At 70.8% G+C, this 57,671-nt stretch carries 41 protein-coding genes and 1 riboswitch (2 of these 42 running past the window's edge); of the genes, 19 read left to right on the top strand and 22 right to left on the bottom strand.

The annotated features are described in order from the left end of the window. A protein-coding gene (locus DK459_RS17230) for an SDR family NAD(P)-dependent oxidoreductase (RefSeq protein WP_024069355.1) crosses the window boundary here: on the top strand, positions 1-38 show its end. 667 nt of this gene lie to the left of the window's left edge; only the last 38 of its 705 coding nucleotides appear in the window; its start codon lies off the left edge, out of view; the stop codon is at positions 36-38. A gap of 111 nt (positions 39-149) precedes the next feature. Here DK459_RS17230 and DK459_RS17225 read toward each other — a convergent pair whose 3' ends face one another. After that, positions 150-710: a DUF1415 domain-containing protein gene (locus DK459_RS17225; protein WP_024069356.1), complete on the bottom strand. Its 561-nt coding sequence runs from the start codon at positions 708-710 to the stop codon at positions 150-152. 104 nt (positions 711-814) lie between these two features. Next, a riboswitch (Fluoride riboswitch) is annotated at positions 815-878 on the top strand. A 163-nt stretch (positions 879-1,041) separates the two neighbouring features. Here DK459_RS17225 and crcB point away from each other — a divergent pair. Together crcB and DK459_RS17215 are read left to right on the top strand one after the other, a co-directional pair. Continuing rightward, positions 1,042-1,413, top strand: a complete 372-nt coding sequence (gene crcB, locus DK459_RS17220; RefSeq protein WP_006386311.1) for a fluoride efflux transporter CrcB — start codon at positions 1,042-1,044, stop codon at positions 1,411-1,413. A 128-nt stretch (positions 1,414-1,541) separates the two neighbouring features. Next, positions 1,542-1,922: a hypothetical protein gene (locus DK459_RS17215; RefSeq protein ID WP_223203194.1), complete on the top strand. Its 381-nt coding sequence runs from the start codon at positions 1,542-1,544 to the stop codon at positions 1,920-1,922. A 45-nt stretch (positions 1,923-1,967) separates the two neighbouring features. On the opposite strand, the gene DK459_RS17210 is transcribed toward DK459_RS17215, so the two are convergent. Together DK459_RS17210 and DK459_RS17205 are read right to left on the bottom strand one after the other, a co-directional pair. Then, positions 1,968-3,440, bottom strand: coding sequence for a M20 family metallopeptidase (locus DK459_RS17210; protein WP_006386309.1), 1,473 nt, complete (start codon positions 3,438-3,440; stop codon positions 1,968-1,970). A gap of 130 nt (positions 3,441-3,570) precedes the next feature. Beyond that, the gene (locus DK459_RS17205; protein WP_020928244.1) at positions 3,571-4,488 is read right to left on the bottom strand and encodes a LysR family transcriptional regulator; all 918 of its coding nucleotides are present in this window, start codon (positions 4,486-4,488) and stop codon (positions 3,571-3,573) included. A gap of 113 nt (positions 4,489-4,601) precedes the next feature. On the opposite strand from DK459_RS17205, the gene DK459_RS17200 reads away from it, so the two are divergent. Together DK459_RS17200 and DK459_RS17195 are read left to right on the top strand one after the other, a co-directional pair. Further along, complete coding sequence (locus DK459_RS17200) at positions 4,602-5,555, top strand: alpha/beta fold hydrolase (protein ID WP_054498744.1); 954 nt, start codon at positions 4,602-4,604, stop codon at positions 5,553-5,555. Between the two features lie 18 nt (positions 5,556-5,573). Further along, complete coding sequence (locus DK459_RS17195) at positions 5,574-6,560, top strand: tripartite tricarboxylate transporter substrate binding protein (RefSeq protein WP_054444104.1); 987 nt, start codon at positions 5,574-5,576, stop codon at positions 6,558-6,560. Between the two features lie 54 nt (positions 6,561-6,614). Here DK459_RS17195 and DK459_RS17190 read toward each other — a convergent pair whose 3' ends face one another. Together DK459_RS17190 and DK459_RS17185 are read right to left on the bottom strand one after the other, a co-directional pair. Next, positions 6,615-7,973, bottom strand: a complete 1,359-nt coding sequence (locus DK459_RS17190; RefSeq protein WP_024069360.1) for an ATP-binding protein — start codon at positions 7,971-7,973, stop codon at positions 6,615-6,617. Continuing rightward, the gene (locus DK459_RS17185) at positions 7,970-8,638 is read right to left on the bottom strand and encodes a response regulator transcription factor (protein ID WP_006385125.1); all 669 of its coding nucleotides are present in this window, start codon (positions 8,636-8,638) and stop codon (positions 7,970-7,972) included. The genes DK459_RS17190 and DK459_RS17185 overlap by 4 nt, the downstream gene beginning before the upstream one ends. A gap of 145 nt (positions 8,639-8,783) precedes the next feature. On the opposite strand from DK459_RS17185, the gene DK459_RS17180 reads away from it, so the two are divergent. Together DK459_RS17180 and DK459_RS17175 are read left to right on the top strand one after the other, a co-directional pair. After that, positions 8,784-9,545 carry a MipA/OmpV family protein gene (locus DK459_RS17180; RefSeq protein WP_020928248.1) on the top strand — a complete coding sequence of 254 codons (762 nt, stop codon included), beginning with the start codon at positions 8,784-8,786 and terminating at the stop codon, positions 9,543-9,545. Between the two features lie 30 nt (positions 9,546-9,575). Then, on the top strand, positions 9,576-10,328 hold the full coding sequence (locus tag DK459_RS17175) for a LysR substrate-binding domain-containing protein (RefSeq protein ID WP_110134939.1): 753 nt from the start codon (positions 9,576-9,578) through the stop codon (positions 10,326-10,328). 33 nt (positions 10,329-10,361) lie between these two features. Here the strand turns inward: DK459_RS17175 and DK459_RS17170 are convergent, their stop codons facing one another. Next, positions 10,362-11,987, bottom strand: coding sequence for a methyl-accepting chemotaxis protein (locus DK459_RS17170; RefSeq protein WP_110134938.1), 1,626 nt, complete (start codon positions 11,985-11,987; stop codon positions 10,362-10,364). Between the two features lie 189 nt (positions 11,988-12,176). Here DK459_RS17170 and DK459_RS17165 point away from each other — a divergent pair, with 189 nt between their 5' ends. The 3 genes from DK459_RS17165 (at position 12,177) to DK459_RS17155 (ending at position 16,118) form a co-directional block, all read left to right on the top strand. Next, positions 12,177-12,683, top strand: coding sequence for a sigma-70 family RNA polymerase sigma factor (locus DK459_RS17165; RefSeq protein ID WP_020928251.1), 507 nt, complete (start codon positions 12,177-12,179; stop codon positions 12,681-12,683). Further along, positions 12,680-13,657 carry a FecR domain-containing protein gene (locus DK459_RS17160; protein WP_020928252.1) on the top strand — a complete coding sequence of 326 codons (978 nt, stop codon included), beginning with the start codon at positions 12,680-12,682 and terminating at the stop codon, positions 13,655-13,657. Before DK459_RS17165 ends, DK459_RS17160 begins: the two co-directional genes overlap by 4 nt. Positions 13,658-13,727: 70 nt before the next feature. Next, positions 13,728-16,118 (top strand): TonB-dependent siderophore receptor, encoded by a 2,391-nt coding sequence (locus DK459_RS17155; RefSeq protein ID WP_054444110.1) that lies wholly within the window; start codon positions 13,728-13,730, stop codon positions 16,116-16,118. Positions 16,119-16,226: 108 nt separating this feature from the next. Here the strand turns inward: DK459_RS17155 and purL are convergent, their stop codons facing one another. Next, positions 16,227-20,276: a phosphoribosylformylglycinamidine synthase gene (purL, locus tag DK459_RS17150; protein WP_110134990.1), complete on the bottom strand. Its 4,050-nt coding sequence runs from the start codon at positions 20,274-20,276 to the stop codon at positions 16,227-16,229. 364 nt (positions 20,277-20,640) lie between these two features. On the opposite strand from purL, the gene DK459_RS17145 reads away from it, so the two are divergent. The 3 genes from DK459_RS17145 (at position 20,641) to DK459_RS17135 (ending at position 23,605) form a co-directional block, all read left to right on the top strand. Beyond that, the gene (locus DK459_RS17145) at positions 20,641-21,192 is read left to right on the top strand and encodes a TRAP transporter small permease (RefSeq protein WP_006385116.1); all 552 of its coding nucleotides are present in this window, start codon (positions 20,641-20,643) and stop codon (positions 21,190-21,192) included. Next, positions 21,189-22,487, top strand: coding sequence for a TRAP transporter large permease (locus DK459_RS17140; protein ID WP_006385115.1), 1,299 nt, complete (start codon positions 21,189-21,191; stop codon positions 22,485-22,487). The genes DK459_RS17145 and DK459_RS17140 overlap by 4 nt, the downstream gene beginning before the upstream one ends. Before the next feature lie 86 nt (positions 22,488-22,573). Continuing rightward, the gene (locus DK459_RS17135; RefSeq protein ID WP_054436715.1) at positions 22,574-23,605 is read left to right on the top strand and encodes a DctP family TRAP transporter solute-binding subunit; all 1,032 of its coding nucleotides are present in this window, start codon (positions 22,574-22,576) and stop codon (positions 23,603-23,605) included. A 220-nt stretch (positions 23,606-23,825) separates the two neighbouring features. Here the strand turns inward: DK459_RS17135 and DK459_RS17130 are convergent, their stop codons facing one another. The 10 genes from DK459_RS17130 to DK459_RS17090 form a co-directional block, all read right to left on the bottom strand. Next, positions 23,826-24,587, bottom strand: a complete 762-nt coding sequence (locus DK459_RS17130; RefSeq protein WP_158288279.1) for an RNA polymerase sigma factor — start codon at positions 24,585-24,587, stop codon at positions 23,826-23,828. A gap of 5 nt (positions 24,588-24,592) precedes the next feature. Next, on the bottom strand, positions 24,593-37,048 hold the full coding sequence (locus DK459_RS17125; RefSeq protein ID WP_110134937.1) for a filamentous haemagglutinin family protein: 12,456 nt from the start codon (positions 37,046-37,048) through the stop codon (positions 24,593-24,595). Next, on the bottom strand, positions 37,045-37,194 hold the full coding sequence (locus DK459_RS30625) for a hypothetical protein (RefSeq protein WP_155512474.1): 150 nt from the start codon (positions 37,192-37,194) through the stop codon (positions 37,045-37,047). The genes DK459_RS17125 and DK459_RS30625 overlap by 4 nt, the downstream gene beginning before the upstream one ends. A gap of 17 nt (positions 37,195-37,211) precedes the next feature. Continuing rightward, complete coding sequence (locus DK459_RS17120; RefSeq protein WP_223203195.1) at positions 37,212-38,186, bottom strand: FecR domain-containing protein; 975 nt, start codon at positions 38,184-38,186, stop codon at positions 37,212-37,214. A 16-nt stretch (positions 38,187-38,202) separates the two neighbouring features. After that, a complete protein-coding gene (locus DK459_RS17115) occupies positions 38,203-38,751 on the bottom strand; it encodes an RNA polymerase sigma factor (RefSeq protein WP_049054994.1) in 549 nt (182 codons plus the stop codon). A 5-nt stretch (positions 38,752-38,756) separates the two neighbouring features. Beyond that, positions 38,757-39,470 carry a TonB family protein gene (locus DK459_RS17110; protein WP_054482086.1) on the bottom strand — a complete coding sequence of 238 codons (714 nt, stop codon included), beginning with the start codon at positions 39,468-39,470 and terminating at the stop codon, positions 38,757-38,759. 210 nt (positions 39,471-39,680) lie between these two features. Continuing rightward, a complete protein-coding gene (greB, locus tag DK459_RS17105; protein ID WP_006395760.1) occupies positions 39,681-40,232 on the bottom strand; it encodes a transcription elongation factor GreB in 552 nt (183 codons plus the stop codon). Positions 40,233-40,323: 91 nt separating this feature from the next. Continuing rightward, the gene (locus DK459_RS17100; RefSeq protein ID WP_035181723.1) at positions 40,324-41,169 is read right to left on the bottom strand and encodes a 3',5'-nucleoside bisphosphate phosphatase; all 846 of its coding nucleotides are present in this window, start codon (positions 41,167-41,169) and stop codon (positions 40,324-40,326) included. A gap of 169 nt (positions 41,170-41,338) precedes the next feature. Beyond that, complete coding sequence (locus DK459_RS17095; protein WP_110134936.1) at positions 41,339-42,274, bottom strand: alpha/beta fold hydrolase; 936 nt, start codon at positions 42,272-42,274, stop codon at positions 41,339-41,341. Positions 42,275-42,333: 59 nt separating this feature from the next. Continuing rightward, the gene (locus DK459_RS17090) at positions 42,334-42,882 is read right to left on the bottom strand and encodes an AAA family ATPase (protein ID WP_054436730.1); all 549 of its coding nucleotides are present in this window, start codon (positions 42,880-42,882) and stop codon (positions 42,334-42,336) included. Between the two features lie 453 nt (positions 42,883-43,335). Between DK459_RS17090 and cfa the strand changes: the two genes are divergently transcribed. Beyond that, positions 43,336-44,514, top strand: a complete 1,179-nt coding sequence (gene cfa, locus DK459_RS17085) for a cyclopropane fatty acyl phospholipid synthase (RefSeq protein ID WP_054443641.1) — start codon at positions 43,336-43,338, stop codon at positions 44,512-44,514. 127 nt (positions 44,515-44,641) lie between these two features. Here the strand turns inward: cfa and DK459_RS17080 are convergent, their stop codons facing one another. After that, positions 44,642-46,285, bottom strand: a complete 1,644-nt coding sequence (locus DK459_RS17080; protein ID WP_110134935.1) for a GMC family oxidoreductase — start codon at positions 46,283-46,285, stop codon at positions 44,642-44,644. A 131-nt stretch (positions 46,286-46,416) separates the two neighbouring features. Here DK459_RS17080 and DK459_RS17075 point away from each other — a divergent pair, with 131 nt between their 5' ends. After that, on the top strand, positions 46,417-47,304 hold the full coding sequence (locus tag DK459_RS17075; RefSeq protein ID WP_020928260.1) for a LysR family transcriptional regulator: 888 nt from the start codon (positions 46,417-46,419) through the stop codon (positions 47,302-47,304). A gap of 113 nt (positions 47,305-47,417) precedes the next feature. Then, positions 47,418-48,341, top strand: a complete 924-nt coding sequence (locus DK459_RS17070; protein ID WP_158288278.1) for a TonB family protein — start codon at positions 47,418-47,420, stop codon at positions 48,339-48,341. Between the two features lie 22 nt (positions 48,342-48,363). On the opposite strand, the gene DK459_RS17065 is transcribed toward DK459_RS17070, so the two are convergent. Beyond that, the gene (locus DK459_RS17065) at positions 48,364-49,341 is read right to left on the bottom strand and encodes a LysR family transcriptional regulator (RefSeq protein WP_024069372.1); all 978 of its coding nucleotides are present in this window, start codon (positions 49,339-49,341) and stop codon (positions 48,364-48,366) included. A 132-nt stretch (positions 49,342-49,473) separates the two neighbouring features. On the opposite strand from DK459_RS17065, the gene DK459_RS17060 reads away from it, so the two are divergent. Next, the gene (locus DK459_RS17060) at positions 49,474-50,799 is read left to right on the top strand and encodes an MFS transporter (RefSeq protein WP_024069373.1); all 1,326 of its coding nucleotides are present in this window, start codon (positions 49,474-49,476) and stop codon (positions 50,797-50,799) included. A gap of 29 nt (positions 50,800-50,828) precedes the next feature. Then, positions 50,829-52,139, top strand: a complete 1,311-nt coding sequence (locus tag DK459_RS17055; RefSeq protein WP_024069374.1) for an ArgE/DapE family deacylase — start codon at positions 50,829-50,831, stop codon at positions 52,137-52,139. Between the two features lie 56 nt (positions 52,140-52,195). Here the strand turns inward: DK459_RS17055 and DK459_RS17050 are convergent, their stop codons facing one another. From DK459_RS17050 to trpB, 3 genes are all read right to left on the bottom strand, one after another. Then, positions 52,196-54,631, bottom strand: a complete 2,436-nt coding sequence (locus tag DK459_RS17050) for a DNA internalization-related competence protein ComEC/Rec2 (RefSeq protein ID WP_110134933.1) — start codon at positions 54,629-54,631, stop codon at positions 52,196-52,198. 184 nt (positions 54,632-54,815) lie between these two features. Then, positions 54,816-55,586, bottom strand: a complete 771-nt coding sequence (gene trpA / locus DK459_RS17045; RefSeq protein WP_223308498.1) for a tryptophan synthase subunit alpha — start codon at positions 55,584-55,586, stop codon at positions 54,816-54,818. A 17-nt stretch (positions 55,587-55,603) separates the two neighbouring features. Further along, the gene (gene trpB, locus DK459_RS17040) at positions 55,604-56,812 is read right to left on the bottom strand and encodes a tryptophan synthase subunit beta (RefSeq protein ID WP_006386559.1); all 1,209 of its coding nucleotides are present in this window, start codon (positions 56,810-56,812) and stop codon (positions 55,604-55,606) included. 105 nt (positions 56,813-56,917) lie between these two features. On the opposite strand from trpB, the gene DK459_RS17035 reads away from it, so the two are divergent. Next, positions 56,918-57,671 carry the 5' portion of a LysR substrate-binding domain-containing protein gene (locus DK459_RS17035; protein WP_110134932.1) on the top strand. 122 nt of this gene lie beyond the right edge of the window, so the window shows 754 of its 876 coding nt (coding positions 1-754); its start codon is at positions 56,918-56,920; its stop codon lies beyond the right edge, outside the window.

Genomic DNA, 57,671 nt, shown 5'->3' with positions numbered 1-57,671 from the left:
ACATCGCCATCTGCGGCGGGGCTTCGTTGCCCCGCTGAACCCAGGTTCGCACGGCCGACCGTGCCCCGCGCGGTCGCGCCCTTATGCGGAGGCGTCCCGACAGATGCGACAACCGCGCCGACGGCCTTCGCCGCCGGCCGCGCCCGGCTTCAGGCGGGCTTGCTCATCAACCGCTTCCAGCCTTCCAGGCCCAGCCGCTGCATCGTGTCGATGTTCTTCTCGTAGATCTCGGCGGCGTCCGGGAAGGACTCGACCGCGCGGTCGATGCTGTCCTCTCGCAGCAGGTGCAGGATGGGATACGGCGACCGGTTGGTGTAGTTCTCGATATCGTCCGGCTGGGTGTCGGCGAACTGGAACTGCGGGTGGAACGTGGCCACCTGCAACTCCCCCACCAGGCGCATGCGCTTGAGCAGGCGGTCCGACAGGTCTTCGAAGTCGTTGAACTCCAGGAAATCGTCGAGCGCGTCGGGAATGATCAGCAGCGTGGTGTCGATCTTCTCCGGATCGGCCTCGGCCAGCAGGGCCAGTTCGTCCTGCAGGTCGGTCAGGACGCCTTCGGCGTCGGTGGCATCGCTGACGGCAAAGCGGATCTGGTCCTTGACCTGGACCGCTTTGGCGAACGGACAGAGATTCAGGCCGATCACGGCCTGGGTGAGCCAATGGCGGGTTTCGGCAACCACGTTGGCGTAGGCGTCGGAAGTGGAAATCATGGCGGGCAGTCCTGGCAAAACGCGAGTATAGGCGACCAGGTGGGAGGCGCCGCGACCGGGTTCATCGTGGGCCAACGCCCTGCCGCCACGCCTGGGATACAATCGATCGCAATGGGAATGGAGCTTCCCAAAACCGCCGATCCCTCGGCTGATGGCTCCTGCTGACCGGGCAACATGCCCGCAGCGGGTGCCGTCCAGACAAAACCCGCCGCGGCGGGTTTCTTGTTTTTCGGGCCGCGACCTCGTCGCTGGCCGCCCGCGCCTTCAACCGGCGCGGCCCGTGGACAAGCCCCAGGCTGTTGCTCTCCATCGTTTCACCTGGAGAGAAATCTTGAATCTATTGCTGGTTTTCATCGGTGGCGGCCTCGGCTCGGCCGCTCGCTACGGCATGAGCCTGGCCGCGTTGCGCCTGGGCTGGATTGCCTTCCCCTACGCCACCCTGGCCACCAACGTCATCGGCTGCTTCGTCATGGGGCTGATCACCGAACTGCTGGCGCTGAAGTTCTCGGTGTCGCAACCGACCCGGCTGTTCCTGACCACCGGCATCGTCGGCGGCTTCACCACCTTCTCGACCTTCGCGCTGGAAACGGCACTGCATGTGGAACAGGGGCGCATCAGCACCGCACTGCTGTACGCCGGCCTGTCGCTCGGGCTGGGGCTGGCGGCGCTGTTCGGGGCGATGGCGCTGGTGCGGACGCTGTGATAGCGGTGGCCGGGGCGCCCTTGATGGTCGCGCTCGCCATCCACCCTCCGTCCGACATTGCCGGAGCCTGTGGCGCCGCGAGACGGGGCTGTGCTAGCGTGGCGCCACGCCCCCCACGAGAGAAACGGATGGCCATCGCGCTCACCTATTTCGCCGACCACCTGTCCGACGAAGCGCTGGCGGCGCTGCTACGGCGACGCGAAGACTTCTACATCGAAAACATCGATGCCATGAATAGCCTGACGGCGCGCATGCGGGCGTTGCTGGCCGAAGACGGCTTGCACAGCGTCGTGCGGCTCGCCCCCCTGAATGAATCTCCCGGCAGGCTGATCACCCACGTGTTTGTGGAAGCCGCTTTCCTGCTTGTCTGGCTGTGGCTGCTGCTGCAGTCTCTTGCCCACTGCCTTTCACGCCGCCCCCGCGCGGACGTGATCCTGCGCGTGACCTCCAACGCTTCGCTCCACGTGGTCTTCCGCCCCTCGGCGCACCGCGCCGCCGCGACGCCATGAAAAAAGCCCGGCCAGGCCGGGCTTTCTTTCCTCCGCCAACGCCGATCAGGCCGCCGGCATCGCCGCCATGGTCTGCGCGACCGCTGCGGTCAGCTTCTTGCCGTAGGGCACGTGCAGGAATTCATTCGGGCCGTGGGCATTGGACTTGGGGCCCAGCACGCCGCAGACCATGAACTGCGCCTTGGGGAAGCCCTTCTGCAGCATGCTCATCAGCGGAATGGTGCCGCCCTGGCCGATGTAGCCGCAGGGAGCGCCATAGTACTGCTGCGAGGCGGCATCCAGCGCCTGGGTCAGCCACGGCGCCGAGGCCGGCGCGTTCCAGCCGGTGGCGGCGCCCTCGTTGGCCTTGAAGATGACCTTGGCGTTGTAGGGCGCGTCGGCTTCCAGCAAGGCCTTGATCTCCTCCGAGGCGGCAACGGCGTCGACCAGCGGCGGCAGGCGCAGCGACAGCTTGAAGGCGGTGCGCGGACGCAGCACGTTGCCGGCGCTGGACAGCGGCGGCAGGCCTTCGGCGCCGGTCACCGACAGGGTCGGACGCCAGGTGCGGTTCAACAGCGCCTGTTCCGGCTCGGTGGTCATGGGCAGCACGAAGCCGCCGTCGGCGCCGCAGCTCCAGGGGAAGCGGCGCCAGACTTCGTCGCCCAGGATGCGGGCGGTGGCGTGCACCTGTTCGATGCGGTCGGCGGGAATCTCGCAATGCAGGCTTTGCGGCAGCAGGCGGCCGGTGGCGCTGTCTTCCAGGCGGTCCAGCAGGTGGCGCAGGATGCGGAACGACGACGGCACCACGCCGCTGGAATCGCCCGAGTGCACGCCTTCGTCCAGCACCTGCACTTCCAGCGTGCCCGAGACCATGCCGCGCAGCGACGTGGTCATCCACAGCTGGTCGTAGTTGCCGGCCCCCGAATCCAGGCACACCACCAGCGCCACGTTGCCCAGGCGGTCGCGCAGCGCGTCGACGTAGGGCAGCAGGTCGTAGCTGCCGGATTCCTCACAGGTCTCGACGATGCCGACGCAGCGCGGGCGCGGGATGCCCTGCTTGTCCAGCGCCATGATGGCGGTGAGCGAGGCGTACACGGCGTAGCCGTCGTCGGCGCCGCCGCGGCCGTAGAGCTTGCCGTCTTCGTACTTGGGGGTCCAGGGGCCCAGGCCGGCGCGCCAGCCGGAGAATTCCGGCTGCTTGTCCAGGTGGCCGTACAGCAGCACGGTGTCGCCGTTGTCGCTGCGGGTGGCGGGCGCGTCGAAGAAGATCACCGGCGTGCGGCCCGGCAGGCGCACCACTTCCAGTTTCAGGCCCGAGACCTTCTGGGCTTCGACCCACTGCGCCGCGTCGCGCACCACGCGCTCGATGAACGCGTTCTTTTCCCAGTCGGCATCGAACGCCGGGCTCTTGGCCGGGATGGCGATGTAGTCGGTCAGCGCGGGGATGATCTCGTTGTCCCACTTGTCGTCCACAAAAGCCTGCAGAGCCTTCGGATCGAGGGTAGGAGGTAGTGCGTCGTCGGGGATGCGTGCGTTCATGGCGCGGGATCCTGTGGTCGGGAAGCGGAATAATCCGCCATTTTATGCCTGCCGGGCGCCGCCGGCATCTTTTGTCCCTGTTTGTCGCGCGGCGCCGGAAAAACGGTGCCGGCTGGCGCCGCCCTCCACCCTAGCGCGCCGCGTACGCCTCGATCCGGCTCCACACCTGCCGCGCCAGCGGCTTGGCGTTGGCCACCGACTGGTACAGCCGGATCTCCATGTGGATGTCGTTGCGCGCGCTGTCGGCCCGCGCCAGGACGCCGGCGCGCAGGTCGGACTCGACCAGCGTGTGGGGCAGCCACGCCAGGCCGAAGCCCTGCCGCGCCATGGCATGCAGCGCGTCCGCCAGGTCCGACTCGTACATGGTCTGCAACCGCGCCGGCACGCACAGGCCGCGCAGGCGGTCGCGCAGGATGCGGCCCAGCGACATGCTGTCGGCGTACGCCAGGAACGGCACCGCCGGATCCGAGGCCAGCTTGGGCACGGCGTGGCGCGGATGGCGGCTGCCCGGCGCCAGCGGCGCGCTGACGGCCACCAGCTTGTCGGCGCCAACCCGGCGGCAGCGGTAATCGGGATTGTCGATCTGCGCGTACAGCGGCTCGTGCGCGTGGCACAGCAGGAAGTCGACCTCGCCGTCGGCCAGCATGTCGATGCCGTAGTTGAGCGTGGTGGTCACCACCTTCAACTGGAACGGCTGCATGCCCTGCTGCACCTTGGCCATCAGCCCCGGCAGCACCGAATGCGCCAGCGTCTTGCCCGAGGCGATGGCGATGCGGCGGCTGCGTTCCAGCTCGGGCTTCTGCAGGCCCTGGCGCGTCTCGCGCAGGATGTCCAGCACGTCGATGGCGGCCGCCAGCATGCTGCGCCCGGCCGCGTTCAGCGTCGACACCTGGTGGCCGCGCTCGACCAGCGGCACGCCGGCCCAGTCCTCCAGCGCCTTGATGCGGCGCCCGAAGGCCGGATGCGTGACATTGCGCGCCTCGGCCGCCTGGAACAGGTTGCGCGACTTCGACAACGCCACGAAGTCCTCCAGCCACTTGATGTCCATTTCGTCTCCGTTGTCCTTTCGTGGGGTTGTGCCGTATCGGCACAAGCGCTGCACATTCTGCACAAACCCAGCGTTTGTTACAACTAGTATTACGGCGTCCCCTGGAGATGCCGATGCCCGACGCCCCCATTTTGCTGAAATCCCTGCGCAGCCACTTCCTGGGCGGCCGCGAGGCCGTGGCCAGCGGGCTGCCGGTGCTGCGCAGGCAGGTGGTGGGCAACGGCGCCGCGCGCGCCATCGACATGAACGGCAGCTACTGCGCCGGCCAGCTCTACGTGCAGGAATACCGCCTGGCCGAGCCGCGCCATCCGCATCCGGTGCTGCTGTGGCACGGCGGCGGCATGAGCGGCGCGCAATGGGAAAGCACTCCCGACGGCCGCCAGGGCTGGCTCTGGCGGCTGCTGCAATCCGGCTATGACGTATTCGTGGCCGACGCGCCCGAGCGCGGCCGCGCTTCCTGGGCGATGTACCCGCAGATCTACGACGCGGCGCCGATCTTCCGTTCCAAGGAAGAAGCCTGGCACCTGTTCCGCATCGGCCCGGCCGACGGCTACGCGCCCCGCGGCCAGCCGCGTGGCGCCCATCCGGGGCAGCAATTCCCGGCCGACGCCTTCGACACCTTCGCCAAGCAGTTCGTGCCGCGCTGGCTGGCGCACGACGCCATGGCGCTGGACGCCTATCGCGAACTGCTCGACCTGGCCGGCCCCTGCATCGTCATCGGCCACAGCCAGGGCGGCGGCTACGCCACGCAACTGGCGCGCGAATGCCCCGGCCCGATCCGCGCGGTAGTGGCGGTGGAACCGACCGGCACGCCCGAACGCGTCGACGGCTCCCTGCCCCCGCAACTGCTGGTATGGGGCGACCACTTCGACCACCACGACACCTGGCAACGCTACCGCGCCCAGACCGACGCCTACTGGGACGCCCTGCGGCGGGCCGGCCGCCGCGCCGACGTGCTGGACCTGCCCGCCGCCGGCATCGCCGGCAATTCCCATTTCTGCATGCTGGACCGCAACAGCGACCGCATCGCCGAACTCATCGTCGACTGGCTCAACGGCCTCGACTAACCTTCGCCTGGAGACACCATGAAACTGACCAAAACCGCAATCGCCGTGGCGTTGCTGAGCGGCGCCTCGCTGATCGCCGGCCCGGCCTCGGCGCAGCAGGCCGACTACCCCAACAAGCCCGTGCGCCTGATCGTGCCGTTCGCCCCCGGCGGCACCGCCGACATCATCGGCCGCGTATTTGCGGCGCAGCTGGGCGCCGAACTGGGCGCCACCGTGGTGGTCGAGAACAAGGCCGGCGCGGGCGGCTCGATCGGCACGCGCTTCGTGGCCGACGCGGCGCCCGACGGCTACGTACTGCTGCTGGCCTCGTCCAGCACCCACGGCACCAATCCGGCGGTCTACAAGAACCTGACCTACGACGCGGCGCAGGACTTCACCGCCATCACGCAACTGGTGACCGTTCCCGGCGTGCTGAGCGTGACCAAGGACTTCCCCGCCGCCGACCTGAACGGCCTGATCGCCGCCGCCAAGGCCAACCCGGACAAGTACACCTACGCCTCGTCGGGCGCGGGCGGCCTGGGCAACCTGGCGATGGAGCTGATGAAGTCGATGACCGGCGCCAAGCTCATGCACATCGCCTACCGCGGCGCGGGCCCGGCCTTCACCGACGTCATCAGCGGCCAGGTGTCGATGATCTGGGAGCCGGTGCCGGCCTCGCTTCCGTACATCAAGGGCGGCCAGATCCGTCCCATCGCCATCGCCGCCGACGCCCGTTCGCCGGAACTGCCCGACACGCCGACCTTCAAGGAAGCCGGCCTGCCGCGCTACGAGGCCAACGCCTGGAACGGCCTGCTGGCGCCCAAGGGCCTGCCGGCCGACGTGACGCAGAAGCTGCACGACGCCTCGGTCAAGGCGCTGAACAATCCCGAGGTCAAGGCCAAGCTGGCCAGCCTGGGCGGCACGGTGGTGGCCGGCACGTCCGACGCGTTCAAGAACGTGATCGCCAGCGACGTGAAGAAGTGGAAGAACGTGGCGGCCGACGCCAGGATCCAGCTGGATCAGTAAACCACGCGCACCACCGCGCCTGGTTCGCGGGCCGGCCATTCAGGCCGGCCCTTTTCATGCCGCCGCGGTCGCGGGAAAAGTGACCATCAGGCCCACGCCCCGGCCATTCAGGCCAGGCACGAAGGCCACCACGGCGCCGTGGCGCGCCGCGATCTGCGCCACCAGCGACAGGCCGATGCCGCTGCCGCCGCCGTTGGCGCCCGGGGCGCGATAGAAGCGGTCGAACACCCGCGCGCGTTCGGCCGGCGCGATGCCGGGGCCATCGTCGGCCACCCGCAGCCAGGCCCCGCCCCGCTCGTGCGGCCCGCAGGCCACGGCGATCTGGCCGCCCTCGGGGGTGTAGCGCAGGGCGTTGTCGAGCAGGTTGCGCACCAGCACGCCCAGCGTATCCATGCCGCCGCGCACCTCGCAGGCCTGGACGTCCAGCTGGATGCGTTGGCGCTTGCGCGCCGCGGCCGCCTCGCCGTCGCGCACCAGCAGGACCACCAGCGCGTCCAGCGACACGGTGTCGAGATCGGCGCCGGTTTCACTGACCGCGTCCATGCGCGCCTGGTCCAGCAATTGTTCGGCCAGGCGCGCCGTGCGCTGCGCCACCGCGCGCAACGGGGCGGCGGCGTCGGCGGCCGGCGTGTCGGCGATGCGCTGCGACAGCAGTTCGGTCTGCGCGCTGAGCGCGGCCAGCGGCGTGCGCAGTTCATGCGCGGCATCGGCCAGGAAGCGGCGCTCGTGGTCCATGGCGGCCTGAAGCCGGACCAGCAGGGCATTGATGGAGCGCACGAAGGGATGCAATTCCCCCGGCAGGCGGTCCAGCGGCAACGGCGCCAGGTCGAATGGCGTGCGCCGCTGGATCGCGTCACCGGCGCGATCGACCGGACGGAACGCCAGCCGCACCACGATCCAGGTTGATGCCGCCAGCAGCAGGAACAACGCCGACACGATGACCAGGCCGCGCTTGAAGGCGGCCACGGCTTCGGCGCGCCGGTCGCTGTCGGCGCGCGCCAGCTGCACCTGCACCTGGCCGGAAGCGTCGCTGAGCGAGTACACGCGCCAGGTGTCGTCGCCGATCACGCTGTCGCGAAAGCCGTCTTCGAAGTCCGGGTTCAGCGGCTGGTCCGGCGCCTCGGGCGAACGCAGGGCCAGGCGCCGGTCGCCCTTGGACCAGATCTGCACCGTGGTCCGCTCGCCGCGGAAATGGCTGGACGGCGGCAGCTTGAAACGCTCATCGGGCCGCTCCTCCAGCAGACTGCGGCGCAGCGACAGGATGGTCTGGTTGGCCGAGTCGACCAGGGACTGGTCGCGGATGCCGGTGCGCGCCTCGTTCATGGCGTGCTGCTGGCACATGAACACCGCCGCCCAGGTCAACAGCAGGGTCAGCAGCAGTGTGACGGTCAGGCGTTTGCGCAGCGTCTTCATGCCGCGTCCGCCGCGGCGATGCGATAACCCAGGCCGTGCACGGTGGCGACCAGGTCGTCGCCGAGCTTGCGCCTGAGCTGGTGGACGTACACCGCCACGGTATTGCTTTCGATGGTGCCGCTGCCGCCGTAGACCGCGGCCTCCAGCTGTTCGCGGCTGACGGTCTGGCCGGCGCGTTCCATCAGCGCCAGCAGGGTGCGGTACTCGCTGGCGCTGAGCACCACTTCGGCGCCGGCCCGCGTCACCACGCGCCGCGCCGGATCCAGCTGCACGTCGCGGCAGCGCAAGACCGACACCACCGAATTGCTGCTGCGGCGCACCACGGCGCGCAGCCGCGCCAGCAGTTCGTCCAGCTGGAACGGCTTGACGATGTAGTCGTCGGCGCCGGCATCCAGGCCCTGCACCCGCTCGCTGAGGCGGTCGCGGGCGGTGATGATGAGCACCGGCGTGGCGTCGTAGCGCGCCCGCAGGTGTTTCAACACCGCCAACCCGCTGCCGCCCGGCAGGCCCAGATCCAGCAGCACCGCGCCGTAGCCATGCTCGACCAGCGCCAGCCGGGCGGCGGGCACGTCGCGCACCCAATCGACGCGCAGGCCCGCGCCCACCATGCTGGATCGCAAGGCGTCTCCGAGCATGGCGTCATCTTCGACCAGCAGAACTTGCAAGAACGCTCCCAGACTGTCCATGGCGCGCCATTGTGGCGCCCTGGATTTAAAGAATTTTTAAAAGCCGGCTCCGACAATGGCGGCTCGTCGTGCCCCTGGCTCGCGCCAGGGCACCGGTTCACGAAAGAAAGGAAATTCCCCGCAAATGAAGCTGGCTATGTTAGCAACTGGCGCCGCCCTGGCCTGCGCCGCAGGCACGGCGCAGGCCGAGCAATCTGGCACCAATTTCATCGGCCTGGGCGTCGGCTACGTGCCGGTGTACCAGGGCTCCAGCGAATACCGCGCCCTGCCGGTGCCGCTGATCAACTACCATTCCGGCAATTTCTTCATCTCGCCGCGCGCCGGCCTGCCGGCGATGGGCCTGCAGACCACGCTGGCGCCCGACTGGAAGGCCGGCGTATTCGTCGGCATGGCGCTGGGCCGCGATTCCAGCGACGCCGACCGCACCAAGGGCCTGGACGACATCGATTTCCACGGCACCTATGGCGCCTTCGTCGAATGGGCGCCGGGTCCGTTTTCATTGGGCGCGGCATACCGCCAGGCGGCGCGCAGCGGCTACGGCGGCACGCTCGAACTGCGCGCCACCTATGCCGCCTGGCAGGACGGCGCCAACCGCGTCAACCTCGGCGCCAGCACGCAGTGGGCCAGCCACGACGACATGCAGACCTGGTATGGCGTCACGTCCTCGCAGGCCGCGCGCAGCCGCGAAGGGCTGTCGACCTACTCGCCGTCGTCCGGCTTCAAATCCGCCGCCCTGTTCGCCACCTGGTCGCATCGCATCGACGCCAGCTGGAGCACCGTCACCACCGTGGGCGTGAACACGCTGCTGGGCGACGCCCGCGACAGCCCGCTGACCGAGCGCCGCGCCAACGTGTTCGGCAGCGTCGGGGTGGTCTACGCGTTCTGAACGAACGCGGTGGCGCCGGGAGCGGGATCGATGAAATTCACGCAAGACATGGCGCAGGGCGGACACGGCCGCCTCGACCTGGAACAGCGCCGCATTCCGGCCGACGCGGCCCCGGCCCGCGCATGCCGGCGCGGGTCCCTGCGCGACCGGCCGGTGGGCCAGGCCGGCGCGCTGCGCGTGCGCTTGCCGGACGCCAGCGTGCGGCATGCGCTGGCCCCCGCGCTGGCGGCCTTCGCCGAGCGCCATCCGGACCTGGCCATGCAGTTGGACTCGCCCGGCGGCGCGGACGCGGCGCCGCAGCCCTGCGATATCTCGATCGGTCTGGAACCGCCGGCGGACCCGGCATGGATGGCGCACCGGCTGGGCGCCTTGCGCGCCAGCCTGTACGCGGCGCCCGGTTATCTGGCGCGACGGCCCGCGCCCGAGCATCCCGCCGACCTGGCGATGCACGACTGCATCGGCCTGCACGTCGGCGCGCATCGTGCCCATGACACACGACCCGCCCGCTGGCGCCTGTGGTGCGGCCCCGAGCGCGTCGTGGTCCTGGCGCGCGAGCGCTATGGCGTCGACACGCCCGCCATGGCGCTGCAACTGGCCGCCCGCGGCGTCGGCATCGCCGCGCTGCACGCGCTGGGCGCGGCCGTCTGGCGGGGCGCGGGGCTGGTGCCGGTGCTGCCGCGATGGGAACTGGAGCCGGTCACCCTATACGCCTTGACGGGCTCCCGGCGCCTGCCGGCGCGAGCCCATGCCCTGATCGACTGGCTGGCGCGGACGCTGGCCTGAAGGCGCCCGCGCCGGCGCCTCGAAGATGCCGCGTCAGGCGCCCAGCAATGCCGGTTCGCCCGCGCGGCCCAGGGCAGCGGCCTCGGAGTCGATCACGCGGCCGGTCTGCAGCTTGAACACCGCCACCGCGTCACGCAGGCGTTGCGCCTGGGTCTCCAGCGACGCCGCCGACGCGGCCGCCTGCTCGACCAGCGCGGCGTTCTGCTGCGTCACGCTGTCCATCTGCGAGACCGCCTGGTTGACCTGCTGGATGCCCTGCGACTGCTCTTCCGAGGCGCTGGAGATCTCGTTGATGATGTCGGTCACGCGGCGCACCGACACCACGATCTCCTGCATCGTCGCCCCGGCCGCTTCGACCTGGTCGGAACCGATGGACACCTTCTGCACCGAATCGTCGATCAGGCCCTTGATCTCCTTGGCGGCCTGGCCGCTGCGCTGCGCCAGCGCGCGCACTTCGCTGGCCACCACCGCGAAACCCTTGCCCTGCTCGCCGGCGCGGGCCGCCTCGACCGCGGCGTTGAGCGCCAGGATGTTGGTCTGGAAGGCGATGCCGTCGATCACGCCGACGATGTCGGCGATGCGGTTGGAGCTGTCGGCGATGGCGCGCATGGTGCCCACCACGTCACCCACCGCCTGGCCGCCGCGGGTGGCCACGTCGGAAGCCGCGCCGGCCAATTGCGAGGCGCTGCGCGAGCTGTCGGCGTTGTTCTTCACGGTGGACGACAGTTCATCCATGCTGGCGGCGGTTTCCTCCAGCGAGGCGGCCTGCTGTTCGGTGCGCGAGGACAGGTCGATGTTGCCGGCCGCGATCTCGCGCGAGCCGGTGTGGATCTCTTCCACGCCCTGGCGCACGGCGGCCACGGTGCGCGCCAGGCTGTCCTGCATGCGCTTGACGGCGGCGTAGAGCACGCCGATTTCATTGTTGCCGCGCTGCTCGATGCGGTTGGTCAGGTCGCCGCCGGCGATGCGGTCGAACAGGCGGCCGGCGTCATGCAACGGCCGGAATACCGAGCGGGCAAAGACCGCGTACAGCCCCACCACCAGCACGGCCACCACCACCAGCAGGCCGATCAGGAAGGCGATGGCGCCATTGATGCGGGTGTTGGCCTCGCGCGCCACGCGTTGGCCGACTTCGTCGGCGTAGTCCACGTACTTCTGGATCGCCTGGGTGAAGGTGATGCCCAGCGGCGTCACCTTCTCCAGGTTCAGGCGGCTGGCATCCTGGGCCTTGCCGGCGCGGATGGCGGCGATCATCGGCACGATGGCGTCGCGCTGGTAGACGTCATAGGCGGCCAGCGCATCATCGAACAGGGGCTTGCCCACGGGCGAGGTCTCGGGATTCTGGCGCGCGCTCTGGATCAGGTCGGCGGCCTTCTTGGTGTAGCCGTCCAGGCGCTGCATGCTGGCCAGGTTGTCGATGCTCTTGCCTTCCAGCAAGGTGGTCTGGGCAGCCAGCAGCACCAGGCGGGCGCGCAGCAGCTCGGAACCGGCGTCGTCCACGGCGTTGGCGCGCACCAGGTTGGTATCCAGCATCACCTCGATCGAGGTGCGGTTGGAGGTCAGTTGCTGGTAGACGGCGATGCCGGTGACCAGGAAAAGGGCGAAAAAAACACAGAGCGCGGTCGTCAGGACGGCGCGGATACTCAGATTCTTGAACATGGGGAGGGCCACTCGGGGGTTGCGGAGGGCAGCCTTGGGCGGCTGTCGAAGTGTTTACGGCTTATTGCAATGAAAAGTTAAATATCTCATTGGGTTACATCGACAACGCGCAATTTCCGACTTGTCCAACAGAATTAACAACGATTATCATTTCCAGTCTTTGAACCCCGCGAGAGAAGGACTTCCATCGTGACGGCGGCCAACCAGCCCACGGCGCACCCCTCCCTGAGCGCGCTTTACCGCGACCACCACGGCTGGCTGGCCGGCTGGTTGCGGCGACGGCTGGGCAGCGCGCACGACGCCGCCGACCTGTCGCACGACACCTACGAACGCCTGATGGTGTCCGGCCGCCTGCCCGAGGCCGGCCAGGCGCGCGCCTTCCTGACCCAGATCGCCAAGGGCCTGGTGATCGACCTGTTCCGCCGCCGCACCCTCGAAACCGCCTATCTCGAAGCGCTGGCGCAACTGCCCGAACCGCACATGCCGTCTGCCGAGGCCCGCGCGCTGGCGCTGGAAACGTTGATGGCGGTGGACGCCGCGCTCGACGCCCTGCCCGCCCGCGCGCGCCAGGTCTTCATCCTGTCCCGCTTCGAGGGCCTGACCTATTCCGAGATCGCCGCGCAGCTGGGCGTCTCGGTGGCGCTGGTGCGCAAGCACATGCTGCGCGCCGCCCAGGCCTGCCTGGCGGCGCTATGAGCGCCGGCGCAGCGGGCATCCCCGAACCGATCCTGGCCCAGGGCCTGGAGTGGCTGGTGGTCATGTGGTCGGGCGAAGCCACCGCCGACGAGCGCGCCGCCTGGCAGCGCTGGCGCAACGCCCATCCCGATCACGAACGCGCCTGGCAGCAGGTGCAGCGGCTGGACGCGCGCCTGCTGGGCGTGTCGCCCGAAGCCTCGGCCCGGGCGCTGGCGTCGTCCGGGCGCCAGGCCGGCCGCCGCAAGGCGCTGCGCCTGATGGGCTTTGGCCTGTTGGGCGCCGGCGCCGCCGGCCTCGCGGCCGGCCGCCTGCCTTGGGCCGCCTATGCCGCCGATTACCGCACCGCCGTCGGCGAACGGCGCGAGGTGCTGCTGGAAGACGGCACCCGCTTCACCCTGAACAGCGACAGCGCCGTCGACGTGCAATACAGCGCCGGCGCGCGCCGCCTGGTGCTGCGCCGTGGCGAACTGTACGTGGCCACCGGCCACGGCGCGCTGGCCGCCGGCCGCCCCTTCTCGGTCGCCACGGAATACGGCAGCGTGCTGGCGCTGGGCACGCGCTACAGCGTCGAGATCCAGCGCGACCGCATGCGGGTCGGCGTGTACGAAGGCGCGGTCGAGATCCAGCCGCGGCAAGGCGCCGCGCTGCGATTGCAGGCCGGCCAGGCCGCCGGCTTCACCGCGGATACGGCCGCGCTGCTGCCGGCCGCCTCCGCCGCCGCGCCCGCCTGGCTGCGGGGCCAACTGGTGGCCGACCGCCTGCGGCTAGCCGACTTCCTCGACCAGGTGGAGCGCTACCGCCACGGCGTGATCCGCTGCGACCCGCGCGTGGCCGACCTGATCGTCTCGGGGGTCTATCCGCTGGCCGACACCGACCGCATCCTGGCATCGCTGGCGGCCGCGCTGCCGTTGCGGGTGTCGCGCTACACCGGCTACTGGGTGGTGGTGGAACCTAAAAATCCGGGCCAACCGTAGCACTTTTCCGTTCTCGTTCGGGAACCCTGCATAACCGCAGTATTCACGCCCGCAACGAGGATCCTTTTTCATGTCTGTCCGCACTCCCCTGAACGCCGCCCGCGGCACCCTGGCGCTGGCCTTGGCAGCCCTGGCGCTGGCCGCGCCGCCCGCCGCCCTTGCCGCCGACGCGCCGGCCCGCCCGGGCCCGGCCGCCGTCCGCTACGACATTCCGGCCGGTTCGCTCGACCAAGTGCTCAACGCCTACGCCCAGCAGGCCGGCGTGATGATCGCCATCGACGGCGCCCTGACCGCAGGCCGGCGCAGTGCCGGCCTGCGCGGCGCCTATGGGCTGCGCGACGGCTTCGCCGCCATCCTGGCCGGCAGCGGCCTGGCGGCCCAAGCGCAAGGCGGCGGCTACGTGCTGCGCCGGCTGCCGGCCGGCGCCGGCGGCGTCGCCACGCTGGAACCGGTGACGGTCAGCGCCGGCGGCGTGGCGCCCGACAGCTACGTGGCCGAGGCCAGCCGCGCCGGCACCAAGACCGACACGCCGATCCTGGAGGTGCCGCAGTCGATCTCGGTGGTGACGCGCGCGCAGATGGAGGCGCAGAACGCGCAGAGCGTGACCGAGGTGCTGCGCTACGTGCCCGGCGTGGCGGTGGAAACCTACGGCGTCGATCCCAAGGGCTTTGACTGGGTCATGCTGCGCGGCTTCAATGCCCAGGCCACCAGCGACTACAAGGACGGCCTGCGCCAGATCACGTCGGGCTACACGCTGTTCCGCAGCGAGCCCTACGCACTGGAACGCATCGAGGTGCTGCGCGGCCCGTCGTCGGTGCTGTACGGCCAGGGCGATGCCGGCGGCGTCATCAACCGCGTCAGCAAGCTGCCGTCCGCCACGCCGCAATACGAGGCCGAACTGGAGTACGGCAGCTTCCAGCGCAAGCAGGCCGCGGTCGACCTGACCGGCCCGGCCACCGAAGACGGCACGCTGCTGTACCGCGTGATCGGCGTGGCGCGCGACGCCAACACCCAGTTCACCTACCCCAACGGCGACCGCATTGCCGACGACCGCCTGTTCCTGGCGCCGTCGCTGACCTGGGCGCCGTCTGCCGCCACCCGCTTCACGCTGCAGACCGAGTACCTGCACGACCGCTCCGGCGGCACCATCGGCACCGTCACCATCAACGGCAAGCCGACCGACCTGCGCAACGGCGATCCGGACTTCAACCGCTACACGCAGAAACAGAAGAGCATCGGCTACCTGTTCGAGCACCGCTTCAACGACACCTTGCAGGTTCGCCAGAACCTGCGCTACGGCCAGGTCGACGCGCTGCTGGACAACATCCTGCTGTCGGGCATCGGTCCGGCGGGCCTGACCCGCACCGCGCGCCGCTACGACGAAAGCATGACCGCGCTGGCGCTGGACAACCAGGCGCAGCTGGATTTCAACACCGGCCCGCTGGCCCACACGCTGCTGCTGGGACTGGACTTCAACCGCAGCAGCGCCGACGTCTCGCGCACCTACGGCCCCGCCCCCAGCCTGAATCCCTACGACCCGGTGTATGGCGTGCACGTGCCCACGCCCACCACGCCGATGGCCAACTATCTGGAAACCACCCACCAGACCGGCTTGTACGTGCAGGACCAGGTGCGCTTGGCCGAACGCTGGGTGCTGACGCTGGGCGGCCGCTACGACTGGTACCGCCAGAAGAACGAGAACCGCCTGCTGGGCAACACCGCCGACCAGGACGGCTCGCGCTTCAGCGGCCGCGCCGGCCTGAACTACGTCATGCCCAATGGTCTCGCGCCCTACGTCAGCTACGCGCAGTCGTTCCTGCCCAACACCGGCGTGACCGCGCCGGCCAACGGCAGCGCCGCCTTCGCGCCGTCGCGCGGCCGCCAGTGGGAAGGCGGCATCAAGTTCCAGCCACCAGGCTCGAACGCGCTGTACACGCTGGCCGTGTTCGACATCAAGAAGAGCAACGTGCTGACCAATGACCTGCAGAACCCGGGCTTCCAGGTGGCCTCGGGCGAAGTGCAGTCGCGCGGCGTGGAACTGGAAGGCAAGTTCAGCCTGGGCGACGGCTGGGACTTCACCGGCTCGTACACCTACGTGCGCGCCCGCATCAGCCGCGCCAACGACGCCACCCAGGGCAAGCGCCCGGCGCTGGTGCCCGAGCACAGCGCCTCGGGCTGGCTCAACTACACCGTGCGCAACGCCGCGCTGGCCGGCCTGAGCCTGGGCGTGGGCGCGCGCTACGTCGGCTCGACCTATGGCGACAACGCCAACACGCTGAAGATCGACAGCCACACCCTGATCGACGCCGGCGTGTCGTACGCGGTGGACAAGCACCTGACGCTGTCGGTCAACGCCACCAACCTGTTCGACAAGGAGTACCTGGCGACGTGCTCGGACCTGACCGACTGCTACCCGGGCAGCCGGCGCAGCGTGATCGGGCGGGTGAAGTACCGTTTCTGAAAACGGCGCGCATGAAAAAAGCCCCACCGGTTTTCCGGTGGGGCTTTTTGCGTCAGGCCGCCCCCTCGGGGGGCAGCTAGCGCGAAGCGCGCGGCGCGGAGGCCCCTTCTATTTCAGCCAGGCGCGCGCATTGCGGAAGATGCGCATCCACGGGCTGAACTGGCCGCCACTGTCGGCGTTGCCCCACTTCTCGGGCGCCCACGACATCATGACGTTGCGGGTCACGCGTTCCGGGTGCGGCATCATCACGGTGAAGCGGCCGTCGGCGGTGGTGACGGACGTCAGGCCGCCCGGGCTGCCGTTCGGGTTGAACGGATAGGCCTCGGTGGCGTTGCCGCGGTTGTCGATGTAGCGCGCCGCCGCCAGCACGCGGCCGGCGTCGCCCTGCTGCGAGAAGTCGGCGTAGCCTTCGCCGTGCGCCACCGCGACCGGGATGCGCGCGCCTTCCATGCCGGCAAAGAAGATCGACGGCGACTTGGCCAGCTCGACCATCGACAGGCGCGCCTCGTATTTTTCGGACAGGTTGCGGGTGAAGCGCGGCCAGTGCTCGGCGCCCGGGATCATCGGGGCCAGCGCGGCCATCATCTGGCAGCCGTTGCACACGCCCAGCGCGAAGGTGTCGGGGCGGGCGAAGTACGCCGCGAACTGATCCGACAGCTTGCCGTTGAAGCGGATGGTGCGGGCCCAGCCCTCGCCGGCGCCCAGCACGTCGCCGTAGCTGAAGCCGCCCACGGCCACCAGGCCCTGCACCTGCGCCAGGTCGACGCGGCCCGACAGCAGGTCGGTCATGTGCACGTCGACCGCGTCAAAGCCCGCGGTGTCGAAGGCCCAGCCCATTTCCACCTGGCTGTTGCAGCCCTGCTCGCGCAGGATCGCCACGCGCGGGCGCTTGCCGCTGTTGATGAACGGCGCGGCCACGTCTTCCTGCGGGTCGAAGGCCACGTTGGGGCTCATGCCCGGATCCTGCGTGTCGTTCCAGACGTCCAGCTCGGCCTGGGCGCACGCGGGGTTGTCGCGGCGCGCCATGATGCGGTAGGAGACTTCGCTCCAGGCGCGGCCGAGGTCGGCGCGCGGCTGGCCCCAGACCTTCTTGCCGTCGCGGTAGAACTCGACCTCGTCGCCGCCGTTCAGGCCGCCGATGACGTGCGAGTGGGCCGACAGGCCGGCGCCGCGCAGCACCTGCATGACGGCGTCGCGCTGGGCGGCCGGCACCTGGATGACGGCGCCGGCTTCTTCCGCGAACAGCGCCTTGAGCGTCAGTTCGTCGCGCTGCACCGCCACCTGTTCCGGACGGATCTTGTAGTCGCCCCAATCGGCCGATTGCGGGTCGAAGGTCAGCATGTCGAGGTTGACCGAGATGCCGGTGCGGCCGGCGAAGGCCATTTCCACCAGCGTGGCGAACAGGCCGCCGTCCGAACGGTCGTGGTAGGCCAGGATGGTGCCGGCCTCGGCCAGGGTGCGGATGGTGACGAAGAAGGCGCGCAGCGCTTCCGGCGAATCGATGTCCGGCACGGTTTCGCCGACCTGGTTGTAGGTCTGCGCCAGGATCGAGCCGCCCATGCGGTGCAGGCCGCGGCCCAGGTCGATCAGGATCAGCACGCTGTCGCCGGCGTCGGTGCGCAGCTGCGGCGTGAGGCTGGCGCGCACGTCGCCGACCGGCGCGAAGGCCGTGACGATCAGCGACACCGGCGCCACCACCTGGCGCTGCTCGCCGTCCTGCTCCCAGGAGGTCTTCATGGACAGCGAGTCCTTGCCCACCGGGATCGACAGGCCGGCGGCCTGGCACAGCTCGCTGACGGCCGACACGGTGTCGTACAGCGCGGCGTCCTGGCCGTCGACGCCGCAGGCGGCCATCCAGTTGGCGGACAGCTTGATGTCTTCCAGGCGCGCCACGTCGGCGGCGGCCAGGTTGGTCAGGGCCTCGGCCACGGCCATGCGGCCGGAGGCCGGCGCGTTCAGCATGGCGATGGGGGTGCGTTCGCCCATGGCCATGGCTTCGCCGCGGAAGCCCTGGTAGTCAGCCAGGGTGACGGCGCAGTCGGCCACCGGCACCTGCCACGGGCCGACCATCTGGTCGCGGCTGGAGAGGCCGCCGACGGTGCGGTCGCCGATGGTGATGAGGAACGACTTGTTGGCCACCGTGGGGTGGCGCAGCACGCGGTAGGCCGCTTCGGTCAGGTCGATGCCGGCCAGGTCGAGCGGCTCGGACACGCCCGGCAGGCGGCGCACGTCGCGCGTCATACGCGGCGGCTTGCCCAGGATGACGTCGATCGGCACGTCGACCGGACGCACCTCGGCCTCGCCCTGCGGACGGATCGTGTCCAGGCCCGGCAGGCCTTCGCCGTCCACCACGCGCAGCTGGCGCTCTTCGGTGGCCACGCCGACCACCGCGTAGGGGCAGCGTTCGCGGCGGGCGATGGCGTCGAAACGCTCCAGGTCCTGCGGCAGGATCGACAGGACGTAGCGTTCCTGCGATTCATTGCTCCAGATCTCGGCGGGCGACAGGCCGGATTCTTCCAGCGGCACGCGCTTCAGATCGAAGATGGCGCCGCGGCCGGCATCATTGACCAGTTCCGGGAAAGCGTTGGACAGGCCGCCCGCGCCGACGTCGTGGATGGCGATGATGGGGTTGTTCTCGGCCTGCTGCCAGCAGCGGTCGATCACTTCCTGGGCGCGGCGCTCCAGTTCGGGGTTGCCGCGCTGGACCGAATCGAAATCCAGCTCGGCCGAGTTGCTGCCCATGCTGATGCTGGAGGCGGCGCCGCCGCCCATGCCGATGCGGAAACCCGGGCCGCCCAGCTGGATCAGCAGCGCGCCGGGAGGGATCTCGTTCTTGTGGGTCAGGCCGGCGTCGATGCTGCCCAGGCCGCCCGCGATCATGATGGGCTTGTGGTAGCCCCAGCGCGTGCCGCCGGCGGTCTGCTCGAACGAACGGAAATAGCCCAGCAGGTTGGGACGGCCGAATTCGTTGTTGAAGGCGGCGCCGCCGATGGGGCCGTCGATCATGATGGACAGCGGCGAGGCGATGCGGTCCGGCAGGCCGTGGTGGTCGGCTTCCCAGGGCTGCGTGGCGTCGTCGAAGCGCAGGTGCGAGACGGTGAAGCCGGTCAGGCCGGCCTTGGGCTTGGAGCCGCGGCCGGTGGCGCCTTCGTCGCGGATTTCGCCGCCGGCGCCGGTCGAGGCGCCGGGGAACGGCGCGATCGCGGTTGGGTGATTGTGCGTCTCGACCTTCATCAGGGTATGCACGGTGGTGTCGCGGCGGATGTACCTGGCGCCGTCGACGCCCTCGCCGGTCACGCCCGGCACGCCGGCCTGGAAGCGCTGCGCCGGGCCGCCGGCCATGATGGCGGCGTTGTCCGAGTAGGCGACCACGGTGCCTTCCGGCTGCGCCTTGTGGGTGGCGCGGATCATGCCGAACAGCGTGTTGGGCTGCTCCTGGCCGTCGATCACCCACTGCGCGTTGAAGATCTTGTGGCGGCAGTGTTCGCTGTTGGCCTGCGCGAACATCATCAGTTCGACGTCGGTGGGATCGCGGCCCAGGTCGCTGAACGACTGGGCCAGGTATTCGATCTCGTCGTCGGACAGGGCCAGGCCCAGCGCGCTGTTGGCCTCGACCAGCGCGGCGGCGCCGCGCGCCTGCACGTCGACCGTGCGCATCGGCTTGCCGGCCAGCGGCTGGAACAGCGCCTGGCCGTCGAAGCTGGCGTCGACCACGGTTTCGGTCATGCGGTCGTGCAGGCAGTCGGCCGCGCGCGCCAGCATGTCGGCGTCGAACGACTTGCTGCCCAGCAGGCCGCGTTCGGGCGTGATGACGTAGCGCACGCCGCGCTCGATGCGGTGCACGGCCGACAGGCCACAGTTGTGGGCGATGTCGGTGGCCTTGCTGGCCCACGGCGAGATCGTGCCCAGGCGCGGGATCACCAGCAGCGCCAGGCTCTTGGCCGGCCCCTCGCCGGTGGCGGGCGTGCCGTAATCCAGCAGTTGGGTCAGTTGCTGCTGCTGTTCGGCCGTCAGGGCGGCGTCGGTGCTGACGAAGTGCTCGTAGCGGGCGGAAATGTCGGCCACGGGCAGGCCGGCTTCCTTCAATTGCGCCAGCAGGCGGTCACGACGAAAGGAGGACAGGACGGAGGAACCAGGCAGATGCTGAACAAGGGACACGATGCGGGCGCCGTATAAGGAAGGGAGCAAAACAAGGATTTTACCCCGCTTGGCGGGTTTTCCCGGACGGAAGGACAGCCATGTCCCGATCCGGCCCGAATTCGTCCGGCTTTGGCCATTGTTACAAAAGAATTCCGCGACGCAACGGCCGGCCTGCTGCACAGCAATATCCCCACCAAATCCCTGTCCGCATCGCGGGTTATGGCGTGCACCCGCCCCGCGCGGGCGGCCGCGGTATTGCGACGCACCATGTTGCGGCCATACCGCAGCGCGGGAAAACACGAACACCCCTGCCCTTGCCCCGACGGTAGGATGCAGCGACCCCATACCAAGAAAGCGCCCGCCGCGCTGGCCGTTGCCTCACATGTCACGCCCCGAAGCCCCCGCCGAGCCTGTCGAACCGATCATCCCCGCCGAAGCAGACCCCGCCGTGAAAGTGCCGCTGGCCATCGAGGACTGGCTGGCCGTGATCCTGCTGGCGGCGCTGGCCATCATCACCTTCCTGAACGTGCTGGTGCGCTACTTCACCGACCAGTCGTTCGCCTGGACCGAGGAAATCTCGGTGTTCCTGCTGATCGTGCTGACCATGGCCGGCGGCAGCGTGGCCTTCGTGCGCAACCACCACATCCGCATCGAGATCCTGGCCGACAACGGCTCGCCGCGGCGCCAGCGCATCATGGCGCTGATCGCCAACTTCTGCGTGCTGGCGTTCTTCGTGCTGCTGACGGTGCTGTCGATCAAGCTGGTGTCCGACGAATTCGTCTATGAGGAAACCTCGCCCGCCATCGGCGTGCCGACCTGGTGGTATTCGATCTGGCTGCCGGTGATGGCCGCCGCCATCTCGCTGCGCACGCTGGGCACGCTGCGGCGGCTGTGGCGGGCGCCGCTGCCCAAGGCCGACGGGGGCCAGGCATGATCGCCGGCATCCTGTTCGCCGTCTTCATCGCGCTGATGCTGATCGGCGTGCCGGTCGGCGTGGCGCTGGGCATCGGCGGCACCGTGGCCATCGTGCTGTCCAACCTGGACACGCCCTGGTATGGCCTGCTGACCGTGCCGCAGAATTTCTACGCCGGGCTGGCCAAGTACCCGCTGCTGGCGATTCCGATGTTCGTGCTGGTCGGCTCCATCTTCGACCGCTCCGGCGTGGCCAAGCGGCTGGTGGATTTCGCCATCGCCATCGTCGGCCGCGGCCCCGGCATGCTGCCACTGGTGTCGATCGCCGTGGCCATGTTCCTGGGCGGCATCTCGGGCTCCGGCCCGGCCTGCGCCGCCGCGGTGGGCGCCGTGATGATCGCGGCCATGTCGCGCGCCGGCTATCCGGGCGCGTTTTCGGCCTCGGTGGTGGCGGCGGGCGCGGCCACCGACATCCTCATCCCGCCCTCGGTGGCCTTCATCATCTATTCGGTGCTGGTGCCCGAGGCCTCGGTGCCGGCGCTGTTCGCCGCCGGCATGGTGCCCGGCATCCTGGCCGGCCTGGCGCTGATCGTGCCGGCCGTGTGGCTGTCGCGCAAGCACAAGATGGGCATGCTGGAAGCGCACCTGCCGCGTCCGCCGTTCTGGCGCAGCCTGCGCGAGGCCTCGTGGGGCCTGGCCGCGCCGGTGCTGATCCTGGGCGGCATGCGCATGGGCTGGTTCACGCCCACCGAGGCGGCCGTGGTGGCGGTGTTCTACGGCCTGTTCGTGGGCATGTGCATCCACCGCACGATCAAGCTGCGCGACCTGTACGTGATCCTGCGCGAGGCGGCCGAGCTGTCGGCCGTGATCATGCTGGTGGTGACGCTGGCCGGCATCTTCGCCTGGGCCCTGTCCACGCTCAGCGTGATCGACCCGATCACCCACGCCATCGTCAATTCCGGGCTGGGCGAATGGGGCGTGCTGGCGCTGCTGATCCTGCTGCTGATGACGGTCGGCATGTTCCTGGACGGCATCTCCATCTTCCTGATCTTCGTGCCGCTGCTGATGCCGATCGCCAAGGCCTACAACTGGGATCCGGTGTGGTTCGGCGTGATCCTGACGCTGAAGGTGGCGCTGGGCCAGTTCACCCCGCCGCTGGCGGTCAACCTGATGGTGTCGTGCCGCATCGCGCGCGTGCCGATGGAATCGACCGTGCGCTGGGTGGTGTGGCTGCTGGGCGCGATGTTCCTGGTGCTGGTGGCGGTGCTGGTGTTCCCGCAGCTGGCGCTGTGGCTGCCGCACAAGCTGGGCTATTGAGGGAACCGGACGGGGGATCTGGACGCCACCGCCCGGAATGCATTCATGACAACAACAGACAGACCCGCAAAGAGAGGAGACGCAACATGAATTTCCGCAAGCTGATCGGCGCCACGCTGTGCGCCGCCGCAGTCGCCGCCATTCCCGCGGCCGCGCAGGCGCAGAACTACAAGCCCGAATACAAGCTCTCCATCGTCGTCGGCACCACCTTCCCGTGGGGCCAGGGCGCCGAGATCTGGTCGAACCTGGTGCGCGAGCGCACCCAGGGCCGCATCAACATCAAGGTCTACCCCGGAACCTCGCTGGTGCAAGGCGACCAGACCCGTGAATTCACCGCCATCCGCCAGGGCGTGATCGATATGGCGGTGGGTTCGACCATCAACTGGTCGCCGCAGGTCAAGCAGCTCAACCTGTTCTCCCTGCCCTTCCTGATGCCGGACTACGCGGCCATCGACGCGCTGGTGCAGGGCGACGTGGGCAAGGAGATGTTCAAGCTGATCGAGAAGGCCGGCGTGGTGCCGCTGGCCTGGGGCGAAAACGGCTACCGCCAGCTCAGCAACTCCAAGCGCGAGATCAAGCGGCCCGAGGACATGAAGGGCATGAAGCTACGCGTGGTCGGCTCGCCGCTGTACATCGACACGTTCACCGCGCTGGGCGCCAACCCGACCCAGATGAGCTGGGCCGACGCCCAGCCGGCGCTGGCCAGCGGCGCGGTCGACGGCCAGGAGAACCCGCTGTCGATCTACACCGGCTCCAAGCTCTACACCGTCGGCCAGAAGTACCTGACGCTGTGGAACTACGTGGCCGATCCGCTGATCTTCGTGGTCAACCGCGAGGTGTGGAATTCGTGGTCGGAAAAGGACCGCGACATCGTGCGCCAGGCCGCGCTGGACGCCGGCAAGCAGCAGATCGTGATCGCGCGCAAGGGCGTCACGCCGGAAGACCCGTCCTTGCTCAAGGAGATCGAGGGCCACGGCGTCACCGTGACTTCATTGAACCAGGCCGAGCATGACGCCTTCGCCAAGGTCACCCAGCCCGTCTACGACAAGTGGAAGAAGCAGATCGGCGAAGACCTGGTCAACCTGGCCGAGAAGTCCATCGCGGCGCGCAAGAAGTAATTCCGCCGAAACGACGGCACGCCAACCGAACAAGCAGCAAGCCCCAGGGGAACGGGCGGCGCAAGCCGCCAACCGAGGCAGGGACGTCAGATCCCGCCCACCAAAGACGGGCGCCGGCCACAAGCCGGCGCCCGTCGCCTTTTCAGCGAGCGTGACGGCGCGCGGCCCCGCCGCGAACCCCGCGACCGCCCGCGCGGCGATTACCGGCGCCGCCGCATCGTCACGCGCAGGAAACGGGCCGGCCCAGGCCCTTGGCGCAATGCCGCAACGCCTGCCGCAGCGCCGTGTCGATCGAACGCGTGGACAGGCCCAGCCAGCGCGCCACCTCGTCGCGCGAGCGCCCTTCCACCCGCAACGCGACCAGCACCGCCTGCTGCTGGCGCGACAGGCCGTCCATGGCGCGCGCCAGCGCCGCCAGTGTCGAGCGGGCCTCGGCGCGGGCCTGCGGGCCGGGCGCGTCGTCGCACAGGTCCGGACAGCCGCCCTCGGGATCATCGAGCGAGACGCAGGACGGCCGCGCGCGCACGATGTCGATCGCCAGGTGGCAGGCCATGCGGAACACATAGGCGTCGGCGTTGGCGACCTCGCCCGCCACCGGGCGCGCCAGCCGCAGCCAGGCGCCATGCAGGCCTTCGCTGGCCAGGTCGGCGCAGCCCAGCCGCCGCGCCAGGCGGCCATGCAGGGCCGCGTAGCCCTGCACCAGATGGTCGCGCAGGCGCGCCGCGGTCTCGGCCGATGGCGATGCGTCGAGCCACGCCGCGTTTGCCGCGACGGCGGCATTTGCGGCATTTGCCGCGTTCGCCGCCGGCGCGGGCCGCGCGCCCGCCAGCCGCGCATAACCGCCCACCCGGCAGTCCGGCGCCAGATCGGTGTCCGTGTCCGGCCAGGGCGCGGCTCGCGCCGCGCCCCAGTCCGGCGCGTCGCGCCAGGCCGGCGGCGGCGCGGGCCGGCCCCGGCGGCTCGCGCTAGGGATCGGGTTCATCATGGCTACAGCGGGCCCAGGTTGTCGCGCTCGCGCTCGGTCAGTTGCTGGCGCGCCTGCGCCGGCAGCTCGCCCAGCCCCAGCACCCGCACCGCGCTGGCCGGGTCGTAGACCGCCGACGCGCCCACCGGCGCGGCCGGCGCCGCGCCCTCGCCCGGCGCCGGCTCATTGCCATAGCCCAGGATCTGCACCGAGATGATGGACGGCTGCGACTGCCGCGACGCCGACCGGGTGCGCGCCGCGTCGTTCTCGGCCGAGGCCGCCGCGGCGCTGGACGCCGCGCTGGCCGAACTGAGCGCGCCCGTGTTCACCGCGGCTGCCGCCGGCACCCCGGCGCTGGATCCCTGCGCCTGGATGTTGGCCGCGTTGACCACGTGCAGCGCCGCCACGTTGACGTTGCCCGAACTGCGCACGCCCGCCTCGCCCGGATCGATGGTGCCCAGCGGCGCGATCAGGTCGATGTCGCCGCGCGGCACTTCCGGAATCGGGTTGAGCGTGGCGATGCCGGCGCCCGAGGACGGCGCCTGCGGCGCCATGACGACGTTGCCCATCGCGTCGTACTCGCGCCGCGGCGGGGTGTAGACCACGGTGGTCTTGGCGCCGCGGCCGGCGTTGATGTCGCCTTCGGCCGACCACGCCAGGATGTCGCCGCCGAAGGTCGTCATCACCCGCGACAGGCCCAGCAGCAGGCTGCCCTGCGAGTAGACCTGGATGTCGCCCTGTCCCTGCGTGATCAGGCCCGCGCTGCCCGGCGGCGCGATGCCCGGCACGCCGACCACGATCTGGCCGCCTGGCGCCAGCAGCTGGATCGAGCCGCCGGCCACGGTGCGCACGCCCGAAGCGCCGGACATGGCGATGCCGCCTTCGCGCGCCGCGCCCTCGGGGAACAGCGCGGCGATGGCCTGACGGCCGCGCAGATACGACCCGGGACGCGGCCCCTGGGCATCGTTGTACTCGCGGCCGCCGGCGCGCAGTTCGGCGAAATACACCGAACGCAGGAAGCCCTGGCGCAGCGCCAGCGGCATCGCCTCGAAGCGCGCCAGCACCTCGGCGTCGCTGCCGCTGAAGCCGTCCTGGCTGCGCAGCCAGTCCGCCAGTTCGCGTTCGTAGGTGTGGACCACCTTGCCAGGCTGGCCGGACAGGGTCTGGCCGGCCAGTGCGCGGTTGGCCGGATCCAGGTACAGCCTGGCGAGCGCGTCGTAGTCGGGGCCGGCCGCGCCGGCGCCCGCGGTGATGGCAATGCTGGCGCCGGGCTGCCGGTCGCCGCGCAGCGCCGGACCGACGCTGACGATGCTGGCGCGGTCTTCCTGCAGCAGGTTGCGGCCCGCGATCACGTCGAGCAGGCCGGGACCGGCCACCTTGACGTCGGCATACCAGATGTCGCGGCCGGCGCGCAGCAGCGATACGTCGGACGGGCCATTGTGCAGGAAGGTGCCGTCCAGGGCGACGATGTCGCGTCCCGCCAGCGCCCGCACCGGCGTGGCCGCGCGCAGCCAGTGCAGGATCGTGCGGTTCGACTGCGGCCCGAAGTCCGCCGCCATGCCGGGACTCAGGCCGACCAGGTCGCCGCGCACCGCGTAGAAGCGGGCCGGCGCGCCGCCTTCCGCGTGCAGCGGACGGACGCCCGGCGTATCGGGCCCGAAGGCGAACAGCGGATGCCAGTTCGACGCGGGACTGACCGGCACGTCCGGACCGAACGGCGCCGACGCGTCGATGCCGAGGTTGTGCTTGCCGGCCTGAACCGCGCCGCTGGCGTCGAAACCGGCATAGGCGGGCTGGAACGGCGTCGGCAACGCCGTGTCGGCCCCGGACATGCTCACCGGCGAGCCGCCGCCATAGATCGACTGCCGCGCCAGGAAACTCAGCTCGCCACTGGCCGACGGCGCCAGCAACAGGCCGCCGCGAGACGCGGCGTCGGGGTTTCCGCTCCGGATGGAACGCCCGAAGTAGATGCTGCCCGATGCCGCCGTCACCCGCAGAATCGACGGGTACACGGTGACGCCGTCGCCGTTGATGACGGACAGCGACGCCTCCGGCAGGTAGGCCTGCGCGGTGGACGGCGTGGCGTTGCCGCCCGCGCTCAACAGGTTGATCGCGGTCGCCGGGGTCCACAGCGTGAACCAGCTCTGGCCGCCGCCGGCGGTCAGGGCCGCGCCCGGCGACTGCACCGAGGTGTTGAGCGTGCGCACCCGGCCGGCGTCGGAGACGCCGGACAGCACCAGGTCGCCCAGCGTTTCCAGATAGACGCCGGCATCGCCCGGCACCAGCGTGATGCCGCCGCTGGCGGCGGCCAGGGTCGGCGTGAACGGGTCGATCGTCCGCGCATCCAGCGCGTCGCCTTCCAGGCCGGGCTGCTGCAGGAAGTGCTTGCGGTACAGCGGGCGGGCGCCGCCGATGGCGCTGGCGGCGATCTGGATGGTGCCGCGCAGGTTGGTCACCATGCCGTCCAGATCCGGCTTCTGGCTGTTGGTCATGTACTGCGTGGCGTGCTGGGTGGCGTCGAAATCCGGATTCCACGCGCCGCCCAGGCGTACCGTCAGGTCGCCGCCGCCCGTCAGCGTCAGGCCGCCATCGGCGCCCACGCGTCCGGTGCTGCCCACGGCGACGGCCAGGCCCTGGCTGCGCGGCGGCCGCGCGCCGTATATATCCGCCGGGCGCGTCGCCATGACGCCGGCATCGCCGCCCGCCCGCAGGCTGAGGTTGCCGCCGCCCAGGGTGCCGAAGCCGGTGAAGCCGACCAGATAGGGCTCGTTGCCGTTGGCCTCGGTCACGCCCATCGGCACCGCATAGGCGCCGAAGTTGATCCACCACGACGCCGGCAGCGCGTCCGAGCCCTGGCGCCAGAGCCAGTTGCCGACACTGGCGTTGGCGGTCTGGGCGCGTTCGGGCGCGCGCAATCCGCTCCACAGGTCGCCGCTGATGCCGCCGCCCACCGCGATGTCCAGATTGCCGCCGTGCTCCGGATACCAGGCGCGATAGCTGCCATTGGCGGCGGCGTAGTCGCCTTCCTGAGGCCCCAGCAGCGACACGCGTTCACTGCCGCCGGCGGCGTCGAACACGTGCTTGCCGCGCGGCTGGTCGTAGGGATCGACGCCATCGGCGCGCAACAGCGCGGCCGACGGCGTGCCCGCCGTGTAGACGCCGTAGGGCGACGGCATGCGCAGGTCGCCCGCCGCCGTCAGGCCCAGGTCCGCCGCGCCCGTACGCACCACGCTGAACATCGGCGCCAGCAGCTTGGACGCCACGATGTCCTTGATGGGCGCGATTTCGGTCTTGCACATGCCGGGCACCAGGTCGCAGACGCCCTCCATGCCTTCCAGCACCGGCGTGCCTTCGACCTCGCCGATAATGTCGTAGGCGGCGGGTCCCCACACCAGCGAAATGCGCTTGGGATCGATCACGCACAGTCCCGGCAGGATGTCGCAATCGCTGACCCAGTCCGGATCGACCGGCTCGCCTTCCGGATAGCCGTAGTCGTTGGGCGCGTACACCATGCCGACGCCGCCCGGCGTAACCTTCAAGCGCGACGAGCTATGCGAATCGGCCAGCACCAGCGAACCGCGCGAGGCCGGATCGACGGCGCGCGGATCGGCCGAACCCAGGTCGGCGCCGGCCGTCAGCTGCAGGCTCCAGCTGGTCGCGCCCTGCGGCAGCATCGGCGCCAGGGCCCAGTTGGCGCCCTGGAACTCGCCCGTCTTGGGACGCAGGTCGATCGGCTTGTCTCCCGGCAACTCGACCTTGGTCAGGGCCGGGATCACGGCGCCGCGCGCCAGCGGCACGACGCCGCTGGCCGTCATGGCCACCGGCAGCGCCACGCCCTTGGGCCAGGTCAGCGCCGCCACCAGCGTCTCGGCGCGCAGCACGGTGCCGGCGCCCAGCTTCATGCCCGGGCTGAGCGTGATGTCGGCGGTCGGCACGGTGCCGGCGCGCCAGGCCAGCGAGCCATCGCCGTAGTACACGTCGGCCGCCAGCACCATGCCGGCCGGCAGCACATACGAGCCGGCCAGCTCGGCCATGACCGGCAGCGCCACGCCCTTGGGCAGGGCCATGCCGTCGGCGGGCAGGTCGTAGTTCAGCACCGCATGCCTGGGGAAGACCGTGCCCTTGTCCAGCGACACGCCGTCGATGGGAATCACCACGTCGCTGCCGAACGGCGTGGTGCCGTCGCCCAGCTTGGTTCGCCATTCGACCAGATACCAGCCCTGGTCGTCGGGCGTGGCCGGCGGCGGCGCGAAGCCGTCGTTGATGCTGCCGTGCAGGGTCAGGTCGCCGGCGGCGCGAATGTTCAGCACGCCCGGTTCGCCAAAGCCGCGGCGCGCCGGATCGAGCCGGTCGGCGCCCGGCCCGTAGCGGAAACCGGACAGGTCCAGGTCGCCCGCCACCGTCAGGTTGCCGGCGGGATTGACCAGCGGATCGCTGACGATGTCCACCCCCGGCCGCAGCCGGTAGCCATCCAGCCCGGCCAGCCGCGCGCGCAGCGCGCCGTTGCCCAGCGCGGCGTTGATGAAGGTCTGGCTGTCGCCGTCGATGCGGATCAGCATGTCCTGCGTGATCAGCTGCGGCTTGCTGCCCGAGACATCGGGCGTGTCCGCCAGCGGCGCGTCGGCGTATTCGCGGAAGGCGTTGACCGCGACGGTCGCGGCGCCGCGCACCCGGGGCGCGCCCTGCACCCGCAGGGCCACGTCGTTGGCGCCGGCGCCCTCGCCGCGCGGCCCCGCGCCGCCGATCCGGCGCGCGTTCAGGTCGAGCGTGCCGCGCGCCACGCCGTCATGGCCCTCGGCCTCGGTGCCGGCGCGCAGGTCGATGGCGGCCGCCGGCCCCAGGATCAGCGTGCCGTTGCGCGAGGTCAGCGAGACCAGCGCGCGGTTGGGGCTGTCGATGATCTTGCCGTAGCTGTCGCGGCGCAGGCCGGCGCCATGCGTATCCAGCGTGCCCAGCACGGTCAGGTCGCCATTGGCGGCCAGGCGGATCACGCCCGGCTGGAAGCCGCTGGCATCGATGCGCCCCGCCACGGTCAGATTGCCCCCGTCGACGGTGATGGCGACCTGCCGCGCGCGCACTTCGTCGCCCACCGTCAGGTCGCCCTGCTTGGTCTGGAAGCGGCGCGCGCCGAACACCTGGCCCTGGTTCAATCGCGCGTTCAGGCCGGCGAAGTCCGCCAGCGCCTGCGCCCGCACGGTGATCTCGGCGCCGTCGTACGGCACCCGCGTGCCGCCCGCGTCATATTGGCCCGACGCGCCGCCCAGGATCGAACCGGCCAGGTTCACCCGGCCGGCGGTGGCGCCGAGCGCCGTCGCCGCCAGCGTGCCGCCGCGCTGGTGGCGCGCCGACAGGTCGATGACCGCGCCGGCCGCCTGCTCGATGTTGCCGGCGGCGCTCTCCAACACCAGGTCGCCGCCCCAGGTGTAGCCCAGTTGCTCGTAGAAGCCGACCTCGCGGCCCGACAGATCCAGGCGCGATTGCGCGCCCAGGCGGAGGTCGTCGCGCGCCTTGACCGTGAGCTTGCCCGAGGCCAACACGATGGTGCCGTCCAGGTCCACCGAGCCGGCCTCCAGCGCCAGCTTGGCGCCCAGCGCGCCCGCGTTGGCGGGCTGGACCGGCGCGCCGTCCGGACGCCGCAGCGTCAGCGCGCCGCCGGCCGCCAGCGTGAGCGAGGAAGCGGCGTCGCCCGTGAGCAGCGGCGTGACGATATTCAGGTCGCCGCCGCGGTAGGCGTAGCCCTTGCCCGCCTCATACGCGCCCTGCCGATGATAGGCCTTGAGCGTGCCGAGCCCGTTGGCGCCGACGCTGGCGCTGCCCAGCAGGTCGACGCCGGCGAAGCCCAGCGCCAGGCGGTCGGCCGACAGCCAGTTCAGCGGCTGGCTCTCGGGGCCGTAGCCGAACACGATGCGTTCGGCGGCCAGTTGCAGGCGCCCGTCGCCCAGGCGGTCGGCGATGGCCGCGCCGGGCATGCTGGGGTCGTACTCGCCGGTCTGGCTCAACGGTCGGGCCGAGATGCCGGTCCACACCAGGTCGCGCGAACGGATCACCGCCGTATCGCCGGCGCCGCCATAGCCGTAGATGGCGGGCGCGCCCAGCACCAGCCGGCCCACGCCCTTGCCGCCGGTGGTGTCGAGCGTCACGGAACCGAACACGTTGACGGAATCGCGCGCATTCAGCACCAGGGTCTCGACCACGGGGATGCCCGGCCCGGCATTGCCCTTGAGCAGCCGGTCGAGCACGCCCTGGTTCATGGCCAGGCCGCTGGGCAGGACGCCCTGCGCGGCCGCCTGCGCCAGCGCCGCCGCATCGCCCAGGTTCAGCGCCGACATCGCCAGCAGCAGGTTGCGCGCGCCATAGCGCGCGTTGTCCGCCAGCGTGAAGACCTTGTCGGTGGCGATCAGCAGCGTGCCCTCGCCGGCCAGCGTGGTGGCGGCGCCGGTGCATGCCCCGGCGCAGGCGCCGACGTTGATGTAGCCGGGGCCCTGCGTGCCATTGGGATTGGCCGGCAACAGGTTGACCCAGCCGTTCGACACCCCCAGCACGCCGGTCATGCCGGCCGCGTACACCAGGCCCGAACTCGAATCGTAGGCCGGCTTGCCGCGGCCGATGGTGGAGATGCTCGCGCCCTCCTCCACCGTGATGCCGCCCCAGGTGGCGCCGCTGACCAGGAACACTTCGGCCGCGCGCAGCGTGGCGCCCGCGCGCAGGTCGACGGTATTGGTGGTGGATTGGAAGGTGGCGAAATTGTCGCCAGGCCGCAGCGACACGGTGCCGCCGATCAGCATGCGGACCGGGTTGAAGCGGTTCAGCGCCGACGCCGACAACGACGCGCCGCTGTAGCCCGCCGTCGGGCCGACGCCGTCCGCCAGCAGCTCGATGCCGGTGCCGCTGACTTCCAGCGTGCCGTCCGTGCCGCCCTTGGCGGCGGCGAAATTCGCCGAGCCGTCGAAGGCCAGCATGGGCTTGCCATCTTGCGCCACGCTGCGGCCGTAGCTCAGGCGCAGCGTGCGTGCATCGGCCGCGATCTGCCCGCGCAGGCCGCCGCGGCGCTGCGCATCGGCGGCGACGAAGGCATCGTGGCTCATCTCGTTGTAGCCGGAGTGCTTGCGCACCTGGTCGCCCGGCGTCAGCAGCAATTGGCGCGGCAGCGCGGCGCGCAGGCCGGTATTGGCCACGCCCAGGTAGCCGGACGCCACCAGCGACCCTTGCGGCGTCGGCGCGGCGCCCGGCGCCAGGGTCTCGGCACCCAGTTCGACGCGATAGGCGCCGGGCATCAACGCGTAGGCCGCCGGCATCAGGGTGTAGACGCCCGCCTTCAGTCCGCCCGCATCCTGCGCCAGCGTCAGGGTCTGGCCCACCTCCGGCTCGTTGCCGGCGGTATCCGGCGCCACCGGCGCATACTGGCCGGCATAGCCCGGCACGATGGCGTAGACGCGGTTGCCGGCCGCGCTGTGGCGGAACACCGGATTGGCGTTGACCAGCGGCGTGCGCAGGATGTCCACCGAGCCGCCGCGGCCGGTGACAAAAGCCGCGCCGCGCAGGTCGCCGCCGCCGCCCAGGTCCAGCGCCGCGCCCGCGTAGCCGGTAAGCGCGCGGCCGGTGAACTCGATGCCGCCGGCATTCTGCTGGCGCATTTCCAGCGCCTTGCCCGCGTAGGTATAGGCCAGCCCGTCGGCGGTGCCGCCGTAGGGCACCATCACGCCCGCGCCGCTGACCGAGGTCAGGCTGCCCGGCATCAGTTCGACCGACGCGGCCCGCGCGCCGTCGACGTGGAGCGCATCCTGCCCCAGCATGATCTCGCCCATCGGCGCGCGGATCGTGCCGGCCTGGATCACCGTGTCCGCGCCCAGGCTGAGCTTGCCGAACACCGACAGCGGCGGCGCGGCATCCGTGCCGGCCTGCCGCAGGATTTCCAGGCGCCGGCCCGGCGCGTAGCCGGCCCAGATGGTGGCGCTGGCGCCCGTGGCCGGATACAGCTGCGCGCTGGTGATGCGCAGGTCGCCCACCGTGCCCAATTCCGTCGAGGCATCGCCGGACAGGCCGCGGCCGGTCTGGCCGCCCAGCAGGCGCACGTCGCCGCGGCTGTCGAGCCGCACCTGATCGAAGCCGCGCCGGTCGACCTGCACCGCGGAGCCGTCGGCCATGCGGATTGCGCCCAGCGCGCCGAAGCCGACGCGGTCGCGCACGTCGATCAGGTCGGCGCTGGCGGTGAAAGTGCCGATCCCGGCACGGGTCGACGGACCGTCACGCCATCCCACCGTGGGCGTCACGCCATCCCCCCTGGCGCGCGACGCGCCCGCCAGCCGCAGGTACGGCGCCGCCAGGCTGACCGCGACATCCGCCGGCGCGCGGTCGGTCACCGCATAGCTGCCCGCATAGATGCGCAGGCTCTGCGAGGCGGACAGCGACACCTTGCCGTCGAAACCCAGGATGCCGTTGACCAGCAGCGACAAGTTACCGAAGCCACCCGCCTCGAATTGCTCGACCGACAGGCGCGCCGCGCCATGGCGCAGCGCCGGGTCGGCCTGGCCGGGCGACAGGTTCGCCGCCAGTCCGCTGGACTGGGTCGTCTGCGACAGGATCAGTTCGCGCACGCCGCGCACGGCATCGTCGACGCTGACCGACAGCGGGAAGGTCGGCGTCTCCAGCGCCAGCGCCAGCGTGCCGCCGGCCGCGCCGGCGCCGCCGGCGGACGCGCGCATCTCGCCATCCAGGAACAGCCCGTAGGTGGTCTTCAGCACGATCTGGCCGCCGTCGCCGGCCAGGTCACGCGCGCCCAGCCCGTTACCGCGCGCGGCATCGATGGCGATGCGCGAGCCGGAGGCGTCCAGCAGCGCGCCGGGCCGGATCACGATGGCGAGGTCGCGCGCGGCGGGGGCGGCGCCGCTGGCGTCCCAGTCGAGCGCGCCGCCCAGCAGAATGCTGCCGCCGGCGGGCGCCTTGCCGTAGCGCAGGCCCTGCGCGTCCAGCGCGCCCGCCGCCTGGCCGGACACGTCCAGCACGGCGCCGCCGCCGATCCAGATGGCGCGGTTGTGCGCCTTGGACGCGGGGCTGTCGCGCCGGTCGCTATCCGGCGCCACGATGTCGGCCTCGATGCGGCCGCCGCGCGCCCGCAGCGTGCCGTCCACCGTGATGCGGCTGTTGCCCCCGCCCAGCAGGCGGATGGCGCGGCCGGGATCGACCATCACCTGCGCGCCCGCGCCGATGACGATGTCGGCGCCGTCCTCGATGCGCTGCGAACGCAGCGTCAGGTCCGCGCCGGCGCGCGGCGTCAGGCGCGCCTTGACCGGATCGTCCTGGTATTCGGGCGGCAGCCACAGTTCCGGCAGCGCGGCGGCGTCGGCGCCAGGCGCCCCATAGCGATAGACCGGCGCCGCCACCGCCAGCACCGCGCCGGGCGCGACCCGCAGGCCGCCGCGGCCGTTGATGTCGTAGTGCGAAAAGCCGGTCCGCAACATCGCGGGATCCAGCCACAGCGCGCCGTCGGCTGCGGCCTCGCGCGCGCCGCCGATCTGCACCACGCCATCGCGCTCGATCGTCAGCGTGCCGCCACCCGTCATGCCGTAGCCGCGCAGTTGCGCGTCCATCGCCAGCGCGCCATTGGCCGCGCCCTCGACTTCCGGCGTGCCGGCCCGCAGGCTCACGTCGCCGCCCTTGCCGCCGCGCGTCGCGCCCTTCTGCAACAGCGCGCCGCCGGACGACACATCGATCAGCGCGCCGCGTTCCAGCGTGATGGCATGCGGCGAGGCCAGCGTCACGCTGCCGCCGTCCAGGCGCCCCAGTTGCGGCGTCGCGCCTTCCTGGCGCCGCAGGTCGACCCAGCGGCCGCTGGCGTCCAGCACCGCGCCATCCCGCAGCACGATGGCGGCCGCGCCCGCCGTGGACAGCGCCCGCGGCTTGGCGCTCGCATCCGGCGACACGAAGGTGTTGCTCAGGCTGATGGCGCCGCCGCGCGCCGCCAGGCCGGCGCCCACGTCGATCCTGCCGGCGGTCAACGCCACCCGCCCGCCATCGGCCAGGGCCACCGCGTCCGCCACCGTGAGCGTGCCCGCCGTGGCCAGGTCCAGCCCGCCCAGGCCGCGCGCGGACAAGGTGGCCGCGTCCAGCCACAGCGTGCCGATGCGCGCGGCATCGAGCGCGTCGTCCGCCGCCATGCCGGCCGTGATGCCGCCATGGCGGCCCAGCCGCACATCGGTGGCGTAGACGTCGATGCGGCCCAGGGCGCCATAGCGCCCGGAGGCCAGCGTGCCCGCGCGCGCCACCGCCAGATGGCCCTGCTGGTAGCCATCGGCCGCCGCCTCGCGCGCCCGGGTCTGGCGCACGCCGTCGTAGACCGTGGTCACGATCTCGCTTTCCAGCACCGCGGTCGGCGCCGACAGCAGCAACTGGCCGGCGTCGCGGCCCACCGTGTAGCCCGCCTCCAGGCGCGTGCGCGGCGCCAGCAGCGGGTTGTCGAAATAGCGCGTGGCGCTCTCGCCCCAGCGCTGGTGGCGGTCCTCGTAGCCCTTGTAGATGCCGCTGTAGAGCACGTCGGCGGGCGCCGTGGACGCCTCGTACAGGCGGCCGTCGGCGCCGCGCAGCCAGCTCAGGTTGACGCTGCCTTCGGCCACGTCGAGCGCGCCGCCCGCCAGGTTGATGCGCGCCCCCGCCTGCGCCACCACTTCCTTGCCGCCCAGCGTGACCGTACCGCCCTGCGCCGCCCATTCGCCGATGCCGTGGCCCAGGTTGCCCAGGTAGCCGCCCACTTCCAGCAAGCCGCCGGCCGTGTACCAGCGCTCGCCCTCGTAGCCGCCGGTGCCGGCCGCCACCTTGATCAGCGAGCGGCGGTCGATCCACACATCGCCGTTGAACAGCTTGCCGGCATCGCGGTTGCCCGGCGCGTCGCGCAGCTCATTGCCCTGCACGTTGACCTTGACGCTGTTGGACTCCATCGAAATGCGCGCGCCCACCAGGCCGGCCACGTCCAGCTCGGCGCCGTCGGCGACGAAGCTGCGGCGCGTCGCGCTGGCCGCGATCTGCCCGCCGGTGGCCAACGCCAGCGCCCCGCCCTGGAACTGGATGTCACCGCCGCTGACGATCTCGATGCGCGACTGGTCGCGCCGGTCCGACAGGCGCGACAGGTTGTCGAAGACGCCAAAGGCCGCGCGCTGGCGCAGCAGGTCCTGCTCGGCCGATTCCTTGATCAAGGCGCTGCGCTGGCTGTCGAGCGCGCTGCTGCCGTCGTCATCGATCAGCACCGCGGTCACCGATTGCGCCCCCAGCACGACGCTGCCCTGCGTGTCGGCGGCGGAGTTGAGCAGATGGATGGTGCCGCGCGTGCGCGTGGTGGTGGTCGCCAGCGCCACGCCTTCCTGGCGCACCTCGCGGCCCGCCAGCGTGACGTCGCCCTCGGCCGCGGTGATCAGGCCGGTATTGCGCACCAGGCCGCCGGTCGCGCCCTGGCGCGGCGCGATCTCGTTGCCGCGCGTGGTCGACAGGGTGTTGTCCTGGGTGCCGACGCCGCGCCGGATGACGAAGCTGTCGCCGGCCGCCAGTTGCGCCTGGCCGCGCGGCGTGGTGATGGCGCCGGCGTTGTGGACCTCGCTGCCCGCCAGCAGCACGTAGCCGCCGCCCTGCGTCACGCTGGCCGGCGCGTGCGTGTCGATGCGCGCGCCGGGCCGCACGTCGATCCGGCCCAGCGCGTCGGTGAACGTGGCGGTCGTGCCCTGCGCGCCATACAGGCCGCGCTCGCGGAACTGCTCATCGCTGATCCTGCCGGCCGCCGCCACCAGGTTGCGCACGTTGACCTGGCTGCCGCCGTCGAACACCACGCCGTTGCGGTTGACCAGCAGCACCGTGCCCTGGCCCTTGACCTGCCCCTGGATCTGGCTGGGACGTCCGGCCGGATCGTTGATGCGGTTGAGCACCGCCCACTCGGCCTGCTGGCGGAAATCCACCGTGGTGTTGCGGCCGACGTTGAACGTCTCCCAGTTGAGGATGGCGCGGTCCGCCGTCTGCGTCACCGTGACCGTGGTGCGCCCGTCCGCCACGCTGGCGACCGGCGCCTGCGCGTTGAGCCAGCCGCGCGTCAGCGCCTGCGTGTCGACCTTCAGTCCGCCCTCGACCAGCCCGTCCGGCGCCGCGCCGCCGGCGGCCTGGCGCGCGGCCGCCTGCGCCGCCTGCTGGGCCGCGATGGCGGCCGCGGTGCGGTTCAGGTTGGTCAGCGAATGCTGCAGCTGCTGGCGCGCCTGCGCCTGTTGCCGCGCCGCCGTCGGCACGCCCGCGATGCTGCCATCGGGCGCGCGGCCGGTGGCCTGCGTCTGCGCCTGCGTCGCGCCCTTGGCCGCGAACCAGCCGCTGCTGAACGCGGCGGGCGCGGCCTGGGCGCCCCCCGCCGCCAGCATCAGCAGCAACGCCGCCGGCACGGGCTTGAGCCGTCCGCGCCAGGGGCTGGCCGCCGCGGAACGGGCCAAGGGGAACTTGCGGGAAGGCGATGTCATGACGGGCAATCCTGATCCGAGTAGCCAATTGGGAAGCGGCCTGCCGTCATTGCCTCGCGGCGCGTGACGGCGGCCCATATCCCAATGACGCGGATCGGATCGGGAATGGCTACCGGAATCAGGAAGGTTTTTTGTAACAGCGGCATGGGCCGGCCGCGGCGGGTCAGCTCAGCAGCACGATGCCGCCCGGCAGGCGGGTCAGTTGTGCGCCGTAAAGATCGCGCAGCATGCGCAGCGCCAGGTCGGTCTCGTTGATGGCAAAGCGCATGCGCACGCGCCGCGTCGCCAGCTCGGCATTGCGCAGCAGCACCCGGCCCGGACGGTAGCGGTTGATCTCGTCCACCACCTCGGCCAGGGTCTGGCCCGAGAAGCTGAGAGAACCGCTACGCCAGCCTTCGACCTCGCCGAGGTCGGCGACCGCCACCTCGCGCAGGCCGGCCTGGTCGTAATACAGCTGCTGCCCCTGCGCCAGGGTCTGACGGCGGCCATTCAGCTCGACGTCGACCCGTCCTTCCAGGCAGGTGACGCAGACCTGCGGCCCGGTGTAGCGCAGGTTCAAGCGCGCCTGGCGCGCATGCGTGACACCGGCGCCGGCGTAGACCGCCACCGCCTCGCCCACGCCCGCCTGCACCTGCGCTTCGCCAGCCACCAGCTCGATGGCCGCGCCGCCGCCCTCGGCCGCGCGCCGGTTGATGCGCGTCTGGGTGTTCATCTGCACGCGCAGGCCGTCGGCCAGCGCCAGTTCGCGCTGCTCGGCGGTGCCGGTGCGGAAGTCGGCCGAGAACTCCAGCAGCGACGGCCACAGCGACAACGGCGGCCACACCGCCAGCGCCGCGCCGCCGGCGGCCAGCGCCGTGCCGAAGAAGGCGCGCCGGCCAGGGTGGCGGGGCGCGTGGCCGGCGCGCCGCGCCGGCGGATGCGCCAGGCCCGGTTCGCGCGCGGCCGCCCGCGCCAGCGCGGGCCCCATCTCCTGCCACAGCCGCGCCACCTCGTCCCAGGCGCGCCCATGCGCCGGGCTGCTGGCGCGCCATTGGCGGAAGGCCTCGGCGTCGCCGCGCGTGGCGTCCCGGTCGCGCAGGCGCAACCACCATTGCTCGGCTTCGCGCCGCAGGCGGTCGGGGGTGTCGGGGGGATTCATGGCGCCGATCATCGTGTCAGAATTTGCGGCGGCCAACAAGCTCGCCGTTGGCCACGGCGTCGCTATCGGCCAGGCGCGCACGGCAATGGCGCATGGCGGCGCCCAGTTCCTTCTTCACCATCGCCACCGAAATCTGGAAGCGATCGGCGATCTCTGCGTTGAGCAGGCCATCGACCCGCGCCGCCGCCAGAATGGCGCGCTGGCGCGGTGGCAACTCCTGCATGGCCGCCTCCAGCGCCTGCACGTCCCGCCGCGCGGCCACCACGCGCAGGGGGTCGGCGGTCTCGTCGGCCACTTGCAGCAGCGCCTCGCGCTCGTCGTCGCCCAGCGGCTCGCGGTTGCGGCGCCAGTCATCGGTGGCGATGCGCGCGGCCATGCGCAGCAGATAGGCGTCGGGATTGAGCACCGGGCTGGCCGGCTTGGCCGTGTCCAGCCGCAGCCAGGTTTCGTGCAGCGCCGCCGAGGCCTGGTCGCGCGAGCCGACGATGCGCTCCAGGCTGCGGCGCAGCTCCGCATAGCGGGCGATCAGGCGCAGGCGCAGCAGGGCCGAGGACAGGATCGACATGCCGCTCACCCCGCCTGCCGGCCCGCGGCCGGACAGTTGGCGCCGCCCGGCAGCAGCAGCACCGACACCGGCTGCGGCATGCCCGCCGGCGGCGCGGCGCCGACCTCCATGCCCTGCAACGCACGTGTGACGGCGGCATCGACGCGCGCGCTGCCGGTGCTATCGAGCAATCGCAGGCGGGTCACCTGGCCCGCGTCGTCCAGCCGCAATTGCAGCGCCAGCCGGTAGGCCCCCGGCCGCGCGCTGGCATTGCCGCACAAGGTGCGCAGCAGGGCCTTCTGCACCCGTCCGACATAGCCGCTGAAATCCGCGCCGCGGCCGCGGGCGCCGGGAATGTCGCCGGCCGCGACCACGGGCGCGGCCGGCGTGGCGGGTGCGGCCGGCGCGGGTTCATACACCACGATGGCGGCGCCGTCGGTCTGGCGGATGCGCAGGCCGGAGCCCGCCAGCAACACCCGCAGGGCTTCGAGCACCGAATAGCGGCCGGACAGCGCCGGCGCGCGGCGGCGGGCATGGCGCTCCTCGGTCAGCACCGCCACGCCGGCCGCATGCCCGATCGCCTCCAGGCTGTCGCCCAGCGATTGCGCCGGCAGCGCGTAGTCATGCCGTTCCCCCGCCAGGCGGTCGGCCGGCGCGCTGGCCGGCCGCGCCCCGGCCGCGTCCGCCGCCAGGGCAGGCGCGTCCGGGCACATCAGGCACACGCCTGCCAGTGCCAGCACACGGAACGGTGCCGGGATGCATCTCATCGCGCGAAATCGGGCATGGGGATCGGAGCCAAAAGCATGGACGCCACCCCCTTGGGCGACGCCGGCCGCAGGCTACCCTGTCGACATGACCCGGCCATGACAAGCGCGCGACACCCGCGACGCGTCATGGGCGCGCGGCTGCAACGGCAACGACGCAATCGCGCCGCGCCGCCGCCCGTTGCGCTACTGCGGGTAGCGCACTTCCAGGATATCCAGCTCCTCGACCCCGCCTGGTGTGCGCAGCACCACCGTGTCGCCTTCGCGCGCCTTGATCAGCGCGCGCGCCACCGGCGAGATCCAGCTGATCTTGCCGGCCAGCGGCTCGGCCTCATCCACGCCGACGATGGTGACGGTGTGGTCCTCGCCGGCCTTGTCGGAATACAGCACCGTGGCGCCGAAGAAGACCTGGTCGCGATTCGGCTGGGCGGCCGGATCGACCACCTCGGCGATGTCCAGGCGCTTGGTCAGGAAACGCATGCGGCGATCGATCTCGCGCAGGCGCTTCTTGCCATAGAGATAATCGCCATTCTCGGAACGGTCGCCGTTGGACGCCGCCCACGACACCACCTGCACCACCGACGGCCGCTCCACGTTCATCAGGTGCGTCAGCTCGCCGCGCAGGCGCTCGTAGCCTTCCGGCGTCATGTAGTTCTTGGTGCCGGCCGGCAAGGCCTGGGCCTGCGGCAGGTCATCGTCGTCCTCGTTGTCGGATTCTTTGACAAATGCTTTGTTCATGGCGGGCAGCGCGCTCGGCGCGCGATCAAATCAGTTCAAAGACGGCATGGACGCGCCATGCCAGGAGCCGGGCGGCGGCGCGCCGCCCGCGCTAGAACCAGTCGTGCCAGACCGGCTTCAGGTCGGAGGGCAGCGGCGGCAGCCGGCCCAGGTCCATGCGGCTTTCCTTGGCGCTGTGGAAGTCGGAACCGCGCGAGGCCAGGAAACCATAGCGGCGCGCCACCTCGGCATACTGGCGCGCCTCTTCCACGGTGTGGCTGCCCGTTGTGACTTCGATGCCCACGCCGCCCAACTGCAGGAATTCGTCGAACAGCGCGGCGAACTGCAGCGGCGTGTACTTGTAGCGCCCCGGATGCGCGATGACGGCGATGCCGCCGGCGCCACGGATCCAGCCCACCGCCTCGGCCAGCGTGGCCCACTGCATCGGCACGTGGCCCGGGCGGTCATCGCCCAGGTGCTTGGTGAAGACGGTCTGCACGTCGGGGCAGTAGCCGGCTTCGACCAGGTAGCGCGCGAAGTGCGTGCGGCTGATCAGTTCGGGATTGCCGGCGAACGGCAGCGCGCCTTCGTAGGCGCCGGGCATGCCCATTTCGGCCAGGCGCTCGCCGATGCGGCGGGCGCGCTCGGCGCGGCCCGAGCGCGTCTTGCGCAGGCCTTCGATCAGCGCGGCATTGGAGGGATCGAAACGCAGGCCGACGATGTGCACGGTCAGGCCGGCCCAGGTCACCGAAATCTCGACGCCGGTGGCAAAGCGCATGCCCAGCTCGCCGGCCATGGCCGCGGCCTCGGCCAGGCCGCCGACCTCGTCGTGGTCGGTCAGGGCCCAGACATCGACGCCGTTGGCGTGCGCGCGCTGCGCCACGTCGCGCGGCGCCAGGGCGCCATCGGACACGGTGGAATGGCAATGCAGATCGATGTTGAGCACGGGCGTATTCATGGAACCTATTGTAGAGAAGCCCCGCCGCCCTGGGTAGCGGCGCGGGCGGCGGCGTCCCCAATATGAACGGATGAATCAACGGATGCCGACCGCAAGGCGGCTGGCGGACCATCCCCGGGGCGGCCCGCGTTGCGCTCGGCGCGCGGCGCGCTGGCGCCGCTTGCGGTGGTCAGGTGAGCAGGAAGTCCGCCACCACCGCCACCTGGTCGTCGGCCATCAGCGTCGGCGCGTGGCCGACGCCGCGCACCTCGTAGACCCGCGCGCGCGGATTGCGCTGGCGCATTTCGTCGACGGTGGCGCGGGTCAACAGGTCGGAATGCTCGCCGCGCACGATCAGGATCGGGCAGTCGACCGCATCGTACGAGCGCCACAGGATCTGCTCGCCGGCGGCCAGTTCATCGCCGGTCTGCAGCGCCATCGGCTGCGCCAGCGCCAGGTCGTAGTGCTTGACCCATTGTCCGCCCTGCTCGGGGTAGACGAAACGCGCCAGGTGATCCCACTGCGCATCCGTGTGCGGGCCGAAGGTCTCGGAATTGGCGCGCATGGCCGCCACCGCCTCGGGGAACGACGCGAACGCGCCGGGTTCGCCCACGTACTGTCCGATACGCGCCAGCGCGCTGGTTTCCAGCCGCGGGCCGACATCGTTGAGCACCAGCCGCGACAGGCGGATGCCGTCCTGCGGCGGCAACATGCCTGCGTGCGGGCGCAGCGGCAGCATCGCCCGCGCAAAAGCGGCGGCGCCGGCCAGCCCCAGGCCGATCAGCCCGCCCATCGAGGTGCCGACCCAGGCCAGCGTGGCCGGCCGCAGCCGCGCCACCAGCGTCACCATGTCGGACACGTATTGCGGCACGGTGTAGAAAGCCGGATTGGCCAGCCAGTCGGATCGGCCGCGGCCGACCACGTCCGGGCACACCACGCGGTACTGGCCGGCCAGGCGCCGCGCCAGCGTGTCGAAGTCGCGGCCGCTGCGCGTCAGGCCGTGGACGCAGACCAGCACCTGGTCGTTGGCCGGATCGCCCCATTCCCAGTACGCCATGCGGTGCAGGCCCGCCGGGCTGGCGCAGGTGACGAATTCCAATCGGGGTTCCAGGCTCGCATCCAGCATCGTTGTGCTCCAAAAGACCAACGCGCGCCGCGACGGCGGCGCCGCGCATGGCCGGTATCTTATCGGAAGCGCAGCGCGGCCAGCACCTGGTCGGCCAGGTCGTCGACGCTGGCGCGCGTGTCCAGCGTCAATACCGGACAGTGCAGCTGGCGGATCCATTCGCGGTGCCGCTCGGGGGTGCGGGTGCCCTCGGCGCCGGTGTCGTAGCCGGCCGCCCATTCCAGGAAACGCCGGCTCTTGTCGCCGATCGCGGGGTCGTTTGCCAGCGCCGCGCCGTAGCGCTCGGCCTCGCGCCGTTGCAGCCGCGCCATGCGCTCGGCCGCCGGCAGGCGCAGGAACACCGCCAACGTGAACTCGGGAATCAGGCCCTCGCCCCAGTTGTAGACCGAACCTCCGCTGAGCACCCAATCGTCGTGCCCTTGCAGCCGTTCGCGGATGCGGCGCCAACGTTCCTCCTTGGGATACTTGTCCGTGAAGGGCGGATCGGTCGGCAGCCAATAATAGTCATCGGCTTCGAGATGGGGCACGCCCAGGCGCTGGCCGAGCGCGGCGCCCAGCGTGGTGGCGCCACAGCCGGAGGCGCCGAACAGATGTATGCGCGCAGCCATGGGACTCTCCTTGAAACGGACGCGACACGGCGGATCACGATCCGCCGACGACAGGCACGAATGCAGCCATTGCGGCTGCCGCCGCCACGCAGGCGGGCAACGCCACCGTGGCGAACACCGGTGCAGGCGACCAGTGTAGCGGCGTTCGCCCGGCGCCCACGCCTGCATTGCATGGCGCGGGCCAACGACACCATTGCCTCCATGGTCTTGTCATTGGGCCGCCCCTGTTGGTGGCAGGATGCGCCTGGGCCTTGCGCAGCAGCATACGTTGGTTAAGATTGGCGAGTCCCGGTTCGGCGACCGCGGTGTCACGGCGCTGACATCCCGCTGAAATTACGATTGCCTATCGAGCCGATTCAATCATTAAATTGGATTCCATCCGCCGGTCCGGGCGAGAGTTATGCGCTTCGAGCATTGCCAGATCAGTCAGTCCAGAATTGATATGGAGCCACTATGCACCAAAGCAGTCCGACTACTCAGCTGAGTCCCTCCCGCCCCGAGGCCGCGCCGCCGCCCGAACCGCCCAAGGTCCTGCAGGACCTGCTGGGCCGGGCCGATGTGCAGATCAACGGCTCGCGCCCCTGGGACATCCAGGTTCATGACAAACACATGTACGAGCGCGTCTTCGCCAGCTGGTCGCTGGGGCTGGGCGAATCCTACATGGACGGCGAATGGGACTGCGAGCAGCTCGACGAACTGTTCACCCGCCTGCTGCGCGCCGACATGGGCTCGGCCGCGCTGGGCCTGGCGCGCGTCAAGCTGATCGCCGAACACCTGCGCCACAAGCTGTTCAACCTGCAATCCAAGAGCCGCGCCTTCGAGGTCGGCGAACAGCACTACGACGCCGGCAACGACGTGTTCGAAGCCATGCTCGACAGCCGCATGATCTATTCCTGCGCCTTCTGGGAACAGGCCGACACGCTGGAAGCCGCGCAGGAAGCCAAGCTCGACATGATCTGCCGCAAACTGCAGCTCAAGCCCGGCGAGACGCTGCTGGACATCGGCTGCGGCTGGGGCGGGCTGGCCAAATTCGCGGCCGAGCGCTATGGCGTCAAGGTCACCGGCGTCACCGTGTCCAAGGAACAGTTGGCGCTGGCGCAGGAGCGCGTGCGCGGCCTGCCGGTGGAACTGCTGCTGCAGGACTACCGCGACCTGCAGGGCAGCTTCGACAAGGTGGTGTCGGTCGGCATGTTCGAGCACGTCGGCCCCAAGAACTACGACACCTACTTCACCAATGTGCAACGGCTGATGGCGCCCAGCGGCATCTTCCTGCTGCACACCATCGGCATCGCCTCGACCAGCCAGAGCACCGATCCCTGGATCGACCGCTACGTCTTCCCCAACGGCAAGCTGCCCTCGGCGCGCGAGATCAGCACCGCGGTCGAAGGCCGCTTCATCATCGAGGACTGGCATAACTTCGGCGCCGACTACGATCGCACGCTGATGGCCTGGTGGGACAACTTCCAGCGCGCTTGGCCGCAATTGCAGGAACGCTACGGCACGCGCTTCTACCGCATGTGGCAGTACTACCTGATGTGTTGCGCGGGCTTCTTCCGCTCGCGCGAAGGGCAGCTGTGGCAGGTGATCCTGACGCATCCGCAGCGCCAGGAGATGTACCGTTCTCTGCGCTGAAACGGACTCGGAGAGCGCCTTCCCGGGGGGCACCCCTCTGGAAGGCGCCACCCGGGCGCCAGGCGTGAAATGCCGGGCCTGGCCGCCCCCCCCTCCAACGCGCCACGCCCGGATCGCCACGGACGCGTCACTCGACCAGCTCGGCCGCCCGCGCCTCGGCGCCGACGCGCACCGCATCCTCCAGGATCATCTGCGCCGCCCGCTCCGCGATCATGATGGTGGGCGAATTGGTGTTGCCCGAGGTGATCGTCGGCATGATCGACGCATCCGCCACGCGCAGGCCTTGCAGACCATGCACGCGCAGGCGCGCATCCACCACCGCGCCGTCGTCGGCGCGGCGGCCCATGGCGCAGGTGCCGACCGGATGGAAGATGGTGGTGCCGATCTTGCCCGCCGCCTCGCGCAGCTCGGCCTCGCTCTGGTAGGCCGGACCCGGCAGCCATTCCTCGGGCTGGTAACGCTGCAAGGCCGGCGCCGCGCTGATGCGCCGCACCAGGCGGATGGCGTCGGCCGCCACCTTCAGATCCTGTTCTTCCTTAAGGTAGTTCGGCGTGATCACCGGCGGCAGCGAACCGTCCGCGCCCTGCGCGTGCACGCTGCCGCGCGACACCGGCCGCAGGTTGCAGACGCTGGCCGTGAACGCATCGAAACCATGCAGCGGTTCGCCGAACGCGCCCAACGACAGGGGCTGCACATGGAATTCCAGGTTGGCGCGCGCCTGGCCCGGATCGGACTTGGCGAACGCCCCCAGTTGCGACGGCGCCATGCTCATCGGCCCGCTGCGGTTCAGCAGGTATTCCAGCCCGATGCCGGCCTTGCCCCACCAGGTCGAGGCGATGCGGTTCAGCGTCTTGACGCCGCGCACTTTCAGGATGACGCGCAGTTGCAGGTGGTCCTGCAGGTTCTCGCCCACGCCAGGCAAGGCGTGATGCAGCGCAATGCCGCTTTCGCGCAGGCGCGCCGGCTCGCCGATTCCCGACAGTTCCAGCAGTTGCGGCGTATTGACGGCGCCCGCCGCCAGCACCACCTCGCGCGCCGCGCGGACGCTGGCGAACTGGCCGTCGCGGCGCACCTGCACGCCGACGCAGCGCGTGCCCTCGAACAGCAGGCGCTCGGCATGCGCGCCCGTCATCACCTGCAGATTGGCCCGTTCGCGCACCGGCCGCAGGAACGCCTTGGCGGTGTTCCAGCGCCAGCCGCGGCGCTGGTTCACGTCGAAATAGCCGACGCCGAAGTTGTCGCCCCGGTTGAAGTCCGCCACGCGCGGAATGCCTTCCTGTTCCGCCGCGCTGGCGAAGGCATCGAGGATGTCCCAGCGCAGCCGCTGCGCCTCGACCCGCCATTCGCCGCCGGCGCCGTGGAATTCATCGGCCCCGCGATAATGGTCTTCGCTGCGCTTGAACACCGGCAGCACCTGGTCCCAGCGCCAGGACGGATCGCCGGCGATCTCGGCCCATTGGTCGTAGTCCTGGCGCTGCCCGCGCATGTAGATCATGCCGTTGATCGACGAGCAGCCGCCCAGCACCCGGCCGCGCGGATAGATCAGCGACCGCCCGCCCAGCCCCGGCTCGGCGCCGGTGCGGTACATCCAGTCGGTGCGGGGATTGCCGATGCAATACAGGTAGCCGACCGGAATGTGGATCCAGTGGTAGTTGTCGCGTCCGCCCGCCTCCAGCAGCAGCACGCGCACCGCCGGGTCGCGGCTCAGGCGGTTGGCCAGCACGCAGCCGGCCGACCCCGCGCCCACGATGATGTAGTCGTATGTCTCCATTGCGCTTCTTCTTTTGAGTCTCAAGGGGCTGTGCCACTGTCGCGCAGCCGGCCGCCCCTGTCCAATGAATTGTTGAAAAGCGCTTTATAAGGCTCTTTAATAATGGGTATCGCCCTGCCGGGACCGGAGCCATGGACCTCAAGCACATCCGCACCTTCGCCGCCGTGGCGCGCGTCGGCAACCTGACGCGCGCGGCCGAACACCTGCACCTGACGCAGCCCGCGCTCAGCCTGCAACTCAAGAGCTTCCAGGAAGCCCTGGACCTGCCGCTGTTCACCCGCACCGCCCAGGGCCTGGCGCCCAATGCCGATGGACGCGCCCTGCTGCCCTCGGCCCAGCGCGTGCTGGACGCGCTCGAGGACTTCGAGCGCGCCATCGGCGCGCTGCGCACCACGGTGCAGGGCGAGCTGCGCCTGGGCACCATCCTGGATCCGGAATTCCTGCGGCTGGGCGCCACGCTGCAATACCTGGTGCAGCACTATCCCAAGATCCGCCCCACCCTGCGCCACGGCATGTCCGGCTCGGTCGGCCGCCAGGTGCGCGCGGGCGAACTGGACGTCGGCTTCTTCCTCGGCCCGCGCGACGCGGCCCGTGGCCAGCCGGCGCTGCACGCCCTGCCGCTGGCAGGCTTTTCCTACTACGTGGTGGCGCCCAAGGGCTGGGGGCCGCAACTGGCCGGGCGCGACTGGCGCGACATCGCCGCGCTGCCCTGGATATGGACGCCGCCCGACTCGGTCCACCATCGCCTGCTCGCCGCGAAATTCGCCGAACTGGGCGTCACGCCCAACACCGTTGCCGAGGTCGACCAGGAGGCCTCGATGCTGGATCTGGTGCGTTCCGGCGTCGGGCTGACCCTGGCGCGCGACTCGATCGCGCTGCGCGAATCGCAGGCCCACGGCCTGGCGCTGGCGCCGGACCTGTCGATCCAGGCCGAACTGGCCTTCATCACGCTCGCGGCGCGGCGCGAGGAGCCGCTGGTGATGGCCGCGTTCGATGCGGTGCGGGCCGCGTTTGCGTAGGCCAGGCGGATGCGCGCCAGCCCGGCCCACGCCACGCGCGCCACTCGGGTATGCTCGCTTTCAAATTCTTGCCGGCCACGCCGGCGCCGCCCCCCCTGACCGGAGACCTGCGTATGCGTTGGCGCGTGCTTGCCTGTAGCCTGGCCCTCACCCTGGCCTGCGCCGCGCCGCCGGTGTTCGCGGCCGCCCCCGCCAATCAGGCCGAGTGGACTCAGGCCGTGCAGCGGCGCATGATCAGCAGCTTCAAGTTTCCGCCGGAAGCCCGGCGCCTGAGCGGCCCGATCAGCCTGTCGCTGAAGATCATCGTGCGGCGCGACGGCAGCATCGCCGATGTCAGCGTCGATCGCTCCTCCGGCGACGCGGCGGTCGACCGCGCCGCCACCCGGATGGTGCAGCGCGCCGGGCCGCTGCCCGCCTTTTCCGCCGACATGGCGGGCGAAAAGACCGCGCTGAGCCTGCCGCTGCGGTTCCAGCAAGAGGAAGACGAACCGGCGGGCGATCGCGCGGACGACCGCGGGCCGCCCGCCGACATTGCGCCGCGCCGCTACGCCGACGCCGCCAGCGGACTGACCGTCACCGTGCCGTCGCCCTTGCGGGTCGGCCCCGCGCCGGCGCGCGGCCGCTTCGACGCCCTGATCGAGATCTCCAGCCCCGACGGCTTCCCGCCACGGGCGCAGGACGCCAAATACCTGTGCCGCGTCGGCTTCGTGGCCGCCCGGCCCTTGGCCCGGGGCGCCAAGGCGCCCGCCGCGCCGACCTGGCAGGCCCAGCTCAAGGCCGCCGAACGCCGCCAGCGCCAGCGACGCGCGAGCATCGAGCTGTACGACCACTACACGCTGGCCGGCAGCGCCGGCATCGACTACGTGGCGGCGCCCGGCGCCGGTCCCGGCCACGCCGACACGCTGGAGTACTACGCCGAGCTGCCGCTGCCGCAGGGCCGCGTCCGCATGGCCTGCGCCACCCAGCGCGGCGCGATGCCGGCCGCCGTGACGATGTTCAGGCAGGTGCGCGACGGCATCCGGATCGCGCCGCGCTGATACCCCCAGCCGGCCGCGCGCGTCAAAGCGGCGGCAGGTTGTCGGACGCCAGCCGCTCGGCCATGGTGAACCCATCGATATAGTCGCGAAAGTGCGTCAGGAAGGCTTTTTCGGCGGGGCTGCGCGGCGCATCGCGATGCCACAGCAGGTGCAGGTCGACCGAACACACCCCTTCGCCGGGCGGCAGACGCCACAGCCGGCCCTCGGCCAGGTCGCGCCGCACGCTGTGCTCGGGCAGGCAACCGATGCCGAAACCCGCGATGAGCAGACGCTTGACCTCGTCATGCTGCGTCGACGTCGCCACCACCCGCCCTGAAAAACCGCGCTGGTCGCGAAAGATCGTCAGCGGCGACAGGCTGTCGCCCAGCGCATCGCTGGCGAAAGACACGAAGTTCTCGCCCATCAGGTCCTCGATGCGCAGGTCCTGCCGGCCGAACAGCGCGTGATTGCGGCCGCAGAACAAGGCATAGCGCTGGTGCAGGAACACCTTGTTCTCCAGGCGCTTGGGCATCTGCCGGCACAGCGCGATGCCCGCCGTGCCCACGCGCTGCTGCATCAGCGTGACGATCTCGCTGCTGGGCAGCACGTCCAACTGCACCTCGATGCGCGGATAGGCGGCGTGGAACGCGGCCCAGAAATTGTCATAGACCTGGGAATGGATGCGGCTGGCCACCAGCAGGTGGATGCGGCCGCTCGCCTCCACCTCGGTCTGCGACACGTCGGTCAGCAACTGCGCCACGTTGCCGTAGATGGCCTCGGCCGCGCGGCGCACCTCCTCGCCGGCGTTGGTGACCGTGAACGCCTGGTTGTGCCGCTCGACCAGGCGCCGGTCCAGCTGCTCCTCGAGCCGCTTGAGCGCCTGGCTGACGGCCGATTGCGTCAGGTGCAGCTTGGCGGCCGCGCCGCTGATGCTGCGCTCCTGCACGATGACCAGGAAGGTGCGCAGCAGGTTCCAGTCCAGGCGGTCGCCGCTGCGGGGATCGGGGTGGGTCTGCTTCATCGATGGCGGGCGTGCTAAATCAAAACATCAATTTTACTTAAGTGAGAAATTAAAAATCATAAATTGACGTTATATCGAGGCGGGAGCGATAAACACGCCTTCGAACAACGACAACACCCCAAGAGGAAACCCATGACCGCTCCCGCCCATGCTCCGGCGGCGCGCCAGCCCGTGCGCGCCGCGACCGCCGCCTTCGTCGGCACCACCATCGAGTGGTATGACTTCTACATCTACGCCACCGCCGCCGCCCTGGTGTTCGGCAAGGTCTTCTTCCCCACGGCCGACCCGTTCATCAGCACCATGGCCTCGTTCGGCACCTTTGCGGCCGGCTTCCTGGCGCGTCCGCTGGGCGGCGTCATCTTCGGCCACCTGGGCGACCGTGTCGGCCGCAAGAAGGCGCTGATGGCCACCCTGGTCATCATGGGCCTGGCCACGGTCGGCATCGGCCTGCTGCCCAGCTACGCCAGCGCCGGCTTGTGGGCCCCCGCCCTGTTGCTGCTGCTGCGCCTGGCGCAAGGCCTGGCGGTCGGCGGCGAATGGGGCGGCGCGGTGCTGATGGCGGGCGAACACGCCTCGCAGCGGCGCCGCACCTTCGCCGCCTCGTTCGCGCAGCTGGGCAGCCCGGCCGGCCTGATCCTGTCGCTGCTCGCGTTCCGCCTGCTGACCGCGCTGGACGAAGCCGATTTCGTCAGCTGGGGCTGGCGCGTCCCGTTCCTGATCAGCGCGGTATTGCTGCTGGTCGGCTACTTCATCCGCGTCGGCGTCAATGAATCGCCCGACTTCGCCCAGGTGCTCGAACGCCAGGAACGCGCCGAGGTCCCGGCCAAGGAAGTGCTGCGCACCGCCTGGCGCACCGTGCTGTTGTGCATGGGCGTGTGCACCGTGGCCATCGGCGGCATCTATTTCACCAACACCTTCATGCTGTCCTACACCACGCAGACGATGGGCCTGGACCGCAAGCTGATCCTGGACTGCCTGTTCGCGGTCGCCATCATCCAGTTCTTCGTGCAGCCGCTGGCGGCGTGGCTGGCCGACATCCTCGGTCCGACCCGCGTGCTCATCACGGCCGCGGTCTGTTCGGTGCTGGCGCCCTACCCGATGTTCATGCTCGTCACGCAGGGCACGTCCTACAGCATCGTCGGCGGCATCGCCATCGTGCTGGTCTTCATGGCCGCGATCTACTCGGCGATGGCCGGCTACATCAGCGCGGCGTTTCCTGCGCACGTGCGCTATTCCGGCATCTCTCTTTCGTACCAGCTCTGCGGCGCGGTCGCCGGCGGCATGACACCGCTGATCGGCACCTGGCTGACCTACCACTATCCCGGCCAATGGCTGCCGCTGGCGATCTTCTACTCGACCCTGTCGGCGATCACGCTGGTGTCGATCTGGGCCCTGGCCGGCCACAAGCGCCGGCTGGCGCTGGACACGCCCCGCGCCGCGCACGCGCCGGCCGCCTGAACCTGAATCCGCCTCCCCAAGGAAACACGATGACGCAACAAACCTCCACCCCGCCGGCGCTTTCCGAAGAACAGACCCGCCGCATCCTGCAGGCCGTCGATGCCCGGTTCGACGCCCAGCTCGCCTTCACCCAGGATCTGGTGCGCTTTCCGTCGCTGCGCGAACAGGAACACACGGCGCAGGACTTCCTGTTCGAAGCGATGCGCGCGCGCGGCTTCGCCATGGACCGCTGGAAGATCGACGTGCGCGACATCGAGTCGCATCCCGGCTTCGGCCCGGTGACCGTGTCGTACGAAAACGCCTTCAACGTGGTGGGCACCTATCGTCCCGAACAGCAGACCGGCCGCTCCCTCATCCTGAACGGACACATCGACGTGGTGCCGACCGGACCGGTCGACATGTGGAGCCGCTCGCCCTGGGACCCGGCCATCATCGACGGCTGGATGTACGGTCGCGGCGCGGCCGACATGAAGGCCGGGCTGGTTGCCAACCTGTACGCCTACGACGCGGTGCGCGCGGCCGGCTACGCGCCCGGCGCCCCCATCTATTTCCAGTCGGTGGTCGAAGAGGAATGCACCGGCAACGGCGCCCTGGCGGCGCTGCTGCGCGGCTACCGCGCCGATGCCGTGATCATCCCGGAACCCGAGGAGAACATGCTGGTGCGCGCCAACGTGGGCGTGCTGTGGTTCAAGGTCCGCGTGCAGGGCCATCCCACCCACACCCGCGAAATGGCCAACGGCTTCAATGCCATCGATGCCGCCTACGCCGCCATCGAAGCCCTGCGTGGCATCGAGGCCAAGTGGAACGCCGAACATCACTGCCACCGCCATTTCGAGCACCTGGATCATCCGATCAATTTCAACATCGGCAAGATCGAAGGCGGCGACTGGCCGTCGACCGTGCCGCCCTGGTGTGAATTCGACGTGCGCGCCGCGATCTATCCTGGCACCACCGCCGACGAGGCCCGCGCCCAGATCGACGCCTGCCTGCGCGATGCCGTCGCCGACCCGCGCCTGGGCGGCACGCCGCCTCAGGTCACCTACACCGGCTTCTACGCCGAAGGCTATGTGCTGGAGGAAGGCAGCGCCGCCGAGAACACCCTGCGCGCGTGCCACCAGCAGGCCTTCAACAGCGAGCTGCAGAGCTTCACCACGCCCGGCTATCTCGACGCCCGGGTGTTCGTGATCTATGGCGACATGCCCACGCTGGTCTACGGCCCGAAATCGCTCGACATCCATGGCTTCGACGAACGCGTGCACCTGGAGTCGCTGCGGCTGATCACCAAGACCATCGCGTTGTTCATCGCGCAGTGGTGCGGCGTCAGCGAGACGGGCGCCTGAGCGCCTGAGCGCCAGGGCGCCCGCGCGCCGGCGCGCCCCAGTCGGGCGGCGCCGCCTCAGCGTCCGTGCCAATAGCGCCGGTGGCGCGCCCGCTGGGCCCATACATCGAGGCCGCCGGCGCGCGATTCGGCCATCACCGCGCCGTCGCGATCGCTGCGCCAGAACGCCGCGCCGGCGCGGAGCCAGCGCCGCTCCACCGCCGGCGCCGGATGCCCGAAGCGATTCAGGTAGCCGCTCTGCGCAATCGCATGGCCGGCCCGCGCCGCCGCCACCAGCTCGCGCCCGGACGACCACGCCGAGCCATGGTGCGGCGCCAGCACGATATTGGTGGGCGGCAGCCCAAGGGCGGCCAACTCGCGCTCCTGGGCGACGCCGATATCGCCCGTCAACAGCAGGGAATGATGGGCGCCCCCGACTCGCAGCACGCAGCTGTTGGCGTTGCGGTCGCCACCGGCGACCGGCGCGCCCGCCGCGGGATGCAGAAACGTGAAGGTCACGCCATCGGCCTGCCAACTGTCGCCGCGCTCGCAACGCAGCATCCGCGCCGGCGTCCTGCCGTCCGCCCCGGCGCCGTCCTGCCCGGGCCACAGGCGCGCGTCGCGCCGCAGCCATGCCGCCACATCGAACGACGCATAGCTACGCGCCACCGGCACCGCCGCCAGCACCGAACGCGTCCCGCCCACGTGGTCCAGGTCGGCGTGCGACAGCACCAGCACGTCCAGCCGGCCGATGCCGCGCGCCTGCAATTGCGGCGCGATCACCCGCTCGCCGGCGTCGCCTCCGCCGAAATGGCGCGGGCCGGCATCGAACAGCAGGGCCTGCGTCGCGGTCTCGACCAGGATCGCGCTGCCCTGCCCGACGTCCAATGCGCTCATGCGCCACTCGCCTGGCGCGGGCCGCTCCGGCCGCCAGCACAACAGCGGCAGCATGCACAGCCATCCCAGGCGCCGGGCGGGCCAGCCCGGCGCCTGCAATGCCCACGCCATGCCCGCCAGCGCCCACGCCAGCCATGGCCAGGGCGCCGCCGCCACCGTGAAGCTGGCCCACTCGGCGTTGCCCACCCACGCCACCACCGTCATTGCCAGCTCGAATACCCGCGCCCCCGCCTGCCCGGCGACGGCGGCGGCCCCCGCCATCGCCGGGGTCACCGACAGCAGCGCGCACAACAGGGCCAATGGCGTCACCAGGAAAGTCACCGCCGGAATCGCCACCGCATTGGCCAGCGGCGATCCCAGCGATACCTGGTGTACCAGGAAGGCGAGCAGCGGCGTCAATCCCAGCGTCACGGTCAGTTGCAGCCGCGTGGCCTGCGCCAGGGCCGCGCCGCAGCGTTGCCGCCAGCCGGCGTCGGCGTCGCGCGGCGCCTGCGCAACGCGCAACAGAATCGCCACCGCGCCGAACGACAGCCAGAATCCCGCCGCCATCGGCGCCCAGGGATCCAGCAGCGTCACCGCCGCGGCGGCGAACGCCAGCACCCGCCCCGCCGATACCCGCAAGCGCGACCACGCGGCCGCCAGCACCACCGACAGCATGAAGAAGGTGCGGCGCGACGGCACGCCCCACCCCGCCAACAGGCAATACAGCAGGCCCACCACCGCCGCCGCGACGCCGCCGGCGATGCGCGCCGGAACCCGTTCGGCCAGGCCGCAGCCGCGCCACCGCGCGCGCCGCCAGGCCGCCGCCACCAGCCACGCCGCCAGCCCGGCGATCGATGTCACATGCATGCCGCTGATCGACACCAGGTGAGTGATGCCGCTGCGATTGAAAATGCGCCAGTCCTCGCGCGACACCCCCGCCTGGTCGCCGATTGCCAGCGCGATCAGCACCGGCGCGTAGCGGTGCCCGCCCAACGCGCGCCGCATGCCTTCGCGAACCTGATGACGGGCCCGTTCGATGGCGACGCCGGCCGAGGCCCAGGGCTGGTCATCGAGCAGGCGCGGCTGGCCGCGCACCGTGCCGGTGGCCCGCAAGCCGCGCGCGAAGAGCCGCGCCTCGCCATCGGCCGCCTCGGGATTGAGCGGCGCATGCGGCCGGCGCAGCACCAGTGCCATGCGCCACACCTGTCCCGGCACCACCTGCGGCAGCGCCGGCGGCGCGGTCCGCGCCCCTTCCTGCCGGCCCGCCTGCGGCGCCAGCCACGAGACCAGGATGCGCCGGGGAACGCCGGGCAGGCCCGGCCCCGCCTGCTCGGCCGTGAAGCGCACCCCGCGCGCGTCGGCGTCGGGCAGTTCGGCCACGCGCAGCACCAGTCGCGCCACCGCGTCCTGGTGTTCGTCGGCAAGCGCGTCATCCAGGCGCCATTGCGCCCGCACCATGGCATTGAGCGCCCCGGCCAGCAGCCCCGCCGCCAAAACCGCCAGCACGCCCGCGGTGCCCTTGCGCCAACGGCGGGCCACCCACGCCAACAGCAGGCAGGCCGCGCCCGCAACCAGGCGCAACGCCGCGCCCGGCAACACCGCCAGGCTTTGCACCGCCCCGGCGCCCGCCACCATGGCCAGGCAGAATATGCGCCCTTTGATATCCGTCTCCCAAGAAACGGATCAGCGTAGGACGCGCCGCCCCGCCGGGGATGGGCCAGTGAACGGATTTGCCCACCTCGGCGGACCGCGGGGCGCGGCGCTCGCAATGAGGAACGCCAGGGCGCCGCGCGCAAGCCAGGCGCGGGATCGCCGCGGTTTAGCGCCCCGCCCTGGCGGCGGCGGCCAGCGACCGGACTTCGGCCAGCGCCGCGGGCACGCCGGAGGACGCCAGCACTTCGACCAGCCGCGTGCCGACGGCGACGAGATCGGCATGGCGCCCCACCGCCCGCACCTGGTCGGCCGTCCGCACGCCGAAGCCGGCGGCGATGGGCAGCCGCGTTCGCGCCCGGAGCCGCGCCAGCGAAGCGGCGATGACTTCGTCGGCGGGCAGCGCGGCTCCCGTGGTTCCCGCCAGCATGACGTGGTACACGAAGCCGCCGGCGCCGGCCAGCACCCGCTCCAGGCGGTCGTCCGGCGTCGTTGGCGCGGTCATCCTGATGATGGCGATGCCGTGCCGCCGCGCCAGCCGTTCGATGCCGGCGGCATGCTCGGGCGACAAATCCACCACGATCAGGCCATCGACGCCGGCCCAGGCCGCGTCGGCCATGAAGCTGGCCGCTTCATAGCGCATCAATGGGTTCAGGTAGCCCATCAGCACGACCGGCGTGTGGGCGTCTTCCTCGCGGAAGGCGGCGACCAGGTCGAGGGTGCGCCGCAGCGTCTGCCCCGCCTTCAGCGCGCGCGCGTTGGCCCGTTGCAGCACCGGGCCGTCGGCGATCGGGTCGCTGAACGGCATGCCCAACTCGATCACGTCCGCCCCCGCCGCGGGCAGCGCTCGCAGCAAGGCCAGGCAGTCGTCGTAGCAGGGATCGCCGGCCGTGAAGTAGGCCGCCAGGCCCGGCCGGCCGGCGGCGCGCAGGTCCGCCAAGGTTCGTTCAAGCCGGTTCATCGCGCTTCCCCCGTGAATTGCAGCACCGAATCCATATCCTTGTCGCCGCGCCCGCTCAGGCACACCACCAGCGTCTGGTCGCGCGCCATGCGCGGCGCGAGCTTGCGGGCGTAGGCCAGGGCGTGCGCGCTTTCCAGCGCGGGGATGATGCCCTGCCGCCGCGTCAGCCAGACGAATGCGTCGACCGCCTCGGCATCGGTGATCGACTCGTAGATGACGCGCCCGGTATCGTGCAGCAACGCGTGTTCGGGGCCAACGCCCGGATAATCCAGGCCCGCCGAAATCGAGTGGGCATTCCGGATCTGGCCATCCGCATCCTGCAGGAAATAGCTGCGGCAGCCATGCAGGACGCCGGGCGCCCCCTCGCCGATGCTGGCCGCGTGCTCGGCGGTCTCGGTGCCGCGTCCGCCCGCCTCGACCCCGAACAGCCGCACGCCGGCATCGTTCAGGAACGGATGGAAAAAGCCGATGGCGTTGGAGCCCCCGCCGACGCAGGCCACCATCGCGTCCGGCAGCCGCCCCGTCTTCTCGATGATCTGCGCCCGCGTTTCCTCGCCGATCACCTTCTGCAATTCGCGCACAAGCCAGGGATAGGGATGGGGGCCGGCGCCGGTCCCCAGCAGGTAGTAGGTGTCGTCCGGATGGGCGATCCAGTCGCGGATGGCGGCATTCATCGCGTCCTTCAAGGTGGCGCTGCCGTCCCGCACCGGACGCACCTGGGCGCCCAGCATCTTCATGCGCGCCACGTTGGACGATTGGCGCGCCACGTCGACGGCGCCCATGTAGACCACGCATTCCAGGCCGTACAACGCGCACACCGTGGCCGTGGCGACCCCGTGCTGCCCCGCGCCGGTCTCGGCGATGATGCGGCGTTTGCCCATGCGCCGCGCCAGCAGCGCCTGCCCCAGGCAATTGTTGATCTTGTGGGCGCCCGTGTGGTTCAGGTCTTCGCGTTTGAGGAACAGGCGGGCGCCGCCCAGCTCGTCGCTGATCGCCGCGGCATACAGCAGCGGGCTCGGGCGGCCCACGTAGTCCGCCAGCATGGCCCGGTACTCGGCCCAGAACCCGGGTTCCGCCCGGACGGCGCGATAGGTGCGTTCAAGCGCGTCCAGCGCCGGCGCCAGCGTCTCGGGCATGTAGCGGCCGCCGTAGCCGCCGAACTGCCCCGACGCGTCGGGAAATTCTGGATGTAAGGTACAAGACATGGCTTCAGCCCTTCGGGAACATGGGCACCATGGTATCCAGGGAAATGGGCGGAATAAATCATAGATTTCTTGCGCACTGGTGTCAGATTTTCTAATATCGGCAGCATGCGTAACCTGCCCCCGATGAACTCGCTGCGCTTTTTCGACAGCGCCGCCCGGCACCTGAACCTGTCGCTGGCGGCGCAGGAATTGGGCGTGTCGCACAGCGCGGTCAGCCAGCAGATCCGGCAGCTCGAAACCTGGCTGGGCCGCAAGCTGTTCGACCGTCACTCGGAGGGCGTGCGGCTTACCGCGGCGGGCCAGGACCTGCACCGCGCCAGCCTGCCGGCCTTCGACATGCTGGAACAACGCCTGGCCGAACTGCTCGGCCGATCGGCGTCGCCAGAGGTGGTGATCGGCGCGCCGGCGAGCCTGTTGTCGAACTGGATCATCCCCAGGCTGGAGCATTTCGAGCGCGACCATCCCGACGTCCAGGTCCGGCTGCAAACCGCCACGGACATTGGCCTGCTGGAGCGGCGCGTGGTCGACGTGCTGATCGTGGCCGACGCGCACCAGTCGCCGGCCATCCAGGCGCTGCCCTTGTTCCGGGAGGCCATCGGCCCGGTCTGCACGCCCGATCTTGCCCGGCGCATCCGCCAGCCCGCCGACGTGGCGGGCGCGCCCCTGCTGCACACCGCCTCGCGCCCCGCCATCTGGGAACACTGGGCGCAGGCCCGCGGCCTGACGCTCGACACGCGCCAACCCAGGCGCCAGTTCGACCAGCTCGGCCACATGCTCGAAGCCGCGGCGGCCGGCCTGGGCATCGGCATGGCGCCCAGGGAACTGGCGCAGGCCGACATCCGCGCGGGCCGGCTGGCCG

The sequence above is a fragment of the Achromobacter sp. RW408 genome (genome assembly GCF_003184165.1).
GTDB classification, from domain to species: Bacteria; Pseudomonadota; Gammaproteobacteria; order Burkholderiales; family Burkholderiaceae_B; genus Achromobacter; species Achromobacter xylosoxidans.
This window is presented reverse-complemented; position numbering and strand designations above follow the sequence as displayed.

What these genes read in the sequence shown, in the direction of transcription:
- DK459_RS17095 (WP_110134936.1), bottom strand. Translation starts at nt 42,274, where the DNA reads ATGCTGGATGCGAGCCTGGAACCCCGATTGGAATTCGTCACCTGCGCC.
- DK459_RS17080 (WP_110134935.1), bottom strand. Translation starts at nt 46,285, where the DNA reads ATGGAGACATACGACTACATCATCGTGGGCGCGGGGTCGGCCGGCTGC.
- DK459_RS17050 (WP_110134933.1), bottom strand. Translation starts at nt 54,631, where the DNA reads ATGGTGGCGGGCGCCGGGGCGGTGCAAAGCCTGGCGGTGTTGCCGGGC.
- DK459_RS17130 (WP_158288279.1), bottom strand. Translation starts at nt 24,587, where the DNA reads ATGAACCCGATCCCTAGCGCGAGCCGCCGGGGCCGGCCCGCGCCGCCG.
- DK459_RS17195 (WP_054444104.1), top strand. Translation starts at nt 5,574, where the DNA reads ATGAAACTGACCAAAACCGCAATCGCCGTGGCGTTGCTGAGCGGCGCC.
- DK459_RS17205 (WP_020928244.1), bottom strand. Translation starts at nt 4,488, where the DNA reads ATGGACATCAAGTGGCTGGAGGACTTCGTGGCGTTGTCGAAGTCGCGC.
- DK459_RS17200 (WP_054498744.1), top strand. Translation starts at nt 4,602, where the DNA reads ATGCCCGACGCCCCCATTTTGCTGAAATCCCTGCGCAGCCACTTCCTG.
- DK459_RS17225 (WP_024069356.1), bottom strand. Translation starts at nt 710, where the DNA reads ATGATTTCCACTTCCGACGCCTACGCCAACGTGGTTGCCGAAACCCGC.
- DK459_RS17180 (WP_020928248.1), top strand. Translation starts at nt 8,784, where the DNA reads ATGAAGCTGGCTATGTTAGCAACTGGCGCCGCCCTGGCCTGCGCCGCA.
- DK459_RS30625 (WP_155512474.1), bottom strand. Translation starts at nt 37,194, where the DNA reads ATGCCGCTGTTACAAAAAACCTTCCTGATTCCGGTAGCCATTCCCGAT.
- DK459_RS17210 (WP_006386309.1), bottom strand. Translation starts at nt 3,440, where the DNA reads ATGAACGCACGCATCCCCGACGACGCACTACCTCCTACCCTCGATCCG.
- DK459_RS17120 (WP_223203195.1), bottom strand. Translation starts at nt 38,186, where the DNA reads ATGAATCCCCCCGACACCCCCGACCGCCTGCGGCGCGAAGCCGAGCAA.
- DK459_RS17215 (WP_223203194.1), top strand. Translation starts at nt 1,542, where the DNA reads ATGGCCATCGCGCTCACCTATTTCGCCGACCACCTGTCCGACGAAGCG.
- DK459_RS17140 (WP_006385115.1), top strand. Translation starts at nt 21,189, where the DNA reads ATGATCGCCGGCATCCTGTTCGCCGTCTTCATCGCGCTGATGCTGATC.
- DK459_RS17125 (WP_110134937.1), bottom strand. Translation starts at nt 37,048, where the DNA reads ATGACATCGCCTTCCCGCAAGTTCCCCTTGGCCCGTTCCGCGGCGGCC.
- DK459_RS17060 (WP_024069373.1), top strand. Translation starts at nt 49,474, where the DNA reads ATGACCGCTCCCGCCCATGCTCCGGCGGCGCGCCAGCCCGTGCGCGCC.
- DK459_RS17175 (WP_110134939.1), top strand. Translation starts at nt 9,576, where the DNA reads ATGAAATTCACGCAAGACATGGCGCAGGGCGGACACGGCCGCCTCGAC.
- DK459_RS17160 (WP_020928252.1), top strand. Translation starts at nt 12,680, where the DNA reads ATGAGCGCCGGCGCAGCGGGCATCCCCGAACCGATCCTGGCCCAGGGC.
- DK459_RS17155 (WP_054444110.1), top strand. Translation starts at nt 13,728, where the DNA reads ATGTCTGTCCGCACTCCCCTGAACGCCGCCCGCGGCACCCTGGCGCTG.
- trpB (WP_006386559.1), bottom strand. Translation starts at nt 56,812, where the DNA reads ATGTCTTGTACCTTACATCCAGAATTTCCCGACGCGTCGGGGCAGTTC.
- DK459_RS17135 (WP_054436715.1), top strand. Translation starts at nt 22,574, where the DNA reads ATGAATTTCCGCAAGCTGATCGGCGCCACGCTGTGCGCCGCCGCAGTC.
- DK459_RS17090 (WP_054436730.1), bottom strand. Translation starts at nt 42,882, where the DNA reads ATGGCTGCGCGCATACATCTGTTCGGCGCCTCCGGCTGTGGCGCCACC.
- DK459_RS17115 (WP_049054994.1), bottom strand. Translation starts at nt 38,751, where the DNA reads ATGTCGATCCTGTCCTCGGCCCTGCTGCGCCTGCGCCTGATCGCCCGC.
- greB (WP_006395760.1), bottom strand. Translation starts at nt 40,232, where the DNA reads ATGAACAAAGCATTTGTCAAAGAATCCGACAACGAGGACGACGATGAC.
- DK459_RS17075 (WP_020928260.1), top strand. Translation starts at nt 46,417, where the DNA reads ATGGACCTCAAGCACATCCGCACCTTCGCCGCCGTGGCGCGCGTCGGC.
- DK459_RS17055 (WP_024069374.1), top strand. Translation starts at nt 50,829, where the DNA reads ATGACGCAACAAACCTCCACCCCGCCGGCGCTTTCCGAAGAACAGACC.
- DK459_RS17070 (WP_158288278.1), top strand. Translation starts at nt 47,418, where the DNA reads ATGCGTTGGCGCGTGCTTGCCTGTAGCCTGGCCCTCACCCTGGCCTGC.
- DK459_RS17100 (WP_035181723.1), bottom strand. Translation starts at nt 41,169, where the DNA reads ATGAATACGCCCGTGCTCAACATCGATCTGCATTGCCATTCCACCGTG.
- DK459_RS17190 (WP_024069360.1), bottom strand. Translation starts at nt 7,973, where the DNA reads ATGAAGACGCTGCGCAAACGCCTGACCGTCACACTGCTGCTGACCCTG.
- DK459_RS17145 (WP_006385116.1), top strand. Translation starts at nt 20,641, where the DNA reads ATGTCACGCCCCGAAGCCCCCGCCGAGCCTGTCGAACCGATCATCCCC.
- DK459_RS17065 (WP_024069372.1), bottom strand. Translation starts at nt 49,341, where the DNA reads ATGAAGCAGACCCACCCCGATCCCCGCAGCGGCGACCGCCTGGACTGG.
- DK459_RS17170 (WP_110134938.1), bottom strand. Translation starts at nt 11,987, where the DNA reads ATGTTCAAGAATCTGAGTATCCGCGCCGTCCTGACGACCGCGCTCTGT.
- cfa (WP_054443641.1), top strand. Translation starts at nt 43,336, where the DNA reads ATGCACCAAAGCAGTCCGACTACTCAGCTGAGTCCCTCCCGCCCCGAG.